Genomic DNA, 57,671 nt, shown 5'->3' with positions numbered 1-57,671 from the left:
GCCGACCAGGGCGGCGCTGTCCGGCATGGCGGACGCGCGGTAGTCCTGGTGCAGCCGGTCCTCGGTGGCGGCGAGGAGCAGCTCGGGGCGCCGGGTGAGCGCCTCCACCAGCAGTGCGGAGCGGCCGGCGTTGACGGCCGCGTCGGCCAGCGGGACGGTTCTCGGCAGCAGTCCGCGCGCGGTCTCGGTGAGCACCTCGCCGGCCGGCACGAACACCACCGGGACGACCTGCTCGGACGGCTCCAGCGCGACGGCCTTGGCCGACTCCTCGTCGGTCCAGGCGATGGTGAAGTTGCCGCGCAGGCAGGCGGCCACGTTGTCCGGGTGGCCCTCCAGCTCGGAGGCGAGGGCCAGCAGGGCGTCGTCGTCCAGCGCGGACGGGCCGCCGATGGTCACCGCGCGGGCGGCCACGATGCCGGCGCAGATGGCGGCCGAGGAGGAGCCGAGGCCGCGGCCGTGCGGTATCCGGTTGGCGCAGACCACTTCGAGGCCCCGCGGCTGGCCGCCGAGCCGGTCGAAGGCGGCGCGCATCGAGCGGACCAGCAGGTGGCGCTCGTCGCGCGGCAGCGTCTCGGCACCCTCGCCGGCGATGTCGACGGAGAGGCCGGAGTCGGCGACCCGGACGACCACGTCGTCGTACAGACCCAGCGCGAGCCCGAAGGCGTCGAAGCCCGGGCCGAGGTTGGCGCTGGTCGCGGGAACCCTGACCCGGACGGCGGCGGCACGGAACGCAGGACCGGCCATGCGGTGGACTCTCCTGGGGAAATCGGGCGGCGCGGAGCGCGTCGTCGGTGCGAGGGCGGGAACGGACCGCGGCCCCTCCGGGGCGGGCGGTCGCGACGGTCGGCGCGGCCCGGACCCGCCGGGCCCGGGGCATGTGCCACACGGCCGAAGCCAGAGTATCGAAGAGAGGTTCCCGAGCGGTACACCTCGTGGGCCTTCGATCTGGTGTGTTGCCGTTCTGGCCGGAATGCGCACCCCGCCCGGCCGGGGAGGGGGGCGGAAACGCATTGCCGCGCGCGGCGCGATTGACACAAAAGTGTCAGTGGGGAACTCCGACGGGCCGACCCCCGAAAGGGTCGGCCCGTCGGGGCGTCAGGCCTTTCTAGCGGTCGAGCAGTCCGAGGCTGCGGGCGGCCGCCTCCGGGTCGATCGGGACGACCTGCGGCTGCGGCGCGCCGGCCACCGCCCAGTCCGGGTCCTTCAGGCCGTTTCCGGTCACGGTGCAGACGATCCGCTGGCCCGGGTCGACCAGGCCGGCCTCCGCCTTGGCCAGCAGGCCGGCCACCGAGGCGGCCGAGGCGGGCTCCACGAAGACGCCCTCCTGCGAGGCCAACAGCCGGTAGGCAGACAGGATCTGACGGTCCGTCACCTTGTCGATGAGGCCGCCCGAGTCGTCCCGCGCGGCGAGCGCGAAGTCCCAGGAGGCCGGGTTGCCGATCCGGATCGCGGTGGCGATGGTCTGCGGCTTGAGCACCGGCGCGCCGTCCACGATGGGGGCCGAGCCGGATGCCTGGAAGCCCCACATCCGCGGGGTGCGGGCGGCCATGCCGTCGGCGGCGTACTCGCGGTAGCCCTTCCAGTACGCGGTGATGTTGCCCGCGTTGCCGACCGGCAGGACGTGGATGTCCGGGGCGTCGCCGAGCATGTCGACGATCTCGAAGGCCGCGGTCTTCTGACCCTCGATCCGCACCGGGTTCACCGAGTTGACCAGCGCCACCGGGTACTTCTCGGACAGTTCACGCGCAAGGGTGAGGCAGTCGTCGAAGTTCCCGTCGACCTGCAGGATCCTGGCGCCGTGCACCAGCGCCTGGCCCATCTTGCCGAGGGCGATCTTGCCCTGCGGGACGAGCACCGCGGAGACCATCCCGGCCCGCACCGCGTACGCGGCGGCGGAGGCCGAGGTGTTGCCGGTGGAGGCGCAGATGACCGCCTGCGCGCCCTCCTCCTTGGCCTTGGAGATGGCCATCGTCATCCCGCGGTCCTTGAAGGAGCCGGTCGGGTTGGCGCCCTCGACCTTGAGGTAGACCTCGCAGCCCGTGCGCTCGGAGAGCACCTGGGCCGGGACCAGGGGCGTGCCGCCCTCCAGCAGGGTGACCACCGGGGTGGCCGCGGTGACCGGCAGGCGGTCCCGGTACTCCTCGATCAGGCCGCGCCACTGGTGGGTGTGCGCGCCTCGGACGACGTTCTCGGCAACGGCGTTCATGGCTGGTTCCTTATTCCCCTTCGACCCGCATGATGCTGGCCACGTCCCGCACGCTGTCCAGCGCGCGGAGCTTGTCGACCGTCGCCGACAGCGCGGCGTCGGTGGCACGGTGGGTGACCACGACGAGCGAGGCGTCGCCGTCGCGGCCCTGCTGGCGCACGGTGTCGATGGAGACGCCGTGCTCGGCGAAGACGGACGCCACCTGGGCGAGCACGCCCGCGCGGTCGTCCACGTCCAGGCTGACGTGGTAGCGGGTGACCACCTGGTCCATCGGCTTGGCCGGCAGCTGCGTGTACAGCGAGTCACCGGGGCCGGTGGCGCCGGCCAGCTTGTTGCGGCAGACCGCGACCAGGTCGCCGAGCACCGCGGAGGCGGTCGGCGAGCCGCCCGCACCGGGGCCGTAGAACATCAGCCGGCCGGCCGCCTCGGCCTCGACGAACACCGCGTTGTACGCCTCGCGGACGGACGCCAGCGGGTGCGACAGCGGGATCATCGCCGGGTGGACGCGCGCGGTGACGGACGCGCCGTCGGCGGCCCGCTCGCAGATCGCGAGCAGCTTGACCACGCAGCCCATCTCCTTGGCCGAGGCGATGTCGGCCGCGGTCACCTCGGTGATGCCCTCGCGGTAGACGTCGGCCGCGGTGACCTCGGTGTGGAAGGCGATGCCGGCCAGGATCGCGGCCTTGGCGGCGGCGTCGAAGCCCTCGACGTCGGCCGTCGGGTCGGCCTCGGCGTAACCCAGCGCGGTGGCCTCCTCCAGCGCCTCCGAGTAGCCGGCGCCGGTGGTGTCCATCTTGTCGAGGATGAAGTTGGTGGTGCCGTTGACGATGCCCAGCACCCGGTTGACCTTGTCGCCCGCGAGGGACTCGCGCAGCGGACGCAGTAGCGGGATCGCGCCCGCCACCGCGGCCTCGTAGTACAGGTCGACCCCGGCCTCGGCGGCCGCGGCGTGCAGCTCGGTGCCGTCCTTGGCGAGCAGCGCCTTGTTGGCGCTGACCACCGACGCACCCCGCTTGAAGGCGGACAGGATCAGCGATTTGGACGGCTCGATGCCGCCCACCACCTCGACCACCACGTCGATGTCGCCCCGGTTGACCAGGGCCTCGGCGTCGGTGGTGATCAGGTGCTCGGGGACGCCGGGGCGGGTCCGCCCGGCGCGGCGGACCGCGATCCCGGCCAACTCGACCGGAGCACCGATGCGAGCGGCGAGGTCGTCGGCCGTCGTCGTCATGATGCGCGCCACCTCGGAGCCCACCACACCACAACCCAGCAACGCCACCTTCAGCGGGCGCGTACGCATCATCCGACTCCGCTCTGCATTCATCTGCTTCGGTAATTTCCGGCGGGTTTTCCGGGACCGCCGGGAACTTCGGTCCGTACCAGTCTCCGGGACTTTCCGTACGGATCTACGGTCGTTCCATGATCTGAGACGAGGATTTCGTCATCCGATATCCAGACGCAGGAGATCCTCCTCCGTCTCGCGCCGGACGATCACCCGCGCCGCACCGTCCCTGACGGCGAGCACGGGAGGCTTGAGCGCGTGGTTGTAATTGCTCGCCATCGAGCGGCAGTAGGCGCCGGTGGCGGGCACCGCGATCAGGTCGCCGGGGGCCAGGTCGGCCGGCAGGAAGGCGTCCCGGACGACGATGTCGCCGGACTCGCAGTGCTTGCCGACCACCCGCACCAGCATCGGCTCCGCGTCGCTGGTGCGGGACACCAGGGCCACCGAGTACTCGGCGTCGTACAGCGCGGTGCGGATGTTGTCCGACATCCCGCCGTCCACGCTGACGTAGGTGCGCAGGCCCTCCAGCGGCTTGACGGTGCCGACCTCGTACAGCGTGAACGCGGTCGGGCCGACGATCGCCCGGCCCGGCTCCACGCTCAGCCGGGGGGTGGCCAGGTCGGCGGCGGCGCACTCGCGGCGCACGATCTCGGCCAGCGCGGCCGCGATCTCGGCCGGCTCGCGCGGGTCGTCCTCGCTGGTGTAGGCGATGCCGAGGCCGCCGCCGAGGTCGATCTCGGGCAGCTCGACGCCGTGCTCGTCACGGATCCCGGCCAGCAGGCCGACCACCCGGCGGGCGGCCACCTCGAACCCGGCCATGTCGAAGATCTGCGAGCCGATGTGCGAGTGGATGCCGCGCAGCTCCAGGCTGTCGTGGCGGAGCACCCGGCGCACCGCCTCGGCGGCCGCGCCGCCGTTGAGCGAGAGGCCGAACTTCTGGTCCTCGTGCGCGGTGGCGATGAACTCGTGGGTGTGCGCCTCCACGCCGACGGTGATCCGGATCAGCACCGGCTGGCGCACGCCCTGGTGGGCGGCGATGGAGGCGAGGCGCTCGATCTCCTCGTAGGAGTCGACCACGATGTGCCCGACGCCGCTCTTCACCGCGTGCTCGAGCTCGTCCACCGACTTGTTGTTGCCGTGCAGCGCGATCCGCTGCGGCGGCATCCCGGCGGCCAGCGCGACGGCCAACTCGCCCGCGCTGCACACGTCGAGGTTGAGGCCCTCCTCGTGGAGCCAGCGCACCACGGCCTTGGAGAGGAACGCCTTGCCGGCGTAGTAGACGTCCGCGCCGGTGCCGAAGGCGTCCCGCCAGGCGCGCGCCCGGCCGCGGAAGTCCTCCTCGTCCAGCACGTAGGCGGGGGTGCCGAACTCGGCGGCCAGCCGCCGGACGTCGACGCCGCCGACGGTGGCCACGCCGTCGGCGTTCCGGGCGACGGTGCGCGACCAGACCTTGGGGTCGAGCGCGTTCAGGTCGGCGGGCGGGGCCTGGTAGTGGCCCTCCGGCAGTACGTCCCCGTGCCGGGGTCCTGCCGGGTGTGCGGAACGACTCATGCTTCCCAGTGTCCTTCGAGACCTATGGCGAGGGGCGGCGACGGTCCTCGTTGACCGTCAGCCGCCCCCGCAGTGCGCTTGGGGGTGGTGCCTACATCCGCTCGGGCGCCGTCACGCCCAGGAGCGTGAGGCCGTTGGCGAGCACGGTGCGCGTCGCCTCGACCAGCCAGAGGCGGGCGCGGTGCGTGTCGTCGAGCTCCTCGTCGCCCTTGGGCAGGAACATGCAGTTCTCGTACAGGCGGTGGTATTTGCCCGCGAGGTCCTCCAGGTAGCGCGCGACCCGGTGCGGCTCGCGCAGCTCGCCGGCCGTGGCCAGCACGCGCGGGAACTCCGCGAGGTGGCCGAGCACGTCGGACTCCCACTCGGTGGCCAGCAGCTCGGGCTTGAACTGCTCGACCGTGCCCTTGTCGACGCCCAGCTCGGCGGCCTTGCGCGCCACGCCGCACATCCGGGTGTGCGCGTACTGGACGTAGAAGACCGGGTTCTCGTTGGTCTGGCTGGTCAGCAGGTTGATGTCCAGCGTGATCGTGGAGTCCGTGGAGGAGCGCGCCAGGGTGTAGCGGGCGGCGTCCACGCCGATCCACTCGACCACGTCGTCGATCGTGATGATGTTGCCGGCCCGCTTGGACATGCGGACCTCTTCGCCGTCGCGAAGCATCTTCACGAACTGGCCGATCTTCACCTCGATGTTGTGGTTCATGTCGTCGCCCGCGCAGGCCGAGATGGCCTTGAGGCGGTTGACGTAACCGTGGTGGTCGGCGCCCAGCATGTAGAGCGCGACCTCGGCGCCGCGGTCCCGCTTGGACAGGTAGTACGCGGCGTCGGCGGCGAAGTAGGTCTTGTCGCCGTCGGCCTTGATCAGGACGCGGTCCTTGTCGTCGCCGAAGTCCGTGGTGCGCAGGAAGACCGCGCCCTCGTTCTCGAAGACGTGGCCCTGCTCGCGCAGCCGGTCGATGGCCTTCTCGACCGCGCCGGAGTCGTGCAGCGTCTTCTCCGAGAACCACACGTCGAAGTGGGTGCCGAACTCGTCCATCGAGCGCTTGATCTCGGCGACCATGAGCTTGAGGCCCTCGGTGCGGAAGACCTGCAGCTGCTCGGCCTCGGGCAGGTCGAGCACGCCCGGGATCGCGTCGGTGAGCGTCTTGGCGATGTCGACGATGTACTCGCCGACGTACCCGCCCTCCGGCACCTCGCGGCCGTTCGCGGCGGCCTGCAGCGAGGCGGCGAACTTGGTGATCTGCACACCGGCGTCGTTGAGGTAGTACTCGGTGGTGACGTCGGCGCCGGAGGCCCGCAGCACGCGCGCCAGCGAGTCGCCGACGGCCGCCCAGCGGACGCCGCCGATGTGGATCGGGCCGGTCGGGTTGGCGGAGACGAACTCCAGGTTGATCTTCAGGCCCTTGAGGGCGTCGTTGCGGCCGTAGGCCTCGCCCGCCTCGACGATGGTGCGGGCGAGCGCACCGGCGGTGGCGGTGTCCAGGGTGATGTTCAGGAAGCCCGGACCGGCGATGTCGACCTTGGCGATGCCGGTGATCCCTCGCAGGCGCTCGACCAGCAGTTCGGCAACGGCTCGCGGCGGCTTGCCGGCCGCCTTGGCGAGCTGGAGGGCCACGTTGGTCGCGTAGTCGCCGTGGTCCCTGTTCTTGGGCCGCTCGACCGTCACGTGCTCGGGCACGGCGACGGCCAGCTCGCCCGCCTCGACGGCGGTGCTCACTGCGGCCTGGATTGCCTGGGAAAGGTCTGCGGGGGTCACGACGCCAAGCGTAGGCGAGACGGGGTGCCCGCCCGCCACCCGGTTTACCGGTTGGGACGTCGGGGCGCCGTCGTTACGGGGTCTCAGCCGCCGTCGCCGCATTCTGTTCGCTCAGGGCGAACTATGTCGGGCGGTCCGGCGGGGCGTCCGGCGGCCCGGCCGCCGGACGGCTCCCCGGGCGGTTCCCCGGGGTGGCCCTTGAGCCGCATCAGGCGCCGGACCAGCGCCACCAGGTCGGCCGGGTCGAAGGGCTTGCCCAGGTAGCCGTCCACCCCGACGGTCTCCCCCAGGTCGAGGTCCGCCGGGGTGCAGGCGCTCACGATCGCGATCGGCAGCCGGCTGGTGTCCGGGGTCGCGCGCAGCCGGGCCGCCGTCCGCAGGCCGTCCAGCCGCGGCATCATCACGTCCAGCGTCACCACGTCGGGCTGCACCCGGCGGATGACCTCCAGGCACTCGGCGCCGTCGGCGGCGGTCACCACCTCGAAGCCCTCGAGCTCCAGGTTGACCCTGATCAGCTGGCGGATCACCTCGCTGTCGTCCACCACGAGGACCCGCCCGGACACTCCCGACACCTCACCGAGGGTATCGGCGGCCCCGCCGCCCCGTCCGGCCTTTGGGCACTTCCGCCGAGGCCCGCCGGCACCGCCCGGACGGTCTCCGGGAAAACCCGTGCACGGACCACGGCCGGAGCCTGGTAGTGTTCTCCACGTCGGAAGCGCGAGCCGCCGACAGGCCGACAGGCCCCCGTAGCTCAGGGGATAGAGCACCGCCCTCCGGAGGCGGGTGCGTAGGTTCGAATCCTACCGGGGGCACTCACGCTGTGATTGCGAGAGTGTAACCAGGGCCCAGATCAGTGGAGTTGTTCCACGGATCTGGGCCTTCGTCATGTTCCTGGGCCGTTCGGCGCCGGGCCGGCCGGGGCCCGGTTCGGGACCGGGCCCCGCGGGCTCAGGAGGCGGCCGTCTCGGCCTGGGCGTACAGGTCCGCGATGGTGTGGTCGAAGAAGGCGCTGTACGAGGTGTCGTCGGTGTCGCCGCCCTGCTGGTAGCCGCCTATCGTGCCGATCACGTCGCCGGTGGCGGTGTCGATCCACGGGCCGCCGCTGGTGCCGGACGGGTAGCCCGGGCACTGGACGACCCGCTGGTACTCGCTCTGCCGGGCGGTGGTGTTGGTGCACAGGAGCGGCGTCTCGGAGGCGGCGGGGTAGCCGTAGAGCCGGACGGTCGCGTCGAACGGCTCGTCCGTGCCCAGCCGGTTGCCGCCGACCACGTCCTCGACGTTGCGGCCGTCGCTGGGGGCGGTCTCCAGGATCGCGAAGTCCTCGTCCACCTCGCCGTTGCGGGACCAGCCGTCGGTGGTGTGGACCGCGGTCACCCGCCAGGTGCCGTACGGGGCGGTGCCGTCGCGGTAGCCGGGCGCGAAGGTGACGCCGTCGGTGCCGCCGAGGCAGTGCGCGGCGGTCAGCAGCAGGTTGCCGGTGGCGCTGTGCAGCACGCTGGCGGTGCAGAAGTGGTCGCCGGCCGCGAGGGCGCCGCTGAACAGCGGGCCGACGGTTTCCGTCTCGCGGTCGCCGGCCGGGGCCGGGCCGGTGGTGCCGAGGGCGGCGTCGTGGGCGGCGGGAGTGGCCGTCGCGGTGGCCGTCGCGGTGGCCGGATCGGCCGGGGCCGGGGCGGCGGTCGGGGTCGCCGACGCGGACGCGGACGGCGAGGGGGCCGCGACCGGGGTGGCCGCCGCCTGGTCGCCGGCCGGGGCGGGCGCGGCGGCCGCCCGGGTGCTGCGGGCCGCCTTCCCGGCGGCCGTGGTGTCGGACAGGTCCAGCCCGTGCGTCCCGGTCAGCACGGCGGCGACCGCCACCGCGGACAGCGCGGTGAACAGGGACGGGGCCAGGAGTCCGCGGCGGCGCGGCCTCTGGCGGCGGTGCTTGCCCATGCCTGTTTCTCCTGCCGGGGCGATCGGGGGCGGCGTTCGGTCAACGACTATGACGCCTCGGCCTGGAAAGGTCGTGACGGGCTCCTCGGAGTTCGATGAGAAATCCGTCGCCCGCCCCCGCCTGCACCGTACCGGCCAGGGCGCCGTCCGTGCGGGTCCGCGCCGTCCCGGTCGTGCGGATCGGTGGAGGAACCGCCTGCACGGCGGCGCCTCCTCGACCCCTGGACGGTGGCCAGGGGTCAAGGAGGCGCCGGAGGTTGACTGCGAGACCCTGCTGCACGTTCTCAGTCGCCCGGTGGCCGCTCCGCCCCCGTCTCCGCCCGGACCTCGCTCGCGGGCCGGACGTTGGCCCGGACGTCGGCGGCGGCCGCCGCCCGCAGGCCCGTCGGCCGGCCGTCCCCGGCGGGTACGGCCGCCGACCCCGGCTCCGCCGCGGCGCCCTCGACGCCGGTGGCCTCGCCCGGCGCCGGCCGGTGGTCGATCATCAGCACCGCGACCAGCGCGGCCAGCGCCAGCACGCCGGTCGCCACCCAGGTGGCGACGACGTAGCCGTGCACCGCCCCCTGGGCCTGGACCGCCGGGTCGGCGGCGACCCGGGTGGCCAGGAAGCTCGCGGTGGCGCTCGCCGCGACCGTGTTCAGCAGCGCGGTGCCGACCGAACCGCCCACCTGCTGGGCCGAGTTGATGGTGGCCGAGGCCGCGCCGGCCTCGTTCGGGGCGACCCCGAGGGTGGCCAGGCTCATCGCCGGCATGAACACCAGGCCCATGCCGAAGCCGATCAGCAGCTCGGCGGGCAGCACCATGGCGGCCCACGCGCTGTCCACCCGCATCTGGGTCAGCCAGGCCATGCCGCCCGCGGCGAGCAGCAGGCCCGGGCCGACCAGGTTCCGGGACGGCACCCTGGTCATCATCCGGGCCGCGAAGCCCGTCGAACTCAGCACGATGGCGACCGTCATGGGCAGGAAGGACAGGCCGGACACGATCGGCGAGAAGTGCTTGATTGCCTGCAGGTAGTAGGTCAGGAACAGGAACGTGCCGAACATGCCGACCATCGCCAGGCCGATCGACAGCGCGCCCCCGCCGCGGTTGCGGTCGGCCACGATGTGCAGCGGCAGCAGCGGGTGCGCGGTGCGCCGCTCGACCAGGACGAACAGCGCGAGCAGCACGACGCCCAGCAGCAGCGGGCCGAGCACCAGGCCGTCGCCCCAGCCCCGGGTCACGGCCTCGGAGGTGCCGTAGACGATCGCCAGCAGGCCGCCGCAGCCGAGCAGCGCCCCGGGCAGGTCCAGCCGGGTCCGGCGGCCCTTGGCGACGTGGTCGCGCGGCAGCACGCTGAACGCCGCGAAGGCGGTGACGGCGGCGATCGGCACGTTGACGAACAGGCACCAGCGCCAGTCCAGGTACTCGGTCAGCAGACCGCCGGCGATGAAGCCGATCGCGGAGCCGCCGGCCGCGATCGCGCCGAAGATGCCGAAGGCCGTACTGCGTTCCCGTGGATCGGAGAAGGTGGTGGAGAGCAGCCCCAGGGCGGAGGGGGCGAGCAGGGCGCCGAACGCGCCCTGGAGGGCACGGGCGCCGAAGAGCATGGCCGGGCCGGCCGCCGCGCCGCCGACGGCGGAGGCGAGGGCGAAGCCCAGCAGGCCGACGGTGAACACGCGTTTGCGGCCGAAGAGGTCGCCCAGCCGGCCGCCGAGCAGCAGCAGACCGCCGAAGGCGAGCGTGTAGGCGGTGATCACCCACTGCCGGTCGGCGTCCGAGATGCCGAGGTCCCGCTGGGCCGACGGCAGTGCGATGTTCACGATGGTGATGTCGAGCACGATCATGAGCTGGGCGGTGGCGATGACCGCCAACGCCCACCAGCGGCGGTGGTCCGCGTCCTCATGACCGTGACCGGTGGCGGTTTGCGCAGTCACTGGTCGGAGCCTTTCCGGAGTGGGGCGGAGAGGTCACGCAGTCGCCTTCCAGCGAAACTCCGCTCCGGACGGATCGCAAGGAAAAACCTCACCAAATCGGTCCTCCGGGACAAAAGGACCAGGCCCCCGGGACTCCGGACCGAGTCCCGGGGGCCTGGTTCCACGGCCCTCGTCGCGGCCCGCGCCGCGTCGTGGATCAGAGCGCCGACAGCTCCTCGACCAGGTCGTCCAGCCCCAGCGAGCCCTGCGAGAGCGCCGCCATGTGCCAGGCCTTGAGGTCGAACTCCTCGCCGCGCGCCTCGTGCGCCGCCTTCGCCGCCGCCCGCCCGCGCAGCCAGGCGCGCTCGCCGAGCTTGTAGCCGATCGCCTGGCCGGGCAGGCCCAGGTAGCGGACCAGCTCGCTGTCCAGGAAGTCCGCGGACAGCCCGCAGTACAGGCCGAAGAACTCCCGGGCGTACTCGGGGCTGACCGGCTCGCCCGGCTTGTACGGGGAGTCCGCCGGGAACTCCATGCCCACGTGCATGCCGATGTCGACGATGACCCGCAGCGCGCGCATCATCTGCGCGTTGAGGTAGCCGAGGCGGTGGCCCGGGTCGGTGAGGTAGCCGAGCTCGTCCATCAGGCGCTCGGCGTACAGCGCCCAGCCCTCCAGGTTGGCACTCACCCCGCCGAGGCTCACCTGGTAGGTGGAGAGCCGGTCGGCGACGTAGTTCCACTGCGCGAGCTGGAGGTGGTGGCCCGGCACGCCCTCGTGGTACCAGGTGGAGACCAGGTCCCAGACCGGGAAGCGGTCCCGGCCGAGCAGCGGCAGCCAGGTCCGCCCGGGGCGGCTGAAGTCCAGCGAGGGCGCGGTGTAGTACGGCGCGGCGGCGCTGCCGGCCGGGGCGATCTTCGACTCGACCCGGGTGACCGGCTCGGCCAGGTCGAAGTGGGTGCCCTGGAGGTCCCGGACGGCCTGGTCCATCAGGCCCTGGAGGTACTCCCGGGCGGCCTCGGCGCCCTCGATGGCCGGGCCCTCGGTCTCCAGCCAGCGCATCGCCGCCAGCGGGCCCGCGCCCGGCAGGACCTTCTCGGCCTCGGTCTCCATCTGCGCCAGCAGGTCGTGGAACTCGCTCCAGGCCCAGGCGTAGGCCTCGTCGAGGTCCAGGTCGGCGCCGGTCCAGTAGCGCACCCAGCGGACGTAGCGCTCCCGGCCCGCGGTGTCCGGGGCGCCGGCCGCGGCCGGGCCGTACACGTCGCGCAGCCAGTCGCGCAGTTCGGCCAGCGCCTCGGCGGCGGCCACCGCGTGCTTCGACAGCTCGGGGTGCAGCGCCTCCGGCGCGCCCTGGACGAACTGGCCGAACCAGGCACCGGGAAGCCGCTCGTCGGCGGGCGCGTCCTCGCCCAGCCACTCGGCGAACTGCCCGAGCACGGTGGCCACCTGGCGCGGGCCGGACAGCAGGCCGCGCTCGACGCCCTCGGACAGCGTCCGCCGGTACTGCTCGAACGCCACCGGGACCTTCGCCAGGCGGCGGCCGACCACCTGCCACTCGGCCTCGGTGTCGGTGCCCATCAGGGTGAAGGACTCCCGCAGGTCGTGCACCGGGCAACCGAGGTTGCGCAGCGAGCGGAAGTTCTCCCCCGCCTCGTGGACGGCGAGTTCGGCGGTCAGCCGCTCGCGCAGCAGGCGGGCGCAGCGGCGCTCCGCCTCGTCCTCGGCGGCGCCGGCCCGCTCGGCCTCGTCGAGCTTCGCCAGGGTGCGGCGGGCGAGGGCGGCCACGGCCTCGGGACCGGCCGGGGAGAGGTCGGGCAGCCGGTCGTCGTCGAGGTTGACGCCGAGGTACACCGCGGTCAGCGGGTCGAGCTCGGCCAGTTCGCGGACGTGGTCGTCGGCGATGCGGCGAGGGGTGGCGCCGTCGGCGGTGATCAGTTCTTCACGCATTCGGACATCATTTCGTGGCACAGCGGCTTTGCAACCCCTTTGCGACCGGCGTTCGCCTGCGAAAATCCGTTCGGCGCGACAGGACCCGATCCGTCCGGCGGCCATTACGCTTGGCCGCCATGGAAGCCAGCCCCACTCCGGCCGCCGGCCAGGGCCCCGGCCCGGCCGTACCCGAGCCGCGCCCGCGCCGCACCGGCTACCGGCGGCTGCCGGTCCAGCAGCGGCGCGAGCAGCTGATCGCGGTCGCCCTGGAGCTGTTCGCCTCCCGGCCGCCGGAGGAGGTGGGCCTGGACGACGTCGCCGAGGCCGCCGGGGCGTCCCGCCCGCTGGTGTACCGCTACTTCGCGGGCGGCAAGCAGCAGTTGTACGAGGCCGCGCTGCGCACCGCGGCGGACGAGCTGACCAGCCGCTTCGCGGTGCCGGTGAGCGGGACGCCGTCCGAGCAGCTGTCGGCGGTACTGGACGGCTACTTCGCCTTCGTGGCCGAGCACGACGCGGGCTACTCGGCGCTGCTGCGCGGCGGTTCGGTGGTGGAGACGGCCCGCACCTCGGCGATCGTGGACGACGTCCGGCGGGCGGCGCTGCGGCGGACCCTGCGCCACCTGGGCGTGCGGGAGGCCGGGCCGCGGCTGACGCTGCTGGTGCGCTCGTGGATCGCGGTGGTCGAGGGCGCCTCGCTGAGCTGGCTGGACGAGGGGCGCGCGCTGCCGGTGGCGGAGCTGCGCGACTGGCTGGTGGACCAGTTCACCGCGATGGCGGCGGCGACGGCGCTGCACGACCCGCAGACGGCGGAGGTGCTGGCGGGGGTGCTCGCGCTGGAGGGGCCGCGGCCGGAACGGGCGGCGCGGCTGCGGGCGGTGCTGGGCGGCGCGTCGTAACGGCGCGCTCCGTCGCCGGCGGTACGGCGGCGCGCTTCGTCGCCAGCGGTACGCAGGCTCTCCCGACCCCCGTGCCAAGGGTCGGGGCGGCCTCGGCCGTCAGGCCCTGCCGAGCACCTGGCGCTGGCGGCCGAGCCCGTCGATCTCGATCTCGACCACGTCGCCCGGGGCGAGGTACGGCGTGCCGGGGCGGCCCAGGGTGACGCCGGCCGGGGTGCCGGTGATGACCACGTCGCCCGGCTCCAGCACCATGAACCGGCTCGCGTAGCGGACCAGTTCGAGCACCGGGAAGATCATCTCGGCGGTGCTGCCGTGCTGCCGCCGCTCGCCGTTGACCCAGAGCCGCAGCGTCAGCGCCTGCGGGTCGGCCACCTCGTCGGCGGTGACCAGCCAGGGCCCGAGCGGGGTGAAGGTCTCCGCCGACTTGCCCTTGTCCCACTGGCCGCCGCGCTCGAACTGGAAGGCCCGCTCGGTGACGTCGTTGGCGATCGTGTATCCGGCGATCACCCCGGCCGCCTCGGCGTGCGAGTCCAGGTAGCGGGCGGTGCGGCCGATCACGACGGCCAGCTCGGCCTCGTAGTCGGTCTTCTCGCCGCCGCGCGGCACCAGCACCTCGTCGTACGGGCCGACCACGGTGGAGCCCGGCTTGAGGAAGATCACCGGCTCGGCCGGGATCGCGGCCCCGGCCTCGGCCGCGTGGTCGCGGTAGTTGAGCCCGATGCCGACCACCTTGCCCGGGCGGGGCACCGGTGCGCCGACCCGCAGGCCGTCGAGGTCCACCACCGGCAGGAGCCCGGCGGCCGCGTCCCGGGCCAGCGCCGCCGGATCCAGCCCGGCCAGGAAGGCCCCGTCGAGGTCGCGGGCCCGCCCCGAGAGGTCGTACGCGGTGCCGTCCTCGCCCAGGACGACCGGGCGCTCGGCGCCCCGGGGTCCGACGCGCAGGAGCTTCATCGATCCGTCACCAGCCTTTCGTCGCAGCTCACCGGGGCGGCGCGGACGCCGCTCCCGAGTCCGGCAACGAGGTATACCAACGCGCCGGGCGGCGGACCAGACCGTTCCGATGGGCGAAATCCTCCCGGTTGCCGGGCCGGCCGCGGCGCCGGCTCGGCGGCCCGCACGGTTGACACCCGGCGGACGTCCGCCGTCGCGGGCCGACGGCGGCGCGGGTCCACGGCGGTACGGCCCCGCACCCGGGCACCGAGGGCCCCTCAGTCGCCCTGCGCCCCGCCGCCGAGCAGCACCGCCAGGGTCGGCCCCCCACGGGCCCGCCCCGGGCCGAGCCGGGCGGCCTCCCGCTGCCAGTGCGCGAGGTCGCGCCGCGCGTCCGCCCGGGCCTCCGGGGTGGCGCCGGGCGCCTGGACCAGCTCGTCCAGCAGGGCGACGGCCGCGCCCGGGCTGCCGTCCCGGGCCAGCCACAGGGCCAGGTCGTGGCAGGTGCGCAGGGTCCGCGGGTCCTCCGGGCCGCAGATCCGGGCGAAGTCGGGGACGAGCGCGGTGAGGATCTCCACCGCCTCGGCCGCCTCCCCGGCCTCGCCGTGCCGCCAGGCGCGGTCGGCCCGTCGGCGCAGCTGCTCCGGGCTGGGGTCGTCCGGGCGCAGCATCCCGGGCCGGACGCCGCGCAGCCGCTCCAGCACCTCGGCGGCGCCGGCCGGCCGCCGGTCGGGCCGCTTGGCGAGCAGTTCGGCGATCAGCCCGGCCAGCGCCGGGTCCTTGCTGCGCACCCGGGACGGGACCTCCTCCAGGTGCTTGTACATGTACTCGGCGGCCGAGGCGGCGCGGAACGGGCGCGCGCCGGTGCAGACCTCGTACAGCATGATGCCGAGCGCGTAGAGGTCGGCCCGGCCGTCCACCGCGCCGCCGGACCAGCACTCGGGCGCCAGGTACGGGACGGTGCCGACCACGTTGCCGGTGGAGGTGAGCCGGACGGTCTGGGTGACCAGCCGGGCGATGCCGAAGTCCAGGACCTTGGCCCGCTCGCCCTCGTCCGCGATCATCACGTTCTCGGGCTTGATGTCCCGGTGGACGATCCCCGAGCGGTGCGCGGCCTCCAGCGCCTTGCACACGTGCCGCATCCAGCGCAGCGCCTGCCCGTGGTCCGGCCGGGCGCTGTCCTTGAGCACCTCGGACAGCGCCCGGCCGCGGACCAGTTCCATCACCAGGTACGGGATCCTCCCGGAGCCGGTCTCGGTCCAGCCGTAGTCGTACACGGTCACGATGTGCGGGTTGTTGAGGCCGCCGGCCGTCCGGGCCTCGCGCACGAACCGGCTGACCGCCTCCCGGTCGGTGGCGTGCTCCGCGAGCAGCACCTTGACCGCGACCTCCCGGTCGATGGTCGTGTCGGTCGCCCGCCAGACCACGCCGAAACCGCCCCTGCCCAGCTTCTGCTCCAGCCGGAAGCGACCGCCGAGCACCTCGCCCTTCTCCATGCCGTCCCCCAACTCGACCGCGACCGCCCGGCGTTCGCCGCCGGACGGGTCACCATAGCGGCGGGCGGGAACGAACAGGTGAACGGGCCCGGCCCGGTGCGCTCCGGTGCCGTCACGGCTTGGGCAGCCCGGGCGGGTTGATCTCGGAGCCGCGCACGGCCTCGCCGTCCAGGCCCCAGCGCTTGAGCACCTGCCCGTACGTGCCGTTCCGGATCACCTCGTCGATCGCCCCGTTCAGCGCCTTGACCAGCCCGTTGTCCTTCCTGGTGGTCGCCGCGATCTTGCCGAGGACGTCCGCGCCGCCGCCCGAGTAGGTGCCGACGACCTCGGTCTCGCCGGTCCGCACGGCGTGGAAGGCGACGCTGGGGTTGGGGCCGGTGTAGACATCGATCCGGCCGGAGGAGAGCGCCAGGTAGTATTCGGTGCCCTGGAAGTACTTGATGTCGATCGGCTTGAGGCCGTTCCTGACGTTCTCCTCGCTCCAGGAGACCAGCAGCTTCTCCTGGTTGGTGCCGGTGGCGACGCCGACCGACCGGCCCGCGAGGTCCCCGGCGCCGGTGACCTTGAGGCCGCTGCCCTTCCTGGCCTCGAAGCCCAGGACGTCCAGCCGGTAGGTGGCGAAGTCGTACTTCTCCTTGCGCGCCTCGGTGACGGTGATGTTGGAGACGCCCACGTCGTACTTGCCGCTGTCCAGGCCGACGAAGATGTTCTCCCAGGAGACCGGGTGGAACTCGACCTTGAGGCCCAGCACGTCGCCGATCAGCGAGGCGAGGTCCGGTTCGACGCCGATGACGGTCCGGTCGTCGTCGGCGTAGAAGTCCAGCGGCGGGGTGGTGCCGATGGAGTCGACCACGCTCAGCGTCCCCTTCCTCCTGATCTCCTCCGGGACCAGCGCGGCGATCGCGTCGACTTTGGGCGTGGTGACCCGGTGCTGGTTCGGTGACAGGTTCACCACCGTGCCGTCCGGCGCGGTGCTGCCCCCGGCCGGGCCGGGTTCCGCCGCCGCGCCCGTGGCACCGCTGCCGCAGCCGGCCAGGACGAGGGCGGCGGCGAGCGCTCCGGTGGCGGTCAGGACGGCGCGACGGGGTAGGGACATGGCGGAACTCCTGCTCGGTGAAGGGGGTTCGGAGAGACGGGCGGTCAGAGGACCTTGGCCAGGAAGGCCCGGGTGCGCTCGTGCCGCGGCCGGTCCAGGACCTCGGCGGGCGGCCCCTGCTCGACCACCACGCCGCCGTCCATGAAGACCACGGTGTCGGCGACCTCGCGGGCGAAGCCGATCTCGTGGGTGACGACGATCATCGTGGTGCCGCTGCGGGCCAGGTCCTTGATGACGTCCAGCACCTCGCCGACCAGCTCCGGGTCGAGCGCCGAGGTGGGCTCGTCGAACAGCAGCACCTTGGGCTCCAGCGCCAGCGCCCGGGCGATCGCCACCCGCTGCTGCTGCCCGCCGGACAGCTGCCGGGGGTAGGCGGCGGCCTTGTCGGCCAGCCCGACCCGCTCCAGCAGCGCCAGCGCCGCCGCCCTGGCCTCGGCCCTGGGGCGGCGCAGCGCGGCGACCGGCGCCTCGACCAGGTTCTCCAGCACGGTGAGGTGCGGGAACAGGTTGAAGTTCTGGAACACGAAGCCGATGCCGGTGCGCTGGCGCAGCACCTCGCGCTCCCTGAGCTCGTACAGCTTGTCGCCGGAGCGCCGGTAGCCGATCAGCTCGCCGTCGATGGCGACGTGGCCGCGGTCCAGCTTCTCCAGGTGGTTGATCGCGCGCAGCAGGGTGGACTTGCCGGAGCCGGACGGGCCGAGCACCACGGTCACCGAGCCGGCCGGGACGTCCAGGTCGACGCCGCGCAGCACCTCCAGCCGGCCGAAGCTCTTGTGCAGGCCGCGGACCCGCACCATCGGGGCGGCCGGGGCCGGACCGGCCGGCGCCGGGTCGGGCTTCGTCAGGGTGGTCACGACTGTCCTCCGGGGGTACGGGCGGCGGCGGGCCGGATACGGGCGGCGGCCGGCCGGGTGCGGTCCGGCAGGCTCCGGGCGAAGGCCCGGACGCGCTGCCACGGGGTGGGCGGCGGGGTGCGCTCCGCGCCGCGGGCGAAGTGGCGCTCGACGTAGTACTGGCCGATCGAGAGCAGGGTGGTCAGCAGCACGTACCAGACGGTGGCGACCATCAGCAGCGGCACCACCCGGCCGGTGCGGCCGTAGATCACCTGGGCCTGGTAGAAGAGCTCGCCGATGGCCATCACGTAGACCACCGAGGTGCCCTTGAGCAGCGAGATCACCTCGTTGGCGGCGGCCGGCAGGATGCCCCGCATGGCCTGCGGCAGCACGATCCGCCAGCCCTGGCGCCAGCGCGGGATGCCGAGCGCGGCGGCGGCCTCCCGCTGGCCGGCGTCCACCGCGATGACGCCGCCGCGGATGATCTCGGCGGCGAACGCGGCCTGGTGCAGCCCGAGGCCGAGCACCGCCGCGCCGAGCGCGCCGAGCACCCCGACGGTCTCGACGTCGCCGAAGGTCGGGCCGAACGGGACGCCGATCCCGAACCGCTTGTACAGGTAGGAGAGGTTGAACCAGAACACCAGCTGGACGATCAGCGGGATCGAGCGGAACACCCACACGTAGGCCCAGGCGACGGACCGCAGGACCGCGCTGCGGGACAGCCGCATCGCGGCCACCACGGTGCCCAGCAGGAAGCCCAGGACCGTGCCGTAGACGGTGAGTTGGAGGGTCCGTCCGATCGCCCGGAGGATGGTGTCGGCGGTGAAGTAGAGCCGGAAGGTGGCCCAGTCCCAGCCGGGGTTGGTGGCCAGGCCGTGGGCGAACTGGGCGAGCACGACCAGGGCGGCGATCCCGGCGGCCCAGCGCCAGGGGTGCCGGGCGGGGACGGTCCGCAGGCCGTCCAGGGCGTCGAGGTCGAGATCGGGGGCGGCCGCCGGGCGGCGGGCCGGGGCCGCGGGGGTCTCGGTGGTGACGGTCATCGGGGTCTCCTCACAGGGGCCGGCGCTCAGCCGTGCTCGGGCGGGCTGATCTGCGACTCCTTGATCGCCGACTCGGCGACCCCCCACTTGCGCAGGATCCGCTCGTACGTCCCGTCCTTGATCAGCTGGTTGACCGCCGCCTGGAGGGCCGGGGCGAGCTTGGAGCCCTTCTTCAGGGCGAAGCCGACGTCGAGGCGGTGGAACTCGCCGAGGAAGCGGGTGCCGGAGGCCTCCTGCGCGGCTTGGTGGCGCAGGCCGTTGATGGTGGACATCTCGACGTCCACCCGGCCCTGCTGGAGGCTGGTCAGCAGGGCGCCGCTCTCGCTGAACGCCTTGACCTCGTACGGCTTGCGCCCGGCGTCGGAGCAGGCGTTCCGACGGCTGTTGAGGGTGGTCTCGAAGGTGGTGCCGGCGCCGGTGCCGATGGTCAGTCCGCAGAGCTGGAGCAGGTCGGTGACCGGCTGGATCGCGGTGTTGTCCTTCTTCACGGCGAAGCCCTGGCCGTCGTCGATGTAGGTGACGAAGTCGATGGTCCTCAGCCGGGCCGTGGTGACCCCGAAGTTGCCGGTGCCGACGTCGTACTTCCCGCTGTCCAGGGCGGGCAGGATGGTCTCGAAGGCGGCCTCCTCGCGCTGCACGGTGAGGCCCAGCAGCCTGGCGACCGCGTCGGTGAAGTCCACGTCGATCCCGGCCGGCTTCCCGCCCGCCTGGTCGGCGTGGAACGCGGCGGGCGGCGAGCCGACGGCCGAGCCGAACTTCAGCGTGCCGGCCCGGCGGACGTCCTCGGGCAGCAGTGCGGCGGCGGCCTCCGAGCGGGTGAGGCCGGAGACGACGTCCTCGGTGGCGGTGGCGGCCGGACCGACCGGCCCCGCCGCGCCCGCGATCTTCGGGTCCGAGCCGCAGGCGGCCAGGGCCAGGACCGGCAGCAGGGCGGCGGTCGCGAGCAGGCGGCGGGCGGTGCTGGTTCTCACGGGGAGCCTTTCAGGAGGTCGGGGCCGGAACGGACGACTGCCGTCCGCCGGCGGCCGGTCGCTTCGCGGGGCGGCGCTCCGCGGGCACGGGCGGCCGCTCCGCGGGCACGGGCGGACGCTGCTCGGACACGGGCAAGCGCTGCTCGGACACGGGCAGCCGCTTCTCGAACGGGAGCGGGCCGATGGTCAGCGGGTCGGCCGAGACGTCGAACAGCGGGGTGTAGCCGGACGCCAGGTAGAGGCCCCTGGCCTCTGGCTGGCGCGGGCCGGTGGTGAGGTACAACCGGGTGTAGCCGGCCGCGGCTGCCGTCCGCTCCAGCTCGGCCAGCACCCGACGGGCCAGGCCGCGGCGGCGGTGGGCGGAGTGGGTCCACATCCGCTTCACCTCGGCGGTGTGCCCGTCGTAGCGCTTGTACGCGCCGCCGGCCACCGGTTCGCCGTCCTCCAGCAGGAGCAGCAGCACTCCGTGCGGCTCGGCGAAGGCCTCGGCCGGGTAGCGGGTCATCTCCTGGCGGCCCTCGGGGCCGTACCGGGTGACGTACTCGTGGGTGAGCTCCCGCAGCAGCGGTTCGACCAGCGGATCGTCGGCGGCCACCGTGCGGAACCCGGACCGGGCGGCCGCGCTCACGCCTGCGCCGCGATCAGCTGGTGGCGGTCGCGCTCGGCCCGCTCGGCCCGGGCGGCCGCGGCGGCGTCCCGCTTGGCGACCTCCTCGCGGACGATCGGGATGACGTACCGGCCGAAGTCGATCGCGTCGTCCAGCAGGTGGTAGCCGCGCGCGGAGAGGATGTCCACGCCGAGGTCGTAGTAGTCGAGCAGCGCCTGGGCGACCGTCTCCGGGGTGCCGACCAGCGCGTTGGAGTTGCCCGCCCCGCCGGTGGCCGCGGCGGTCGGGGTCCACAGCGCGCGGTCGTAGCGCTCGCCGGCCTCGGCGATCTCGATCAGCCGCCGGGAGCCGGCGTTCTCGGGCGCCGCGGCCCCGGGCGCGGCTCCCGGCCGGCCGGCGCCCCGGCGGGCCCGGATGGCGGCCACCGTCCGGTGCGCCTTCTCCCAGGCCAGCTCCTCGGTCGGCGCGATGATCGGCCGGAACGCCACCTGGATCCGCGGCACGTCGGTGCGCCCCGCGGCCCGGGCCGCCTCCTTCACCCGCTCGATCTGCTCGGCGGTGCGGGCCAGCGGCTCGCCCCACAGGCAGTAGATGTCGGCCTCGGCGCCGCCGGCCGCGTACGCCGCCTCCGAGGAGCCGCCGAAGGACACCGCCGGACGCGGCTGCTGGACCGGGAAGACGTCCGAGACGAAGTCGTTGAAGCGGTAGTACGGGCCCTCGTGGTCGAAGGGCTCCCGGCTCGTCCAGGCCTTCTTGACGATGCCGATGTACTCGCGGGTGCGCTCGTAGCGCTGGTCCTTGGTCAGGAAGTCGCCCTCGCGCTGCTGCTCGTGGTCGTTGCCGCCGGTGATGAAGTGCACGGTCAGCCGGCCGTCGCTGATCCGGTCGAGGGTCGCGAAGGTCTTCGCCGCGAAGGTCGGGTAGGAGACGTTGGGCCGGTGCGCCAGCAGGATCCGCAGCCGGTCCAGGTGGGAGGCGAGGAAGGCCGCCGCGGCCGCCGGCTCCGGGGCGCCGGCCGCGTACGCGAAGAGCACCCGGTCCCAGCCGTGGTCCTCGTGCGCCCGGGCCAGCCGCAGGGTGTAGTCGCGGTCGAAGGCGGCGGTGGTGCGGGCGGTGGTCTCCGAACCGTCGCCGGTGGCGGCGATGCCGAGGAATTCGACGGGCATGGCGGAACCTTTCGGGTGGGCGGAAGTCCGACGGGCCGCGGGCGGGCAGCCCGGAGGCGGCCGCGGCGGGGCGGCCGTCGAGCAGGGTGAGGACGCGGGGAGTGCGGGAGGGACTGCCGGAGCGCAGTGCGAGGTCATCGGCGGCAGCGGACGCCCGGCGTGCCGTCGGAGGTCGACGGACGGGACCGGGCCGCGACGGGGCGAACCGAGGGAGGCTCCCCGCGGGGAGATCAGGCCGGACGGGCGGCCCGCTGCCGGGTCAGCCGCGACACGCCGCGGACCACACCCGACCGAAGTCGATGTGGTCACGGCTGACCAGGGGCTGCTCGGCGTACATGGCCTCAAGTTGAGCAGTCGGCCGATCGGTACGTCAACCATCCATCATTGCCGCACTGTTGCGATCTCCTGTCACTTCTCCGACGGCCGCCGGAGGACCGCTCCGGCCCTCCCGACCACCCTTGACAGCCGTCGATCGCGCGTGCGTACGATCGACGCGGAGTGCAGTGCCTGCGCCGGCCGTGTTGAGGGACACGGGCCGCGCCCCGCGTACGTGACCACCGCCGTACCCCTCCCCGCCCGCACTCCGCCCAGGAGCCGCCGCCATGGCCACCCCGCAGGACGTCCTGCCCGCCCCCTCCGCACTCGACCGGCCCACCGCGCCACCCGATCCCGAGGCCCGGATCGTCGCCCGCCGCAAGCCCGGCCAGTGGGCGGCCGCCGCCGTCGCCCTGCTGCTGGCCGCGATGGCGGTCAACTCGGTGGTCCGCAACAGGGCCTTCCAGTGGAGCGTCGTCGCCGACTGGTTCACCGCCCGGTCCGTGCTCGAAGGGCTCACCCTGACCCTCTGGCTGACCGCCGTCACCCTCGCCCTCGGCTTCCTGTTCGGCACCCTCCTCGCCACCATGCGGCTGTCCGCCAACCCGGTGCTGCGCACCCTCGGCTGGGCCTACGTCTGGGTGTTCCGCTCCACCCCGCCGCTGGTGCAGCTGCTGTTCTTCTTCAACATCGGCGCGCTCTACCCGACCCTCGGCCTGGGCATCCCGTTCGGCCCCGAGTTCGTCACGGTCAGGACCGTCAACCTGATGGGTCCCACCCTGACCGCCGTCGTCGGCCTCACCCTGCTGGAGACCGCGTACGCCGCCGAGGTGATCCGCGGCGGCATCCTCTCCGTGGACCGCGGCCAGCTGGAGGCGGCGTCCGCGCTCGGGCTCGGCCGGTGGCGGGTGCTGCGCCGGATCGTGGTGCCGCAGGCGATGCGGGCGATCGTGCCGACCGCCGGGAACATGCTGATCGGCGCGCTCAAGGGCACCAGCATCGTCAGCGTGCTGGCCGTCTCCGACCTGCTCTACTCGGTGCAGCTGGTCTACCTCCAGTCGTACCAGGTCATCCCGATGCTGATGGTCGCCACCCTCTGGTACCTGGTGGTCACCACCCTGCTGTCCGTCGGCCAGTACTACGTGGAACGGCACTTCGCCCGGGGCGCCACCCGCGACGGCCTGCCGCCCACCCCGCTGCAACGGGCCCGCGCCGCCTTCGCCAGGGTGGTACGGGCATGACGCGCCTGGTCATCGTCGGCGCCGGCCCGCGAGGCACCGGACTGCTGGAGCGGATCGCCGCCAACGCCGCCGAACTCCTGCCCTCCGACCGGCCGTTGGCGGTCCATCTGGTCGACCCGTACCCGCCGGGCGCGGGCCGGATCTGGCGACACGACCAGTCCCCGCTGCTGCGGATGAACTCGATGGCCGAGGACGTCACCATGTTCACCGACGAGCGCTCCACCCTCGAAGGGCCGGTCCGCCCCGGCCCCTCACTCGCCGAATGGGCGCCGCGGCAGGAGGAGTTCGCGCCGTACCGGGAGGTCGCCGACCCGGCCGTCCGGGCCGAGCTGCGCACCCTCGCGCCCACCGACTTCCCCACCCGCCGGGCCCAGAGCGCCTATCTGGACTGGGTGTTCCGCCGCGCCGTCGCCGAACTGCCCCCGCACGTCTCGGTCACCGTCCACCGCGACACCGTCCGGCGGATCGAGGGCCCGGCCGACGGCCCGCAGACCGTCCACCTGACCGACCGGACGCTCACCGCCGACCACGTGGTGCTCGCCCTCGGCCACCTCGACTCCGCCCCGCACCCGCGCTTCGCCGCCGACGCCGCCTTCGCCGCCCGGCACGGCCGCTTCCACCTGCCGCCCGCCTACTCCGCCGACGTGGCAGCGGAGTTGGCGAGGCCGGCCCCCGGCGAGCCGGTGGTGCTGCGCGGCCTCGGCCTCGCCGCGGTGGACCTGGTCGCGCTGCTCACCGAGGGCCGCGGCGGCCGCTTCGAACCCACCGGCGACGGGCCCGCGCTGCGCTACCTCCCGTCCGGCCGCGAACCAGTGCTCCACCTCGGCTCCCGGCGCGGCGTCCCGTACCACTCCAAGACCGGCTACCGCCTCCAGGGGCCGCCCGCGCCGCTCCCCCGGTACTTCGACCAGGCCGCCGTGGACGCCGTGCTCGCCACCCCCGGACCGCTCGAACTACGGCGCGACTTCTGGCCGTTGATGGCCAAGGAAGTCGGCTTCGGGCACTACCACGAGCTGTTCCACGCCCACCCCGAACGCACCGCCCTGCCCTGGCCGGAGTTCCTCGCCCGCTACGACCGGCACGGCTGGTACAGCCCCGGACTCGCCGCCCTGGTCGCCGAGGCCGTCCCCGACCCGGCCGACCGGCTCGACTTCGAACGGCTCGACCGCCCGCTGGCCGGGCTCGAACTCGGCAGCGACGAGGAGCTCCAGGCGCACCTGCGCGCGTACGTCGCCGCCGACGCCGACCGCCGCGCCGACCCCGCGCACAGCGCCGACCTCGGCGCCTTCCTCGCCCTGCTCTCGCTGTTCGGCCAGCTCCCCCGGGTGATGTCGAGCGGCCGGCTCACCGCCCGCTCGACCGCCGAGGAGGTGGACGGGTGGTTCTTCGGGTACTTCAGCTTCCTCGCCTCCGGCCCGCCCGGCTTCCGGCTGCGCCAGCTGCTCGCCCTCTCCGAGGCCGGGGTGGTGCGCTTCCTCGGCGCGGACGTACGGATCGAACGGGACGAGGCGAGCGGCACCTGGCGGGCCTCCGGCGCCACCGTGCCCGGCCACCGCGTCACCGCGACGGCGCTGATCGAGGCGTACCAGCCGGCGCACGCGCTGGCCCGCACCCTGGACCCGGTGCTGCGCGAGCTGTACCGCACCGGACGGGTCGTCGAGGAGGTGGTCGCCGACCCGGACTACACCCACCGCTCCGGCCTGGTCACCATCGCCCCCGCCGACGGCCGGCTGCTCGACCCGGCCCTCGGCGGCGCCCCGCACCCGCGCCGCACCGCCCTCGGCCCGCACACCAGCCTGCGCGCGGCCGCCGCCTTCGCCCGTCCGCGCACCGACGCCCCGGGCTTCCGGCAGAACGACGCCGCCGCCCGCGCCCTGCTCCGGGCGCTGGCCGCGCTCCCGGCCGTCCCGGCGCTCGCGGCGTGAGCGCCGGGGGCCGGGACCGCCGGGGCGGGGGCGTCGCGGCAGGGGCGTCGCGGCGGGGGCGCTCAGGCTCCGAAGACCTCTCCGCTCCTCGTCGTGGAGACGGTCCTGCCCGCCGCGGAGCCGGCCTCCCCGTCGTCCGCGGTACGGCCCTCCCCCCGTCACGGAGCAGGTGGAAGGATGGGCGGGTGGGCCCCCGCGACGGTGCGGCGGCCCGGACCAGCAGAGCCCGAGGAGAGCGGTCATGGCCAAGCAGGCCCCGCAGAGCGACCCGGCCCAGGACGCCCCCGAGGTGTCCGCGCCCCAGCACGCGGCCGCCGGGCTGCCCGCCGTCGGCCACAGCCTGCGGATGGCCGCCGAGCAGATGGGCGCCCGCCGCACCCTGGCCACCCTGCTCAAGGTCAACCAGCAGAACGGCTTCGACTGCCCGGGCTGCGCCTGGCCCGAGCCGGACAGGCCGCACACCGCCGAGTTCTGCGAGAACGGCGCCAAGGCCGTCGCCGAGGAGGCCACCGAGCGCCGCGTCCGCGCCGAGTTCTTCGCCGCCCACCCGGTCGCCGACCTGGCCGGACGCTCCGGCTACTGGCTGGGCCAGCAGGGCCGGCTCACCCAGCCGATGCTGCTCGACGAGGGCGACACCCACTACACGCCGGTCTCCTGGGACGACGCCTTCGCGCTGATCGCCGAGGAGCTGAAGGCCCTGGACACCCCGGACGGCGCCGCCTTCTACACCTCCGGCCGGACCAGCAACGAGGCCGCCTTCGCGTACCAGCTGTTCGCCCGCCGGCTCGGCACCAACAACCTGCCGGACTGCTCCAACATGTGCCACGAGTCCTCCGGCTCGGCGCTCACCGAGACGCTCGGCGTCGGCAAGGGCAGCGTCAGCCTGAAGGACCTCTACCAGGCCGACCTGATCATCGTGGCGGGCCAGAACCCGGGCACCAACCACCCCCGGATGCTCTCCGCGCTGGAGCGCGCCAAGCGGGCCGGCGCCACCATCGTGAGCGTCAACCCGCTGCCGGAGGCGGGCCTGGAGCGGTTCAAGAACCCCCAGCACGCCCGCGGCCTGGTCGGCCACGGCACCAAGCTGACCGACCTCTTCCTGCAGATCCGGCTCGGCGGCGACCTCGCGCTGTTCCGCGCGCTGAACCGGATCGTCCTGGAGCGGGACGGCGTCGACCACGAGTTCGTCGCCGAACACTGCCACGGCTTCGAGGAGTTCGAGGCCCAGGCGCGCGCGACCGACCGCGACGAGGTGCTCGCCGCGACCGGCCTGCCCTGGGAGCAGATCGAGGAGCTCGGCCGGCTGGTGCTGGCCTCCAGGAAGATCATCGTCTGCTGGGCGATGGGCCTCACCCAGCACAAGCACGCCGTGCCGACCATCCGCGAGGTGGTCAACTTCCTGCTGCTGCGCGGCAACGTCGGCCGCCCCGGCGCCGGCGTCTGCCCGGTGCGCGGGCACAGCAACGTCCAGGGCGACCGGACGATGGGCATCTTCGAGCGCCCCACCACCGCCTTCCTGGACGCGCTGGGCAAGGAGTTCGGCTTCGAGCCGCCGCGCGAGCACGGCCTCGACTCGGTGGACACCATCCGCGCGATGCGCGACGGCAGGATCGGGGTGTTCTTCGCGATGGGCGGCAACTTCGTCGCCGCCACCCCGGACACCGAGGTGACCGAGGCCGCGATGCGCCGCTGCCGGCTGACCGTCCACGTCTCCACCAAGCTCAACCGCTCGCACGTGGTCACCGGCGCCCGCGCCCTGATCCTGCCGACGCTGGGCCGCACCGACCGGGACGTCACCGCGCGCGGCGCCCAGTTCGTCAGCGTCGAGGACTCGATGGGGCAGGTGCACGCCTCGCGCGGCGGCCTGCGCCCGCCCGCGCCCGGCCTGCTCTCCGAGACCGCGATCGTCTGCCGGCTCGCCCGCAGCGTGCTCGGGCCGCAGGACACCGTGCCGTGGGAGGACTTCGCCACCGACTACGACACCCTGCGGGACCGGATCGCCCGGGTCGTCCCGGGCTTCGAGGACTACAACGAGAAGGTCCGCCGCCCCGGCGGCTTCACCCTGCCACACGGCCCCCGGGACACCCGCACCTTCCCGACCGCGACCGGCCGGGCCAACTTCACCGTCAACCCGCTGACCGCCCCGGACGTCCCGCCGGGCCGGCTGCTGCTGCAGACCCTGCGCTCGCACGACCAGTACAACACCACCGTCTACGGCCTCGACGACCGCTACCGGGGCATCAAGGGCGGGCGCCGGGTGGTCCTGGTCAACCCCGCGGACGCCGACGAGCTCGGGCTCGCCGACGGCCGGTACGTCGACCTGGTCAGCGAGTGGAGCGACGGCGTGGAGCGCCGCGCCCCGCACTTCCGGGTCGTCCACTACCCCGTCGCCCGCGGCGGCGCGGCGGCCTACTACCCGGAGACCAACGTCCTGGTGCCGCTGGACTCCACCGCCGACATCAGCAACACCCCCACCTCCAAGGCCGTGGTGATCCGCTTCGCCCCCGACAGCGGCGAATAGCCGACCGGCCGCCCCCGGGCAGCACGGAGGCCGCCCCGCGTCACCGGACGCCGGGCGGCCTCCTCCCGTTCTCCGCGGGGCCCGGTCAGTGCGTCGGCGTGCCCAGCGGCAGCGTGGCCGTGGCGCTGCCCGGGGCCGGGGCGCTCGCCGAGCCGGTGCCGCTCGGGCGCTGCGTCGGGGTGCCCGTCCCGGTCGGGGCGGGCGTGCCGGTCCCGCTCGGGGTGCCCGGCGTGCCGGTCGGGGTCGGGGTGCCCGTCCCGGTCGGCGTCCCGGTCGGCGTGGGGTTCGGCGTGGGGTTCGGCGTGCCGCCGGACGGCGTACCGGGGTCGGTCGGCGTGCCCGGCGCGGTCGGCGTGCCGGTCCCGTCCGGGGTGCCCGGCGTCCCGGTCGGCGTGCCCGGCGCGGTCGGCGGCGTCACCGCGCCGCCCGGGGCCGGCGCGGCCGGCACCTGGCCGACGGGGCTCGGCGCGATCGGCGTGACGGAGTCCCAGCCCGCCGGGAGGTCGGGCACCCTCCAGGTGCCGCCCGCCTCGTCCGCCGCGCCGGACGGATCCGGCCGGACGGCCCCGAGGATCGGCATCGAGCCGATCGGCGAGATCTTGATGAAGGCGCCGGGCCGCGGCGCCTGCACGATCAGCCCGCCGCCGATGTACATCCCGATGTGCGAGGCGTCCTGGAAGTACACCACCAGGTCGCCGGGCCGCAGCTGGTCGAGCGCCACGTGCGGCAGCTGCGCCCACTGCTCCTGGCTGGTGCGCGGGATCGGCTTGCCGGCGTGCAGCCAGGCCTGGGAGGTGAGGCCCGAGCAGTCGTAGGCGTCCGGGCCGGTGCCGCCCCACAGGTACGGCTTGCCCACCTGCGCCAGCGCGAAGGTGATGGCCGCGCGCCCCTGCAGGGAGGGCGTGCGCTCCCCCTTGCCGAGCGCTCCGGAGGCGAGGAACGCGAGCTGCGCCTCGTCCGCCTTGGCCTTCTCCAGCTGCTCCAGCTCGGCCCGCTGGGCGCCGGTCAGCGAGGAGACCACCTGCTCGACGGCGGCGAGGTCGGCGGCCGCCTTGGCCTTGGCCGCGTCCTGCTGGGCGACCAGCGCCCGGGAGGTGTTCAGCGCCTCCTCGGTCTGCTTCTTCAGCCCGTCCAGCGCGTCCCGGTCGCTCTTCAGCTTGTCCAGGAACTCCGACTGCGAGCGGCTGGCCGAGGCGAGCAGCTCGGCGATGACGACCGCCTCGTACGGGTCCTTGGAGAGCAGCAGCTCGGCGTAGGCCGAGGCGGCGCCGTTGCGGTACTGCGCGGCGGCGAGCTGCGAGGCGACGTCGGTGCCGGCGTCGACCTGCTTCTGCTGGCGCTCCAGCCGGCCCTGGAGGTCGGTGAGCGAGGTCTGCTGGTCCGCCGCCTTGGCTACGGCGCCGTTGTACTGCTCGGTGGCGGCCTCGGCGCTCTGGTAGAGCGCGTGCAGCTGGTCCAGCAGCGGGCCGAGGGTGGCCTTGGCGGCGGCGAGCGGGTCCGCGACGACCTGGCCGGTGCCCGGGTCGGGTGCGGCCCAGGCGGCCTGGGCACCCGCCGGCAGCGCGAGGGCCGCGGCCGCGAGGACGGCTCCGCAGCGCAGCGCCGCCCGCACCCAGGGCCGTATGCGGGCCGTCTCCGTTCCCTGTACCGCCCCGCCCATGGCTGGTCCTCCCCGCCGCGCACTGCCCCTGTCCCGGCTTCCCGGATCCCGCAGATCCTCCCACGGGTTACTCGCCGGAAACAGGGCGCGGGCGGACCGGGAGGTTAATTCTCGACGGACCTGTGAGACAGCTCTCAGCAAACCCGGACGAACCGCCGTCTTCTTCGCTAATGTCCAGTTCGGCGCGCCCGAAGTCACCCCGATGAAAGACAACGGTCACCGCGAGTAAACCGACGGAACCACGATTCCCGGCCCAGTTCACCTTCCGTTTACCAAGCGGACCTACGGTCGCGACAGTCATCAACGTCCGTGCGACAACTACGACGATTGTTTGGGTATGGAACACATCTCGTTCCTGGTGGCCGTTGTGATCATCACGGCGCTCGCCTTCGACTTCACCAACGGGTTCCACGACACCGCCAACGCGGCCGCCACCGCGATCGCGACCGGGGCCCTTCGTCCGAAGGTCGCGGTCACCATCGCGGCCCTGCTCAACTTCGCGGGCGCGTTCCTGTCCGTGAAGGTCGCCACCACCATCTCCGGCGGCATCGTCAACGAGAAGGCCGGCGTCCATCCCGAGATCATCTTCGCCGCCCTGGCCGGAGCGATCCTCTGGAACCTGCTGACCTGGCTGCGCGGCCTGCCGTCCAGCTCCTCGCACGCGCTGTACGGCGGCCTGATCGGCGCCACGATCGTCGGCGTCGGCATGAACGGCGTCAACTTCGACACCGTGGTCACCAAGATCCTCATCCCGGCCGTCGCCTCCCCCTTCGTCGCCGGCCTGGCCTCCTGGGGCGCCACCAAGCTGGCCTACGCGATCACCCGCAAGGGCGACGCCGCGACCACCGAGAAGGGCTTCAAGACCGGCCAGGTCTTCTCCTCCTCGCTGATCTCGCTCGCGCACGGCACCAACGACGCCCAGAAGACGATGGGCATCATCACCCTGACCCTGGTCTCGGTCGGCGCCCTGCCGCACGGCGCGCTGCCCCCCACCTGGGTGATCGTCTCCGCAGGCGCCGCGATCGCGCTCGGCACCTACATGGGCGGCTGGCGGATCATCCGCTCGATGGGCAAGGGCCTGGCGGACATCCGCCCGCCGCAGGGCTTCGCCTCCGAGTCGGCCGCCGCCACCGTCATCCTGACGTCCTCGCACATGGGCTTCGGCCTCTCCACCACCCAGGTCTGCTCCGGCGGCATCATGGGCGCCGGCCTCGGCGGCCCGAAGGGCGAGCTGCGCTGGAGCCTGGTCCGCCGCATGGTCTACACCTGGGGCCTGACCCTGCCGGCCGCCGCGGTGGTCTCCGGCGGCGCCGCCCTGCTGGCCGAGCAGGGCAGCTGGGGCGTCGCCCTGGTCGGCGCCCTGCTGGTGGCCGGCGCGACCGCGATGTGGCTGATCTCCCGCCGCCAGCCGGTCGGCGCGGACAACGTCAACGACGTCGACATCACCCCGGTCGAGGTCGCACCGACCGGGACCGCGAACACCCCCACCCCCGCCTCGACCACGGTCGCGGCCTGAGCACCGCGGGCTGAGGAGCACTCACCATGCACATCAAGTGGAACGCCCTGGCCCAGACCGCCGGGCTCAGCTTCGGCGTCACCGTCGCCGTGGTCGCCGTCTTCGCGCTCGGCATCCTGGCGCTGTCCCGCCGCGAGGCCGCGGTGAGCGCCGCCGCCGAGGGCGGGACCGCCACCGGCACCGCGGGCGGCGGCAGGCTCGCCCTGGCCGGCGCCTGCGTCTGCTTCGCGCTGTGCGGCGGGGCCGTCCTCTACGGGCTGTCGCTGATCGCCGGCAAGTAGCCGCCGCGCACGCCACACGCACCACACGCGCACCGCGCACCGCGCACCGCGCACCGCGCACCGCGCACCGCGCACACGGCAACGGGCCGGGGAGTGTCGAGATACTCCCCGGCCCGTTCCGCGTATCCCGGCGGCCGCCGGTCCCGCCGTCCGGTCAGCCCTCCTGGGTGGTGGTCTTCAGCGCGGTCTCCCGGATGAAGAGCACGGTGACGAAGGCCAGCGCCGCGAACGGGGCGGCCCACAGGAAGACGGTGCCGACGCCGTGGCCGAAGGCGTCCGTCACCAGCGGCACGATCGGGGCCGGCAGCTTCGACAGGTCCGGGATGCCGCCGCCGGACGCCGCGGGCGACGCCGGGACGTGCGCCGCCGCCAGGTTCTCGGCCAGGTAGTGGCCGACCTTGTTGGTCATCAGCGCGCCGAGCGCGGAGACGCCCATCGCGCCGCCCATGGTGCGGAAGAAGGTGACCACCGAGCTGGCCGCGCCGAGCTCGTGCCGGGGCACCGTGTTCTGCACGGCGAGCACCAGGTTCTGGCTGGTCAGGCCGAGGCCGACGCCGGTGATCGCCATGTAGACGGAGAGCAGCACGTAGTCGGTGTCGGCCCGGGCGGTGCCGAGCAGGCCGAAGCCGACGGCGAGCAGCGCGGTGCCGGAGACCAGGTAGGCCTTCCACTTGCCGTACTTGGTGATCAGCCGGCCGGCCACCGCGGAGGAGACCGCCAGGCCGAGGATCATCGGCAGGGTCATCAGGCCGGCCACGGTCGGGGACTTGGCGCGGGCCAGCTGGAAGTACTGGCTGAGGAAGGTGGTCGCGCCGTACATCCCGACGCCGACCAGCACGCTGGCCAGCGCGGCCAGGGTGACGGTGCGGTACCTGAAGAGGCCCGGCGGGATGATCGGCTCGGCGGCGCGGTGCTCGATCACGACGGCCAGGGCACCCAGCAGCAGGCCGCCGCCGACCATCGCCGCGGTCTGCCAGGACAGCCAGGCGTAGTTCTTGCCGGCCAGGGTGATCCAGATCATCAGCAGGCTGACCGAGGCGGTGATGACCACCGCACCCAGGTAGTCGATCTTCGCCCGGCGCTTGACCACCGGCAGCTTGAGGGTGCGCTGCACCACCAGGATCGCGATCAGCGCGAACGGGATGCCGACGTAGAAGCACCAGCGCCAGCCCAGCCAGGGGGTGTCCACGATGACGCCGCCGATCAGCGGTCCGCCGATGGTGGCGAGCGCGAAGACGGCGCCGAAGTAGCCGCTGTACCGGCCGCGCTCACGCGCCGGGACCATCGCGGCCAGGCAGATCTGGCCCAGCGCCACGACGCCGCCGGCGCCGATGCCCTGGAGCGCGCGGCAGGCGATCAGCTCGCCGGTGTTCTGCGAGAGGCCGGCCAGCGCCGAGGTGCCGATGTAGATCACCAGGGCGATCTGGAGCAGCAGCTTCTTGCTGACGAGGTCGGAGAGCTTGCCCCAGATCGGGGTGGAGGCGGTGAGGCTGAGCAGGGCGGCGGTGATCACCCAGGTGTACGCGGACTGGCCGCCGTGCAGGTCGGCCAGGATGTGCGGGAGGGCGTTGGAGACGACGGTCGAGGAGAGCACGGCCACGAAGAGGCCGAGCAGCAGGCCGGAGAGCGCCTCCATCACCTGCCGGTGCGTCATCTGTTGACTGTCGGTCGCGGCGGCGGTTCCGCTCGCGGCCTCGGTGGTCACGGTCATCTGGGTCCTTCGGCGAGGCGTGCGGGATACGCGGATCATGAAAGTTCGTTGCCGTAAGCAACCATAAGACCGGATGGTTGAATTAGGCAACTTTCTTCAAGGGAAAGTAAAGCCCGCCCCCGCGGACCGCGCGCACCCCGCCGACGCCCCCGGATCACTCGGCCGGCGGCTCCTCCAGCACGTCGTTGAAGCGGTGCAGCAGCTCGGCGAAGCGGGTCACGTCGTCCGGCGACCAGCCGCCCATCACCTCGCGCACCCGCCGCATCCGGGCGTGGTGCGCGCCCAGGTAGCGGCGCCGGCCGTCCTCGGTGAGCGAGACCAGCGCGGCCCGGCGGTCCAGCGGGTCGGTCTCCCGGGCCACCAGGCCCAGCTCCTCCAGCGTGCGGATCTGCCGGCTCACCGTCGCCTTGCCGACCGAGAAGTGCACGCCGACGTCGGTCACCCGCACCGGCCCGGCCTGCTCGATGTAGCCGAGCAGGCTGTACGCCATCCCCTCCAGCCCGGGGTGCACCCGCCGTGAGAGTTCCGCCACTCTGGCCCGGCCCCGCCGGAACATCAGCGCGACCTCGCGCTCCACCGCCACCAGGGCTTCCTCGTCACTCACCGCGCCAGTATCGCGCAGCGACACGCGGCGCGGCCCCTGCCGGAAGGTGCGACAAGCCAACTACTTCATGGTATGAAGTATCGGTTCTGGAAGGACCGTTTTTCCCCGATACGCAAGGAGATGTGGATGCCAGCCCCAGAGCAGGGTTTCCTCGCCGAACTGAAGACCGCGGTCACCCCGCGCGCGGCACTGCTCGTGATCGGCGTGCTGCTGCTCCAGCTCGGTTTCATCGCCTCCTACATCGGTGCGCTGCACAAGCCGGCGCCGCAGAACCTCTCCATCGCGGTGGTCGCCCCGCCGCAGGTCGCCCCCAAGCTGGTCGGCGCGCTGGAGTCGGTGCCGAAGGACGCCGTCAAGGCCGTCACCGCGCCGGACGCCGAGACGGCGACCCGGCAGATCAAGGACCAGAAGATCTACGCGGCGCTGGTCGTGGACCCGACCGGTACCCAGGACACCCTGCTGGTCGGCGGCGCCCGCGGCCCGTCCGCGGCCAAGGCCGCCGAGTCCATCACCACCGCGATCGACCAGAGCCAGGGCCGCACCGTGAAGGTCCAGGACGTGGTGCCGCTCGCCCAGGGCGACACCAACGGCCTGTCCGCGTTCTACCTGGTCATCGGCTGGTGCGTCGGCGGCTACCTGGTCGCCTCCATCCTGGGCATCAGCGCGGGCTCCAAGCCGGCCAACGTCCACCGCCTGCTGATCCGCCTCGGCGTGCTCGCGGTGTACTCGATCGGCGCCGGCCTGCTCGGCACGCTGATCGCCGGGCCGGTGCTGGACGCGCTGCCGGGCTCGATCGTGGGCCTGAGCGCCGTCGGCGCGCTGGTGGTGTTCTCGGTCGGCGCCTTCACCATGGCGCTCCAGTGCCTGTTCGACGTCATCGGCATCGGCCTCGCGGTGCTGGTCTTCGTCGTGCTCGGCAACCCGAGCGCGGGCGGGGTCTACCCGGCGCCGATGATGCCGCCGTTCTGGCGGGCGATCAGCTCCTGGATCCCGAACGGCGCCGGCACCAGCGCGGCCAAGTCGGTCGCCTACTTCGGCTCCACCAACCTGGGGCTGCCGATCCTGGTCATGGTGGTCTGGGCGCTGATCGGCATCGGTGTCGCCCTGCTGGCCGTCATGCGGCGCTCCGAGAACCGCGAGCCGGTCGCCGTGGAGGCCTGAGCCGACCGCGGCCGACCGTCACCGAGCCCCCGGCCCCACGGCCGGGGGCTCGGTCGCGTCCCGGGGCCGCTCGGGTGGGAACGTCCCGGGGCCGCACGGGCCGGGACGGCCGGGGGCCGCACGGGCGGGGGAACGCCCTATCCGAGCGGCCCCGGGTCGGCCACGATGGCCCGGACGACCCGCACCGCCGCGCCCAGCAGCGGGCCCCGGCGGCCCAGCCGGGAGACCGTCAGCCGGTCCTCGGCCCACGGCCGCACCGCCACCCGGGCGGCCAGCTCGGCCCGCATCGCGGGCAGCAGCCAGGGCGCCAGCCGGGCATAGCCGCCGCCCAGCACCACCTGGGCCGGGTCCAGCAGGTTGACCGCGCCGGCGGCCGCGGTGCCGAGCGCCGCACCGGCCCCGGCCAGCGCCGAAAGGACGTCCGCGTCCCCGGCCCCGGCGCGCTCGGCGAGCAGCGTCACCCAGTCGCCCGGAACGCCGGCCAGGCCGGCCGCCCGCAGCACCGCCGCCTCGCCCGCGTACTGCTCCAGGCAGCCGCGCGCCCCGCAGGCGCAGCCGGGTCCGTCGGGGTGGACGGGCACGTGGCCGAACTCCCCGGCGAAACCGCCCGCCCCGCGCAGCAGCCGGCCGCCGACCACGATCGCGGCGCCGACCCCGGCCTCGGCGGAGACGTACAGGAAGTCCTCCGGGCCCGCGCCCACCCAGCGCTCGGCCAGTCCGCCGAGGTTGGCCTCGTTGTCCGCCTCGATCGGCAGCTCGCCCAGGCCTCCCCCGGCCGCCCGCAGCGCCGGGCGCAGGACGGCGGCCAGCGGGACGTCCCGCCAGCCCAGGTTGGCGGCCCGCTGGAGCACCCCGCCGGAGGCGCCGACCAGCCCGGGCACGGCCAGGGTGAGGCCGGCCGGGCGCAGCCCCGACTCGGTGACGGCCCCGTGCAGCAGGTCGGCGAGCTCGGCCAGCACGGCGGCGGGCTCGCGCCCGTGGTTGGAGACCTCGCGGCGGCGCCAGGCGCGGACCTCCCCGCGCAGGTCGACCACGCAGGCGCCCAGGTGCCGCACCCCGATCTCGGCGCCGAGGCCGCCGGGCCCGGCCGGGTTGAGGCCGAGCGCGGTGCCGGGACGGCCGACCTTGCCGCTGGGCGCGGTGGGGCCCTCCTCGACCACCAGGCCGGCGGCGATCAGCTGTTCGGCGAGCGAGGAGACGGCGGCCCTGGTCAGTCCGGTCCCGGCGGCGACCTCGGCGCGCGAGCGCGGTCCGTCGGCGATCGTCCCGAGCACCAGGGCCAGGTTGGCCCGGCGCATCCCCTGCTGGCTGGCGGGCCCGGTCCGGACGGGGTCCGGCTCGTGCATAAGGCTCACCTCGCCCCTTTACGGCACGTCCCGTGGCATCTCGGGTGCAGCGTAACCGGCTTCCGGGGGCGCCGCCGTCGGTGCCGGGACGGCCGGGGCCGTCCCGGCGGACGGGGCGAAGACCCACCGCCGCATCGCCCAGTAGCGGAACAGCATCGCCGTGAAGGTGCCGACGACCATCCCGCTGAGGAAGTCCGCGACCTCCTGCTGGAAGGCGCCGACGTACGGCTCGCGCAGGTCCAGCAGGTACCGGGAGACCACCAGCGGTACGTCGTTGACGCCGATCGCCATCGCGCTGACCAGGACGAACATCAGCGCCTCGCGCTGCCGGCCGGCGGCCCGGAAGGCCCAGTGCCGGTTCAGCACGTACGAGACGGCGGTGCCGATCACGGTGGCGACGGTCAGCGCGACCACCGGTTTGTGCTCCAGCACGGTGAACTTGAGCTCGAAGTCGACCACCGTGGTGAGCACGAAGCAGCCCGTCCCGACCAGCAGGAACTTCACCAGTCGGCGGTGCCGCACCAGGAAGGGCCGCAGCCGGTCGGGCACCCGCGCCAGGGCGCGCTGCGTGGGGGACGGCATCTCCGCAGTCTCGCACGCGGGGGTGCCGCCGGCCCTTCGGACCGCCGGTGGCCCCGCGGGTCGTCGCCGGCCCCGGGGCCGGCGCCGCGGACCGCCGCCGGACCGCCCGGGCCGCCACGCGGGCGGCCCGGGCAACCGGTCGGACCGGCGGTCAGGCGGCCACCAGCACCGAGGCCGCGGCCGGCTCCAGCGCCAGCTCCAGCACCTCCCGCACGTCCGCCACCGGGTGGACGGTGAGCCGCTCCAGCACCTCGGCCGGGACGTCGTCCAGATCGGCCTCGTTGCGCCTGGGGATGATCACCGTGGTGATCCCGGCCCGGTCGGCGGCGAGCAGCTTCTGCTTCACCCCGCCGATCGGCAGCACCCGCCCGGTCAGCGACACCTCGCCGGTCATCGCCACGTCGGTGCGCACCTTGCGGCCGGAGAGCAGCGAGGCCAGCGCGGTGGTCATGGTGATTCCGGCGCTCGGCCCGTCCTTGGGGATGGCCCCGGCCGGGATGTGCAGGTGCACGCCGCGGTCGCGCAGCGAGGTGACCGGCAGCTCCAGCTCGGCCCCGCGCGAGCGCAGGTAGGAGAGCGCGATGTGTGCGGACTCCTTCATCACGTCGCCCAGCTGCCCGGTGAGGGTCAGCCCGGTGCCGCCGGTCTCGGCGTCGGCCAGCGAGGCCTCGATGTAGAGGACGTCGCCGCCGGCGCCCGTCACCGCGAGGCCGGTGGCCACGCCGGGGACGGCGGTGCGGCGCTCGGCCGGCTCCTGGGCGGACTCCGGCACGTGGTGCGGGCGGCCGATCAGGGCGCGCAGGTCGTCCGCGCCGACCGCGGCGGGCAGCTCGCGCTCGCCCAGCTCGGCCTGTGCGGCGATCTTGCGCAGCACCCGGGCGATCGAGCGCTCCAGGGTGCGCACGCCCGCCTCCCGGGTGTACTCCCCGGCGAGCCTGCGCAGCGCCGACTCGTCCACGGTGACCTCTCCACCGGCCAGGCCGGCCTTCTCCAGCTGGCGCGGGAGCAGGTGGTCGCGGGCGATGACGACCTTCTCGTCCTCGGTGTAGCCGTCCAGCCGGACCAGCTCCATCCGGTCGAGCAGCGGCTCGGGGATGGCCTCCAGCACGTTGGCGGTGGCGAGGAAGACGACGTCGGAGAGGTCCAGCTCGACCTCCAGGTAGTGGTCCCGGAAGGTGTGGTTCTGCGCCGGGTCCAGCACCTCCAGCAGGGCGGCGGCCGGGTCCCCCCGGTAGTCGGAGCCGACCTTGTCGATCTCGTCCAGCAGGACGACCGGGTTCATCGAGCCGGCCTCCTTGACCGCCCGCACCAGCCGGCCGGGCAGCGCGCCGACGTAGGTGCGCCGGTGGCCGCGGATCTCCGCCTCGTCCCGGACGCCGCCGAGCGCGACCCGGACGAACTTCCGGCCCATGGCGCGGGCCACCGACTCGCCGAGCGAGGTCTTGCCGACGCCGGGCGGGCCGACCAGGGCCAGCACCGCGCCGCCCCGGCGGCCGCCGACCAGCCCGAGCCCCTGCTCGGCCCGGCGCTTGCGGACGGCCAGGTACTCGACTATCCGCTCCTTCACGTCGGCGAGCCCGGCGTGGTCGGCGTCCAGCACCGCGCTGGCGCCGGCGATGTCGTACTCGTCCTCGGTGCGCTCGTTCCAGGGCAGCTCCAGGACGGTGTCCAGCCAGGTGCGGATCCAGGAGCCCTCGGGCGACTGGTCGGAGGCGCGCTCCAGCTTGTCGACCTCCTTGAGCGCGGCCTCGCGCACCTTCTCGGGGAGGTCGGCGGCCTCGACCCGGGCGCGGTAGTCGCCCTCCTCGTCGGCCGCCTCGCCGTTCAGCTCGGCCAGCTCCTTGCGGACGGCCTCCAGCTGGCGGCGGAGCAGGAACTCCTTCTGCTGCTTGGCCACGCCCTCCTCGACGTCCTTGCGGATGGTGTCGTTGACCTCCTCCTCGGCGAGGTGGTCGCGCAGCAGGGTGAGCGCGTACTCCAGTCGGGCGACCTGGTCGGCCTCCAGCAGCACCTTGAGCTTCTGCTCGGCGGTGACGAAGGGCGCGTAGCCGATGTTGTCGGCGAGCTCGCCGACGCCCTCGATCTGCGCCACCCGGTCGACGATCTGCCAGGCGCCGCGCCTGCGCAGCCACTGGGTGGACAGCGCCTTGTACTCCTTGACCAGCTCGGCGGCCCGGCCGGCCACCGGGGTGCCCACCGAGGACTCCCGGAACGGCGTGGTCTCCACCCAGAGGGCGGCGCCGGGGCCGGTGGTACCGACCCCGATCCGGGCCCGGCGCACGGCGCGCACCAGCGCGGCCGGCTGCCCGATGGTGTGGGGGCCGTCGGCCAGCCGGCCGACCTGCTCGACGGTGGCCAGCGTGCCGGCCGCCGCGTACGAGCCGTCCACCCGCGGAACCAGCAGGACCTGCGGCTTGCCGGTGCCGGCGGCGGCCCGGGCGGCCTCGACCGCGGCGCGCACCTCGCTGTCCTTCAGGTCCAGCGGGACCACCATGCCCGGCAGGACGACCTCGTCGTCGAGCGGCAGCACGGGCAGGGTGAGCGGTGTGGACGACGATGCCATGATCTCTCCCTAGTCAGTGAACTTGAGTCGACCTGACTAAGGCCTGACGGCCGCCGGATGTTCCCGACGCTCAGTTCGCTGTGAGCGAACAGGAATCCGCCGGAAGGACGCCTCGACCGACCCCGTCAAAAGAGTCCTAACGGCACACCAAGCGCGCCTTAAAGATTCCTGAGCGAACCATCGCCGGACCGGGGACACCCCCGACCGGGCGAGGCCGTCAACGCGCCGTCCACACCCGCGCGGGCGCACCGCCGGAGGCCGTCACGGCAGCCGGACGCGGCCGGGGCGGGCGCCGCTCGGCCCGGCGCAGCCAGCGCCACAGGGCGACCCCGGCCAGCACCGCGGCCGGGTGCCCCACCCCGGTGACCACGTCCCTGTCGGTGGCGATCTGCTCGGCGATCATCAGCCCGGCGCCGCCCAGCGCGAGCAGCCGCCCGCGCCAGGAGAGCAGCCCGGCCACCGCGCCCAGGCAGGCGAGCACGCCGTAGCTGACCCCGATGTCCAGGTGGTCCATCACCTCGGGCGCCATCCGCCCGGTCTCCACCGCGGTGATCACCACCCCCTGGGAGAGCAGGGTCGCCGCGACGTGCCCGGCCGCGAACACCGCCGCCGCCCGGGCCGGACCGACCCTGCGCTCCAGCGGGGCGATGGTGAGGGCGAATCCCCACAGGTACGGCATCCACGCCTCGCCGGCCACCCAGAACCCGCTCAGCACAAGGGCGCGCAAAGGGTGCTGGAGCAGGTTGTGCCCGTCCGAGCTGGAGGCCTCCTGCAAGCGCTGGACGAGTTCCGGATCGGCGATCCTCGCGAAGGTCGTGGTGGCTCCCACGACGGCCAGGTACCCGAGCGTGAAGGGCGTCCTGCGGGGCGTCGGCACCCGTTCCAGCAGCCACTCCAGGACCCCGGTGCGCAGCCCGAGGCGGAGCATTCCGTACGGCGCCCCCGCGGTCCCGAACCCGTCGGCGCCCCGCCCGCGTCCCGCCATGCCGCCTCCGCTCCACGCCGCAGCCACCGGCTCCCCGCCAGGTGCCCAACGTACCGGCGCGCGCCGCGGATTCCGCCCGGTCGGGTGTTGTCGTGGCCACGGTACGTCGAGGTTCTGGGAGGCACCTGGGAAAAGCCCGTGAAGACCGTCGCCGTAGCGGACTGCCGGATTCCCCGGATTGGTCCAGACCTTCTCCCCGGCAGGGCCGCAGCAGGGCCTCTGACCGGCGACTTGGTGCGAACTGGACTGCATACGTACCGTTACGCAGTGAAAATTCGCCGGGTAAGGTATCGGCCCGTGCCCACTCGTGCAGTGGGTCCGAGGGCGGCCCGAAAGCCGGCCCACGGGCCGGAAACGTCCGGTCCACCTGCCGGAAAGCATCCGCTGTCCGTACGCTGCGAAGTGCGCGGGAGAAGTGGGCGGCCGACCATCCGTCCTCGGCTCCCGATCGCGCGACGGGACGGCGGACCCGGCACAGTCCACGACGGAACAAGACTACGAGCGGAGCCCGCCATCCCCACAGGTGGCCGGCCCGCAGCCCTGGGGGCGGTGGCGTGACCGTGACAGAAATTCAGCAGGACAACCACAACACCGGTGGCACTGTGAGCAGCCAGCGCAGAGTCCTGGTGGTGGAGGACGAGCCCACGATCGCCGAGTCGATCGCCGCCCGGCTGGGCGCCGAGGGCTTCAAGGTCGCCGTGGCCCACGACGGCCCCGGCGCGGTCGACGGCTTCCACACCTGGCAGCCGGACCTGGTGGTCCTCGACATCATGCTGCCCGGCTTCGACGGGCTGGAGGTGTGCCGCCGGATCCAGGCCCAGCGCCCGGTGCCGGTGCTGATGCTGACCGCCCGCGACGACGAGACGGACCTGCTGGTCGGCCTCGGCGTGGGCGCCGACGACTACATGACCAAGCCGTTCTCGATGCGCGAACTGGCCGCCCGCGTCAACGTCCTGCTGCGCCGCGTCGAGCGCGCCCAGCAGGCCGCCCGCACGCCCGCGCTGGGCAGCCTGCGGTTCGGCGAGCTGGAGATCGACCACGTGCAGCGCCGGGTCCGGCTGGCCTCGGGCGACGTCCACCTGACGCCGACCGAGTTCGACCTGCTCGCCTGCCTGGCCGCCCAGCCGCGCGCCGTGCTCACCCGCGAGCAGCTGCTGGCCGAGGTCTGGGACTGGACCGACGCCTCCGGCACCCGCACCGTGGACAGCCACGTCAAGGCGCTGCGCCGGAAGATCGGTGCCAGCTGGATCCGCACCGTCCACGGTGTCGGCTACGCGCTGGAAGCTCCGCTCTCCTAGGGCCCGGCTCCGCACGGGCGACGGGCCACCGGGGGGCCCGTGTCCGGGACGACGCCGTGCCACCACGCGGGGGGACAACGCGGGGACCACAGGGGACAATGACCTTTCCACAGCAACGCAACGGGGAATCCGACGGCGCGCGGCCGCAGAACCTGGCCACCCGTGCCGCCCGCCGGGTCTGGGCCGACATCCGGCCGCTCGACCCGGTCCGCTCGATCAAGGGCAAACTCGCCCTGCTCGTGATCGTCTCCGTTTTCCTGGCCACCGGGATGGTGGTCGTGGCGATCCGGTCCGAGACCCAGATCCGGATCATCATGGTCTTCTCCATGATCGCCTCGCTGCTCTTCATGCAGTTCCTCGCGCACGGGCTGACCGCCCCGCTGCGCGAGATGACGGCCGCCGCCCGCGCGATGGCCTCCGGCGACTACAGCCGCCGGGTCGAGGCGAACTCGCGCGACGAGATCGGCGAGCTGGCCGCCGCCTTCAACGCCATGGCCGCCGACCTCCAGGCCGCCGACCGGCACCGCCGCGAGCTGGTCGCCAACGTCTCGCACGAGCTGCGCACGCCGATCGCCGCGCTGCGCGCCGTGCTGGAGAACGTGGTGGACGGCGTGGTCCAGCCGAACCCGGCCACCCTGGGGGCGGCGCTGGAGCAGACCGAGCGGCTCGGCCGCCTGGTCACCCACCTGCTCGACCTCTCCAAGATCGACGACGGCGTGGTCGACCTGGACGCCCGCCCCTTCGAGGTGCGCGAGTTCCTGGACGGCGTGCTGCGCGGGGTCACCGTGGACGGCGCGACGGCCGGCGGCGCCTTCTCCCGGCGCGGGGACGTCCGACTGGCCCTGGAGGTCAGCCCGACCGGCCTGACCGGCGTGGCGGACCCGGAACGGCTCCACCAGGTGGTCGCCAACCTGGTCGACAACGCCTGCAAGCACTCCCCGCCCGGCGGCACCGTGACGGTGCGGGCGAGACCGGAGGGCGCGGACGGCGGCCTGCTGCTGGAGGTCGAGGACGAGGGCCCCGGCATCCCGCCGGCCGACCGCACCCGGGTCTTCGAGCGGTTCAGCCGCAGCGGCACCGCGACCGCCGCCGGGCCGGGCGCGGACGGCGGCACCGGGCTGGGCCTGGCCATCGCCCGCTGGGCGGTGGACCTGCACGGCGGACGGATCGCGGTGGCCGAGTCCCCGCGCGGCTGCCGGATCGAGGTCCGGCTGCCCGGGCGGCGCCAGGGCGACGGTCAGGACATTTGTCACAGATCCGACACAACGGCCTACGAAGATCGCTAGAGGATTCGGCTGATCTTTTGTCCGGTTTGATCCCGGTATGGACCCTGTTCGGCGTCGATCGGTTCCCCTCAGATACGGCTTTCTAACGCACTTTTTCAGCCAAAGTGCAGGTCAGCACTGTGATCTGGGCGACGCCTGGGCCCCGGGGACTGCGCGATCACTGGTCAGGGGCGTAGCCTTAATCCCCGCTGTCCAAACATCCCAAAAGGAAGCGGAAGAGGGCGGTTGCCGCCGTGTCGCCACAGTCCCCTGAAACCCCCAACAGCTCGGCAAGTTCCACTGGCTTCGGCCCCAATGAGTGGCTCGTCGACGAGATCTACCAGCAGTACCTCCAGGACCCGAACTCGGTCGACCGAGCCTGGTGGGACTTTTTCGCCGACTACAAGCCCGGTACCGAGGTGACCCCAGTGACCCAGGCCGCGACCCAGGCCGGCCCCGCGCCGACCCCTGCCGCTGCCCCCGCGCCCGCCGCTGCCGCTCCGGCCGCGTCCGCCGCCGCCCCGGCCGCTCCGGCCCCGGCCCCGGCTGCCGCTCCGGCTCCGCTCGCCGCCGCGCCCGCCGCGCCTCCGGCCCCCAAGGCCGCCGCCCCGGCGCCGGCCGCGCCCGCCGCCGCCGGCCCCGAGCTGGTCCAGCTGCGCGGCCCGGCGAAGGCCGTCGCCACCAACATGGACGCCTCCCTGGAGGTGCCGACCGCGACCTCGGTCCGCGCCGTGCCGGCGAAGCTGTTGATCGACAACCGCATCGTCATCAACAACCACCTGCAGCGCGCCCGCGGTGGCAAGGTCTCCTTCACCCACCTGATCGGCTACGCCCTGGTCCAGGCCATCAAGGCCGCCCCGGGCATGAACTACAGCTACAAGGTGGAGGACGGCAAGGCCTTCCTGGTCAAGCCGGAGCACGTCAACCTCGGCCTGGCCATCGACCTGGTCAAGCCGAACGGCGACCGCCAGCTGGTCGTCGCGGCCATCAAGAAGGCCGAGACGCTCGACTTCTTCGGCTTCTGGCAGGCCTACGAGGACATCGTCCGCCGGGCCCGCGCCAACAAGCTGACCATGGACGACTTCACCGGCGTCACGGTCTCGCTGACCAACCCCGGCGGCATCGGCACCGTGCACTCCGTGCCGCGCCTGATGCAGAACCAGGGCACCATCGTCGGCGTCGGCGCCATGGAGTACCCGGCCGAGTTCCAGGGCTCCGCCCCGGAGACCCTGTCCCGCCTGGGCGTCTCCAAGATCATGACGCTGACCTCGACCTACGACCACCGCGTCATCCAGGGCGCGGCGTCCGGCGAGTTCCTGCGCGAGATCCACCGCCTGCTGCTCGGCGAGAACGGCTTCTACGACGAGATCTTCGAGTCGCTGCGGATCCCGTACGAGCCGGTCCGCTGGGCCACCGACGTCGCCACCACCCACGACGACGAGGTCAACAAGACCGCGCGCGTCATGGAGCTGATCCACTCCTACCGGGTCCGCGGTCACCTGATGGCCGACACCGACCCGCTGGAGTACAAGCAGCGCAAGCACCCCGACCTGGACGTCACCACCCACGGCCTCACCCTGTGGGACCTGGAGCGCGAGTTCGCGGTCGGCGGCTTCGGCGGCCAGAAGATGATGAAGCTCCGCGACATCCTCGGCCTGCTGCGCAACACGTACTGCCGCACCGTCGGCATCGAGTACATGCACATCCAGGACCCGAAGCAGCGCAAGTGGCTGCAGGAGCGCCTGGAGAAGCCGTACTCGAAGCCCGAGCGCGAGGAGCAGCTGCGGATCCTGCGCCGGCTGAACTCGGCCGAGGCGTTCGAGACCTTCCTGCAGACCAAGTACGTCGGGCAGAAGCGCTTCTCGCTGGAGGGCGGTGAGTCGCTGATCGCGCTGCTGGACGCGACCATCGACGCCGCCGCCGAGCACCGCATCGACGAGGCCGTCATCGGCATGGCCCACCGCGGCCGCCTGAACGTGCTGGCCAACATCGTCGGCAAGCCGTACGGCAAGATCTTCGGCGAGTTCGAGGGCAACCTCGACCCGAAGTCGATGCACGGCTCCGGCGACGTCAAGTACCACCTGGGCGCCGAGGGCACCTTCACCGGCCTGGACGGCGAGACCATCAAGGTCTCGCTCGCCGCGAACCCCTCCCACCTGGAGGCCGTGGACCCGGTCGTCGAGGGCATCGCCCGCGCCAAGCAGGACATCCTGGACCAGGGCGGCACCACCTTCCCGGTGCTGCCGATCCAGATCCACGGCGACGCGGCCTTCGCCGGCCAGGGCGTCGTCGCGGAGACCCTGAACATGTCGCAGCTGCGCGGCTACCGCACCGGCGGCACCGTGCACGTCGTGGTGAACAACCAGGTCGGCTTCACCGCCGCCCCGGCGTCCTCGCGCTCCTCGATGTACTGCACCGACGTGGCCCGCATGATCGAGGCCCCGATCTTCCACGTGAACGGCGACGACCCGGAGGCCGTGGTCCGCGTCGCGCGGCTCGCCTTCGAGTTCCGCCAGGAGTTCCACAAGGACGTGGTGATCGACCTCATCTGCTACCGCCGCCGCGGTCACAACGAGGCCGACAACCCGTCGTTCACCCAGCCGCTGATGTACGACCTGATCGACAAGAAGCGCTCGGTGCGCAAGCTGTACACCGAGGGCCTGATCGGTCGCGGCGACATCACCATGGAAGAGGCGGAGCAGGCGCTCCAGGACTTCCAGGGCCAGCTGGAGAAGGTCTTCGCCGAGGTCCGCGACGCGGCCCAGACGCAGACCGTCGGCACCAACGGCAAGCCGGTCGCCGACTTCCCGGTCAACATCCAGACCGGCATCTCCCAGGAGATGGTCAAGCGGATCGCCGCCTCCCAGGTCAACCTGCCGGACTGGCTGACCGTCCACCCGCGCCTGCTGCCGCAGCTGCAGCGCCGCGCCGCCTCCGTCGAGGACAACACCATCGACTGGGCGATGGGCGAGACCCTCGCCATCGGCTCGCTGCTCATGGAGGGCCACCCGGTCCGCCTGGCCGGCCAGGACAGCCGCCGCGGCACCTTCGGCCAGCGGCACGCCGTCCTGATCGACCGCAAGACCGGCGAGGACTACACCCCGCTGCAGTACCTGACCGAGGACCAGGCCCGCTACACCGTCTACGACAGCCTGCTGTCGGAGTACGCGGCCATGGGCTTCGAGTACGGCTACTCGCTGACCCGCCCGAACGCGCTGGTCATGTGGGAGGCGCAGTTCGGCGACTTCGTCAACGGCGCGCAGACCATGGTGGACGAGTACATCGCCTCCGCCGAGCAGAAGTGGGGCCAGCACTCCGGCGTCACCCTGCTGCTGCCGCACGGCTACGAGGGCCAGGGCCCGGACCACTCGTCCGCCCGCCCGGAGCGCTTCCTCCAGCTGTGCGCGCAGAACAACATGACGGTCGCCATGCCGACCCTGCCGTCGAACTACTTCCACCTGCTGCGCTGGCAGGCGCACAACCCGCACCACAAGCCGCTGGTCGTCTTCACCCCGAAGTCGATGCTGCGTCTGAAGGCCGCGGCGAGTGCGACCGAGGAGTTCCTGTCCGGCTCGTTCCGCCCGGTCATCGGCGACACCACCGTCGACCCGGCGCAGGTCCGCAAGGTGGTCATCACCGCCGGCAAGTTCTACTACGACCTGGACTCGGCCCGCACCGAGCGCGGCGTCACCGACACCGCGATCGTCCGGGTCGAGCGGCTCTACCCGCTGCCGGTGGCCGAGCTCCAGGAGGAGCTGGCCCGCTACGGCGACGACGTCCAGTTCGTCTGGGCGCAGGAGGAGCCGGCCAACCAGGGCGCCTGGCCGTTCATCGCGATGAACCTGGTCGACCACCTCCAGGTCGTCATCGGCCGCAGCGGCGGCGACGCCCGTCTGCGCCGGGTCGCCCGCACGGCGGCGTCGTCCCCGGCGGTCGGCTCGGCCAAGCGGCACGCCGCCGAGCAGCAGGCCCTGGTCGAGGAGGTCTTCGCGCTCTGACGCGCCGAAGGCCCACCGCCCGCAACGCCCGCGGCCCCGTCCTCCCCCACCGGGAGGGCGGGGCCGCGGGCGTTTCGCGCTCCACGGCGCTGCCATGCCAAGGTCGCAGCTCTGCAACCAAACCGGAACCGCTGTGCGCGAGGCCCTGACGGGTCGATAGGTTATGCCTCGCCGCCCGGCAGCCCGGCGCCCGTCGACGCGCCCGGCCGCCACGGCCGTACCACCTCACCGCACTCCCAGGGGGATCACCACATGACCGCCGACACGCCTAGGGACGCCGGCAAGCTCCCACCGGTCTTCCAGCCGCTCCTCCCGGACGACCCCCGGGAGGTCGGCGGCTACCGGCTGTTCGCCCGGCTGGGCGCCGGCGGCATGGGCCGGGTCTACCTCTCCTACACCCCGGGCGGGCGCCCGGTCGCGCTCAAGGTGGTGCGCCCGGAGTTCGCCGAGGACGGCGAGTTCCGCCGGCGCTTCGCCCAGGAGGTCAGCAACGCCCAGCGCATCCACGGGCTCTACACCGCGCAGGTGATCGACTCCGGCGGCCTGGACAGCGACGCCCCCTGGCTGGTCACCGCGTACGTCCCCGGCCCGTCCCTGCAGCAGGTGGTGCGCGAGAACGGCGCGCTGCCGGTGCGCACCGTGCTGCTGCTGATGGGAGGCATCGCCGAGGCCCTCCAGGCCATCCACAGCGTCGAGGTGGTCCACCGCGACCTCAAGCCCGCCAACGTGCTGGTCGCCGGGGACGGCCCGCGGGTGATCGACTTCGGCATCGCCCGGGCCGCCGACGCCACCGCGCTGACCGGCACCGGCTACCGGATCGGCTCCCCCGCCTTCATGTCCCCCGAGCAGGCCCAGGGCCGCCCGGTCTCCCCGGCCACCGACGTCTTCGCGCTCGGCGCCCTGGCCGCGTACGTGGCCGGCGGCACCGCGCCGTTCGGCGACGGCCCGGACACCGCGGTGCTCTACCGGGTGGTGCACGAGGAGGCGGACCTCACGGCCGTCCCGGCGGACCTGCGCGAGCTGATCCAGCGCTGCCTGGCCAAGTCGCCGGAGGACCGGCCCACGCCCGCCGAGATCATCCGGATCGCCCGCAACCACCCGGAGGTCGACGGCCAGCTGCGGTTCGGCGACGACTGGCTGCCGCGCGAGGTCAACACCGAGATCACCCGGCGCTCCGACCTGCCCAGGACGCCGCCCACCCCGCTGCCGGCCGCGCCGGCCACCCCGCCGACCCCGCTGCCCGCGATGCCGGCCACTCCCCCGCCGCCGACCGGCGCGCCGACCCACCCGACCCATCCGACTCACCCGACCCATCCGACCCACCCGGCCACCGCGGTGCAGCCGCCGGCGCCGCCGCTCGGCTTCACCCCGCCGCCGGTGGGCTCGTACGGCGCCCCGCAGCCGCCCACCGAGTCGCCGACCGCGCCGGTGCTGCCCGCCCCGCCGACCGTCCGGGTCCAGCCGGAGCCGCCGTCCTACGACACCCCGCCGCCCGGCCCGGTGGTGACCGCCGACCCGGCGCCCGCGCCGGAGCCCAAGCGCAAGGGCGGGGTGTCCTGGAAGGTCCTGCTCACCGTCGCCCTGGTGATGGCGGTCGGCGGCACCGCGGGCGGCGTGGTGCTGATGAAGAAGCTGGACGACGGCGACAAGAAGGGGCACTCCTCCGCGCAGAACAACGCCGCGACCGGCGGCCCGGCGGCCCCGACGCCCACCCCGACCCAGACCCCGGCCGGTCCCACCGCCTCCGCCACCTCGGGCTCGGTGTCGGCCTCCACCCCGAAGCCCGGCCAGAGCACCGTCTCGGCCCCGGCCCGGCCGACCGGCTACTCCCCGATGCTGGACAAGAAGTCGCTGGCGATCCCCAGCGCCGAGTACTCCTCCGACGCCTACCGGATCGACCTGGACTCGGGCACCGTGGTGCCCCGCTCCACCGACCTCAAGTGGGGCTTCGGGGTCACCAACAACAGCAGCGGCAGCAAGGCCAACGCCTTCTCCAGCTACGGCGACAACAAGTCGGACTTCGCGGTGATCACCGAGCCGTCCGTCACCGCCGAGCAGTGCACCGCCGCGATCGACTCCCGGCCGGACACCGACCTCTCGTACAACCGGGTCGCGCCCGGCCGCCTGCTGTGCGTCCGCGACCGGGTCACCCGCAACATCGCCGTCCTGGTGATCGAGCAGGCCGACCCGACCACCGGGGCCGCCAAGGTCACCGTCAGCACCTGGCGGGCCAGCTGACCGGACTATCCTGACCAGGTCAATCCCCATCGGACCGGAGCGAACCGTGTACTTCACCGACCGAGGCATCGAGGAGCTGGAGAACCGGCGCGGCGAGGAGGAGGTCACCCTGGGGTGGCTGGCCGAGCAGCTGCGCACGTTCGTCGACCTCAACCCGGACTTCGAGGTCCCGGTCGAGCGGCTGGCCACCTGGCTGGCGCGGCTCGACGACGAGGACGACGAGTGACCCGGTGACGGCCGTCGCGAGGCCCGGGAGGCAACCGCCTCCCGGGCCTCGCGCGTGTCCGGGCACGGGATCCCGCCCAGCCCCGTAGGGGACACCTCGGGGACGGATCGGGGTCGGGATCGGGGGCCGGCACGCTTGACTCTGCCAGCACGCGATATATCGTCTTCAGAAGAGAACGCGATACATCGCGATCGGCGAGGGAGGCGGCAGAGATGAGCCAGTGGACGGTCGAGGGCACCGAGAGGATCACCTTCGACGAGCCGGTGCGCGCGCTGCACGTGCGGACCATCGAGGGCACCGTGAACGTGGTGGCGGCCGAGGGCCCGGCCCGCCTGGAGGTCACCGAACTGGTCGGCGAGCCCCTGCACGTGACGCTGGTGGACGGCGTCCTGACGGTCACCTACAAGGACATCAACAGCTGGGGCGAGTTCGGCGACCGGCTGAAGTCGGTCGGCTCGGTGAAGGACCTCTTCGGCTCCTTCAAGCGCAAGCGGATCGCCGGCGTGACGGTCACCGTCCCGGCCGCGGTCGAGGTCAAGGTCGGCACCGTGTCCGCCGACGCCACCGTCAGCGGGGTCGACGGGCACGTCTCGGTGCAGAGCGCCAACGGCGACACCACCCTCGCCGGGGTGACCGGCCGGATCGAGGCGAGCACCGTCACCGGCGACGTGGACGCCCAGGCCGTCGGCGGCCGGCTGAAGGTCAACACCGTCTCCGGGCAGCTCACCGTGATCGCCGGCACCGCCGACCGGATCCAGGCCAACACCGTCACCGGCGCCGTCACCCTGGACCTCGACGTGGCCGGCGAGACCGACGTCAAGGTCAACACCGTCAGCGGCGCGGTCGTGGTCCGGATCCCGTCCCTGGCCGACGCCACCGTCGAGGCCGGCTCCACCAGCGGCGACGTCTCCAGCACCTTCGAGGAGCTGCAGATGAGCAGCACCTGGGGCGCCAAGAAGATCTCCGGCCGGCTCGGCGAGGGCCGCGGCAGCCTCAACGTCACCACCGTCTCCGGCGCGGTCACCGTGCTGCGCCGCCCCGACTCGGAGGAGGAGGGCCCGGTGGTGGTCAAGGAGCTCCCGGCCGGTCCCGGCACGCCGAACCTCAGCAAGGAGGCCTGAGATGACCCCCGTGTTCGGCCACGGCCGGCTCCGCCTGTACCTGCTGAAGCTGCTGGACGAGGCGCCGCGGCACGGCTACGAGGTGATCCGGCTGCTGGAGGAGCGGTTCCAGGGCCTGTACGCCCCCTCGGCCGGGACGGTCTACCCCCGGCTGGCCAAGCTGGAGCAGGAGGGCCTGGTCACCCACAGCACCGAGGGCGGCCGCAAGGTGTACCGGCTGACCGACGCCGGGCGCGCCGAACTCGAAGCCCGGCAGGGCGAGTTGGACGAGCTGGAGGTGGAGATCCACGACTCCGTGGCGCAGCTCGCCGGGGCGATCCGCGAGGACGTCCGGGACAGCGCCAAGGACCTGCGCGAGGAGCTGTGGCAGGCCGCCCGGCAGGCGCCCCGGCCGGAGCGCGCCGAGGGCGGCGACCCGTGGGCCGGGCCCTGGGGGGACAACGAGTCCTGGCAGCGCGCCAAGGAGGAGTTCGCCCAGTTCAAGCAGCAGGCCAAGGAGCAGGCCAAGCGCGCCCGGGAGCAGGAGAAGGCCGCCAAGGCCAAGGCGAAGGCCGCCGAGGCGGAGGCCCGCCGGCTGCGCGAGCAGGCCAAGGCCTCCCGCACCGCCGCCCAGCAGGAGGCGCTGCGGATCAAGCGCCGGGTCGAGCAGCAGGTGCGCGAGCACGCCGCGAAGGGCGACTGGCCGACCGGGCTGGCCGAGGGCCTGTCCGAGCTGACCAAGGGCCTGGCCGGGCTGGCCGACGCGGCCCGCTGGGGCCACGGCGCGCAGGAGCCGCCCGCCGGGAACGCCGAGCGGGTCACCGTGACCCGGATCGACCTGGACGAGGACGCGACCGGCACCCCGGCCGACCTGCCGTCCTGGGCCCGCACCGACCCGGCCGGGGACCCATCCCGCGAGCTGGAGCGGCTGCTCGACCGCTTCCGCGACCAGGTCCGCGACGCGGCCCGGGACGGCGGGGTGAGCGCGGACAAGCTGGCCGAGTCCCGCGCGGTGCTGGGCGCCGCGGGCGAGCGGCTGAAGCGGCTGCTCGGCTGAACCGGCGGTCCGGCGGGTGACGGCCCGGCGCCCCCGTGGGGGAGGCGCCGGGCCGCCGCGCGTGCGGCCGCGTCGGGGCGTCAGCTCGCCGGGACGTCAGCGCGCCGCGGTGCCGGGGTGCCGGGGCGTCAGGGCTGGAGGACGATCTTGCCGAAGACGTCGCCCTTGGCGAGCCGGGCGAAGCCGTCCCGCGCCTCGGCCAGCGGCAGCACCGAGTCGATCACCGGCCGGACGCCGGTGTTGGCGCAGAACGCGAGCAGCCCGGCCAGCTCCTCCTTGGTGCCCATGGTCGAGCCGACCACCTTCAGCTCCAGGAAGAAGATCCGGTTCAGCTCGACGGAGCTCGGGTTGGCGCCGGAGGTGGCCCCGGAGATGACGATGGTGCCGCCCGGGCGCAGCGACTTCACCGAGTGCGACCAGGTCGCGGCGCCGACCGTCTCCAGCACCGCGTCCACCCGCTCCGGCAGCCGGGCACCGCTCTCGAAGGCCGCGTCGGCGCCGAGCTCCACCGCCCGGGCGCGCTTGGCCTCGTCCCGTCCGGTGACCCAGACCCGCAGGCCGGCCGCCTTGCCGAGGACGATCAGCGCCGTCGCCACCCCGCCGCCCGCGCCCTGCACCAGGACGGTGTCACCGGGCTTGACCCCGGCGTTGGTGAACAGCATCCGGTAGGCCGTCAGCCAGGCGGTGGGCAGGCAGGCGGCCTGCTCGAAGCTCAGTTCGGCGGGCTTGGGGAGCAGGTTCCAGGTGGGCACCGCGACCCGCTGGGCGAAGGTGCCCTGGTAGCGCTCGGTCAGGATGGACCGCGGCTCGTCCGGGCCGACCCCGTGGCCGCTCTGGCCGATCACCGAGTGCAGCACCACCTCGTTGCCGTGCTCGTCGACCCCGGCGGCGTCGCAGCCGAGGATCATCGGCAGCTTCTCGGCGGGCAGGCCGACCCCGCGCAGCGACCAGAGGTCGTGGTGGTTGAGGCTGGCGGCCCGGACCGTGACCACGCTCCACCCGGGACGGGCCTGCGGCTCGGGGAGGTCGCCCAGCTCCAGCCCGCTCAGCGGGTCGGCGGCGTCGATACGTGCGGCGTAGGCAGCGAACATGCCCCGGACGATAGCCGCGACGGCCGGAACCGGGAACCACGCCAAGGTGTGACGCGTGTCCCGGCCGCGGGTCCCCGCTCGCCGCGACCCGCTGCCGAGCGTCGTCGCCGGCGCTCGGGGGAGCCGGGGGGGGCGCGGGGGAGCGGCCGCGTGGTCGGCGCGCTCCCCCGTCGGACCGTCAGATCCGCGCCACGCCCTCGGCCCGGGCGGCCTCGGCGACGGCCTTGGTGACCGCCGGCGCGACCCGCTCGTCGAACGGCGAAGGGATGACCTTCTGCGGCGTCAGCTCGTCGGCCACGACGCCGGCCAGCGCCTTGGCGGCGGCCAGCTTCATGCCCTCGGTGATCCGGGAGGCGCGGACCTGCAGGGCGCCCGCGAAGATGCCCGGGAAGGCCAGCACGTTGTTGATCTGGTTCGGGAAGTCGCTGCGGCCGGTGGCGACCACGGCGGCGTACTTGTGCGCGACCTCGGGGTGGATCTCCGGGTTGGGGTTGGCCATCGCGAAGACGAACGCGCCCTCGGCCATGGTCGCGACGACCTCCTCCGGCACGGTGCCGCCGGAGACGCCGATGAACACGTCGGCGCCGGCCAGCGCGTCGGCCAGCGAGCCCTTGAGGCCGGTGCGGTTGGTCTGCCCGGCGATCTCGGCCTTGACGTCGGTGAGGTCGCCGCGGCCCTCGTGCACCACGCCCTTGCGGTCGCAGACGGCCACGTCGCCGATGCCGGCCGCGACCAGCATCTTGGCGATGGCGATGCCGGCCGCGCCGGCGCCGGAGATGACGGCCCGCAGCGAGCCGATCTCACGGCCGGTCACCTTGGCGGCGTTCCACAGGGCGGCGGTGGTGACGATCGCGGTGCCGTGCTGGTCGTCGTGGAAGACCGGGATGTCCAGGGCCTCCTGGAGCCGGCGCTCGATCTCGAAGCAGCGCGGCGCGGAGATGTCCTCCAGGTTGACCCCGCCGAAGGAGGGCGCCAGCCGGACCACGGTCTCGACGATCTCGTCGACCCCGGTGCAGGCGAGCGCGATCGGCACCGCGTCCACGCCGCCGAACTGCTTGAACAGGATGGCCTTGCCCTCCATGACGGGCAGCGAGGCCTGCGGGCCGATGTCGCCGAGGCCCAGCACGGCGGTGCCGTCGGTGACGACCGCGACGGTGTTGGACTTCCAGGTGTAGTCGTTGACCAGCTCCGGCTGCTCGGCGATGGCCGTGCAGACCCGGGCGACACCGGGGGTGTAGGCGAGGGACAGGTCGTCCGCGTCGCGCACCGGGACGGTCGCCCGGATCTCCATCTTGCCGCCGCGGTGCAGCGCGAAAACCGCGTCGACCGGATCGTCGGTGTCCTGGGTGCTGCTGATGATCTCCGCTGCCACGATGACCTCTTCGTCATTGATCTGGCGAGGACGCGCGGCCGACGGACAGGGCGACCCGGCCGGAAACCGGAAACCGGGTACGCCGAAGCGGACCCGGGGTCAGGGTCGGGGCGCTGCCGTCGGGCGGCGCCCTCGGATGAGGGTTTTATGGGGTCTTGTGTTGTCCGCGTTGTGCTTCGGGGCCGAGCGTAGGTGGGACAAAGGCATCGCACCTATGCCTTTTCGTCCTCGTCACGTACGGTTCATCGCCGCGCTGTCGGGTCACAGGGCCCGGCGTCGGAAGCACCGGGCTCCGGCGACGGCAACGGCGTGAGCGCACGCGCACCCACAGGAGTGAACGCAGATCGAAGGGGAATCGGTGCCCCGGATACGGAGCCGCGTGAGGACTTCCGTTCCCGAGCACCCCGAGCCTGTCGGGGCTCGTCGGTCTGGTTCGAGCGTTCGGGGGTCACCCGGTGACGAATTCTGACACACCCGCCGCCGGGCCCGGCAGGCCGGGATGGCAGGATCGCTTGTCCGCCATGCCGCGTACACCCGCGCGACACCATGGCGGCCGCACGCCCGTCCCACAGGAGTCGCCCTCATGCCTCACGTCCGCCACGCCCGTCGCCCGATCCCGGCCGGCGCCGCCCTGGCCACCGCCGGAGCCCTGCTGCTGACCGGCTGCGGCGGCGGGCAGGCCGCCTCGGACGACCCGGTCAAGGACCTCCGCGACAAGCTGCCGAAGGCCCAGCGGTCGGCCGGCGCGCTGCGGATCGGCATGGACGTCAACTACGCCCCGGTGGAGTTCCGCGGCCCGGACGGCAAGCCGACCGGCCTGGACCCGGACCTCGCCGCCGCCCTGGGCCGGATCCTCGACGTGCGGGTCGAGTTCGTCGACACCCCCTTCGACAAGCTGATACCGAACCTCCAGGCCAAGCAGTACGACGTGGCGATGTCCGCGCTCAGCGACACCCGCCAGCGCCGGGACGCCCTGGACGAGGCCGGCAAGAAGACCGGCCCGGGCGTGGACTTCGTGGACTACTTCATCGCCGGCACCTCGATCGTCGTCCCGAAGGGCAACCCGAAGGGGATCAAGACCCTGGACGACCTCTGCGGCAAGACCGTCGCGCTCCAGCAGGGCACCACCCAGGACGAGGTCGTCACCCGCCAGGTGGCCGTCTGCACCCGGGCCGGCCGCCCGCTGACCCCCCACAAGCTGGACTCCGACGCCAAGGCGCTGGCCGAGGTCGCCTCCGGCGCGGCCGCGGCCGGGCTGAACGACTTCCCGGTGGCCGCCTACGCGGCGAAGACCACCGACGGCGGCGCCCGCTTCGAGGTGACCGGCGGGCAGTCCACCTCCAACCCGTACGGGATCGCCCTGCGCAAGGACGACGAGCAGCTGCGCGACGCGCTGGCCAAGGCGATCGACCAGCTGATCCGCAGCGGCGAGTACGACAAGATCCTGGCCAAGTGGAACGTCAACGCCGGCGCAGCGCAGAACGCGGTGGTCAACGGGGGCATCTGAGCGGCGGGGCGGCGGGCCTCCGGGACCGGCACAGAGGGATCTGCATACTTATGCGCAGAGTGACAGGGGCACGGGATAAGTCCGAATAGCGGACAGCGCGACCCCTCGTTATCCGATTTTGATCTGGATGAGGGCCATCTGACCGTCATCAGATGGCAGGATTCCCCCCATCTCGGATCGAGCCGGCCACAGGTCGAGGTCGTTCGGTCAACGTCCACCTCGGCGGAGGGTGGCGGAAGCAGTACCTCGTAGAACCCCGGGCGGCTCACCCCCGCGCCCGGGCCACTGCACGACCCGGCCTGCACGTACGACGACGTACGGCGACACGCACCCGTACCGAGCCGCGCGGCTCGCCGTTCCGGTGCGCCGCTCCCGCGGCGCGCTCCGCCCGACCTCTCTCCCCCAGGATGGAGATCCCCCTCATGACCACCCGTACGCAGCGCAACCGGCTCTTCGCAGCCGGTGTGGTCGCCGCCTCCGTCTCCCTCGTGCTGGCCGGCTGCAGCAGCAGCAAGAGCGAGAGCGGTGCCCCCAACGCCTCCGCCACCGTCAACGAGGTCAAGGCCGACCCCAAGCTGGCCGCGCTCGTCCCGGACGACGTCAAGGCGGCCGGCAAGCTCGTGGTCGGCGCGGACGCCTCCTACGCGCCGGACGAGTTCAAGGACGACAGCGGCAAGGTCATCGGCATGGACGTCGACCTGGCCAACGCCATCGCCGCCAAGCTCGGGCTGAAGGCCGAGGTCCAGGACTCCGGCTTCACCGCGATCATCCCCGGCATCCAGTCGAACAAGTTCCAGCTCGGCATGTCGTCCTTCACGGACAACAAGGAGCGCGAGCAGATCGTCGACATGGTCACCTACTTCAACTCCGGCAGCGCCGTCGCGGTGAAGAAGGGCAACCCGGAGAAGATCGACCCGAAGGACCTCTGCGGCAAGAAGGTCGCCGTCCAGACCGGCACCACCCAGGCCGACGAGATCAAGGACACCCGCGACCCGGACTGCGCCAAGGCCGGCAAGCCGGGCGTCCAGAACGGGGGCGACAAGTTCGACCTCCAGACGGACGTCACCAACGCCGTGGTCTCCGGGCGCGACCAGGCCCTGATGGCCGACTCCCAGGTCGTCGACTACGCGATCAAGCAGTCCGGCGGCCAGCTGGAGAAGGTCGGCGAGACCTACGGCACCGCCCCCTACGGGGTCGCCCTGGCCAAGGGCTCCAAGCTCACCCCGGCCGTCCAGGGCGCCGTCCAGTCGCTGATCGACGACGGCACCTACAAGCAGATCCTCACCAAGTGGGGTGTCGAGGCCGGCGCCATCGAAAAGTCGGCCGTCAACGGCGCCGTCAGCTGACCCTCGTACGCTTCATCTTCTCCCCCGAGGCCACACCGTGAACTCTTTGGACAAGGGGACGGCGCAGAAGGGGCGGCCTGAGACCATCAAGGCCGTCCCCGTCCGCCACCCCGGACGCTGGGCGGGCGCCGTCGTCATCGCCCTGCTCGCGGCGATGCTGCTGAGCGCCCTCTTCACCAACCCCGCCTTCAAGTGGGACATCGTCGGGAAGTACCTGTTCCACGACAGCATCATGCACGGCCTGCTGGTGACGCTGGAACTGACCGTGCTCGCCATGCTCATGGGTGTGGTCGGCGGCATCGTCCTCGCGGTGATGCGCCTGTCCCCGAACCCGCTGCTGGCCGGCGTCGCGTGGGTCTACATCTGGATCTTCCGCGGCACCCCGGTGCTGGTGCAGCTGGTGTTCTGGAACTTCCTCGGCCTGATCTGGGCCAAGCTGTCGATCGGCGTCCCGTGGGGGCCGGAGTTCTGGTCCGAGCAGACCAACGTGCTGATCCCGACCTTCGTCGCCGCGCTGCTGGGCCTCGGCCTCAACGAGGCCGCCTACATGGCGGAGATCGTCCGCGGCGGCATCCAGTCGGTGGACGAGGGCCAGAGCGAGGCCTCGCACGCGCTCGGCATGAGCCGGTTCCAGACCATGCGCCGGATCGTCCTGCCGCAGGCCATGCGGGTGATCATCCCGCCGACCGGCAACGAGACCATCTCGATGCTCAAGACCACCTCGCTGGTCTCCGTGATCTCCCTGGAGGAGATCTTCCGGGCCGGCCAGGTCATCTACTCCCGGAACTACCAGAACATCCCGCTGCTCATCGTGGTGAGCCTCTGGTACCTGTTCTTCACCTCGGTGCTGACCATCGGCCAGTACTACATCGAGCGCCACTACGCCCGAGGCTCCAACCGCACCCTCCCGCCCACCCCGCTGCAGCGGCTGCGGGGCCTGTTCGCCGGGAAGCCCGCCCCCAGGACGAACGCCGACGTCGTCCCGGGGCTCGAGGGAGGTGGTCACGCATGACCGATCTGACCAAGTCCCCCGCCGGCGCCACGGCGGCCGCCGAGCCCATGGTGCGCGCCGAGAACGTGCACAAGTCCTACGGCCTGGTCGAGGTGCTCAAGGGCATCGACCTGGAGGTCAAGCAGGGCGAGGTGTTCTGCCTGATCGGCCCCTCGGGCTCCGGCAAGTCGACCTTCCT

At 73.3% G+C, this 57,671-nt stretch carries 44 protein-coding genes and 1 tRNA gene (2 of these 45 cut by a window edge); 19 read left to right on the top strand and 26 right to left on the bottom strand.

The window, feature by feature from the left end; genetic code table 11:
* The 6 genes from thrB to ACFY0X_RS07705 all read right to left on the bottom strand — a co-directional run.
* Window positions 1-744, bottom strand: partial view of a homoserine kinase gene (thrB, locus tag ACFY0X_RS07730; protein WP_387750274.1) — the 5' portion only. The gene continues 195 nt to the left of window position 1, outside the view; only the first 744 of its 939 coding nucleotides appear in the window; it begins with the start codon at window positions 742-744; the stop codon falls past the left edge of the window.
* Window positions 745-1,105: 361 nt separating this feature from the next.
* On the bottom strand, window positions 1,106-2,206 hold the full coding sequence (gene thrC / locus ACFY0X_RS07725; RefSeq protein WP_387750271.1) for a threonine synthase: 1,101 nt from the start codon (window positions 2,204-2,206) through the stop codon (window positions 1,106-1,108).
* Window positions 2,207-2,216: 10 nt separating this feature from the next.
* Window positions 2,217-3,509, bottom strand: coding sequence for a homoserine dehydrogenase (locus tag ACFY0X_RS07720; protein WP_387750269.1), 1,293 nt, complete (start codon window positions 3,507-3,509; stop codon window positions 2,217-2,219).
* A 138-nt stretch (window positions 3,510-3,647) separates the two neighbouring features.
* Window positions 3,648-5,039, bottom strand: a complete 1,392-nt coding sequence (gene lysA / locus ACFY0X_RS07715) for a diaminopimelate decarboxylase (RefSeq protein WP_387750266.1) — start codon at window positions 5,037-5,039, stop codon at window positions 3,648-3,650.
* A 91-nt stretch (window positions 5,040-5,130) separates the two neighbouring features.
* Complete coding sequence (gene argS / locus ACFY0X_RS07710) at window positions 5,131-6,792, bottom strand: arginine--tRNA ligase (protein ID WP_387750263.1); 1,662 nt, start codon at window positions 6,790-6,792, stop codon at window positions 5,131-5,133.
* An 83-nt stretch (window positions 6,793-6,875) separates the two neighbouring features.
* Window positions 6,876-7,355, bottom strand: a complete 480-nt coding sequence (locus tag ACFY0X_RS07705) for a PleD family two-component system response regulator (protein ID WP_387750603.1) — start codon at window positions 7,353-7,355, stop codon at window positions 6,876-6,878.
* A 177-nt stretch (window positions 7,356-7,532) separates the two neighbouring features.
* Between ACFY0X_RS07705 and ACFY0X_RS07700 the strand changes: the two genes are divergently transcribed.
* Window positions 7,533-7,604, top strand: a tRNA-Arg gene (locus ACFY0X_RS07700).
* Window positions 7,605-7,740: 136 nt separating this feature from the next.
* Here the strand turns inward: ACFY0X_RS07700 and ACFY0X_RS07695 are convergent.
* From ACFY0X_RS07695 to ACFY0X_RS07685, 3 genes are all read right to left on the bottom strand, one after another.
* Window positions 7,741-8,721 (bottom strand): trypsin-like serine peptidase, encoded by a 981-nt coding sequence (locus ACFY0X_RS07695; RefSeq protein WP_387750260.1) that lies wholly within the window; start codon window positions 8,719-8,721, stop codon window positions 7,741-7,743.
* A gap of 284 nt (window positions 8,722-9,005) precedes the next feature.
* The gene (locus ACFY0X_RS07690; RefSeq protein ID WP_387750257.1) at window positions 9,006-10,634 is read right to left on the bottom strand and encodes an MFS transporter; all 1,629 of its coding nucleotides are present in this window, start codon (window positions 10,632-10,634) and stop codon (window positions 9,006-9,008) included.
* Between the two features lie 196 nt (window positions 10,635-10,830).
* On the bottom strand, window positions 10,831-12,555 hold the full coding sequence (locus ACFY0X_RS07685) for a DUF885 domain-containing protein (RefSeq protein ID WP_387750254.1): 1,725 nt from the start codon (window positions 12,553-12,555) through the stop codon (window positions 10,831-10,833).
* A 119-nt stretch (window positions 12,556-12,674) separates the two neighbouring features.
* Between ACFY0X_RS07685 and ACFY0X_RS07680 the strand changes: the two genes are divergently transcribed.
* Window positions 12,675-13,433, top strand: a complete 759-nt coding sequence (locus ACFY0X_RS07680) for a TetR/AcrR family transcriptional regulator (RefSeq protein ID WP_387750252.1) — start codon at window positions 12,675-12,677, stop codon at window positions 13,431-13,433.
* Between the two features lie 99 nt (window positions 13,434-13,532).
* Here the strand turns inward: ACFY0X_RS07680 and ACFY0X_RS07675 are convergent, their stop codons facing one another.
* The 8 genes from ACFY0X_RS07675 to ACFY0X_RS07640 form a co-directional block, all read right to left on the bottom strand.
* Entirely contained in the window at window positions 13,533-14,384 is an 852-nt protein-coding gene (locus ACFY0X_RS07675; protein ID WP_387750249.1) for a fumarylacetoacetate hydrolase family protein, read from the bottom strand.
* A gap of 257 nt (window positions 14,385-14,641) precedes the next feature.
* Window positions 14,642-15,859, bottom strand: coding sequence for a serine/threonine-protein kinase (locus ACFY0X_RS07670; protein ID WP_387750246.1), 1,218 nt, complete (start codon window positions 15,857-15,859; stop codon window positions 14,642-14,644).
* A gap of 112 nt (window positions 15,860-15,971) precedes the next feature.
* Window positions 15,972-16,955 (bottom strand): ABC transporter substrate-binding protein, encoded by a 984-nt coding sequence (locus ACFY0X_RS07665; protein WP_387750243.1) that lies wholly within the window; start codon window positions 16,953-16,955, stop codon window positions 15,972-15,974.
* A 44-nt stretch (window positions 16,956-16,999) separates the two neighbouring features.
* Complete coding sequence (locus tag ACFY0X_RS07660; RefSeq protein WP_387750601.1) at window positions 17,000-17,752, bottom strand: amino acid ABC transporter ATP-binding protein; 753 nt, start codon at window positions 17,750-17,752, stop codon at window positions 17,000-17,002.
* Window positions 17,753-17,805: 53 nt separating this feature from the next.
* The gene (locus ACFY0X_RS07655) at window positions 17,806-18,828 is read right to left on the bottom strand and encodes an amino acid ABC transporter permease (RefSeq protein WP_387750240.1); all 1,023 of its coding nucleotides are present in this window, start codon (window positions 18,826-18,828) and stop codon (window positions 17,806-17,808) included.
* Window positions 18,829-18,854: 26 nt separating this feature from the next.
* Entirely contained in the window at window positions 18,855-19,799 is a 945-nt protein-coding gene (locus tag ACFY0X_RS07650) for an ABC transporter substrate-binding protein (RefSeq protein ID WP_387750238.1), read from the bottom strand.
* A 10-nt stretch (window positions 19,800-19,809) separates the two neighbouring features.
* Complete coding sequence (locus ACFY0X_RS07645; RefSeq protein WP_387750236.1) at window positions 19,810-20,427, bottom strand: GNAT family N-acetyltransferase; 618 nt, start codon at window positions 20,425-20,427, stop codon at window positions 19,810-19,812.
* On the bottom strand, window positions 20,424-21,572 hold the full coding sequence (locus ACFY0X_RS07640) for an LLM class flavin-dependent oxidoreductase (RefSeq protein WP_387750233.1): 1,149 nt from the start codon (window positions 21,570-21,572) through the stop codon (window positions 20,424-20,426). Before ACFY0X_RS07640 ends, ACFY0X_RS07645 begins: the two co-directional genes overlap by 4 nt.
* Before the next feature lie 602 nt (window positions 21,573-22,174).
* Here ACFY0X_RS07640 and ACFY0X_RS07635 point away from each other — a divergent pair.
* The 3 genes from ACFY0X_RS07635 to ACFY0X_RS07625 all read left to right on the top strand — a co-directional run bounded on the left by ACFY0X_RS07635 (window position 22,175) and on the right by ACFY0X_RS07625 (window position 27,574).
* Window positions 22,175-23,128, top strand: coding sequence for an amino acid ABC transporter permease (locus ACFY0X_RS07635; RefSeq protein WP_387750231.1), 954 nt, complete (start codon window positions 22,175-22,177; stop codon window positions 23,126-23,128).
* The gene (locus ACFY0X_RS07630) at window positions 23,125-25,053 is read left to right on the top strand and encodes an FAD/NAD(P)-binding protein (protein ID WP_387750228.1); all 1,929 of its coding nucleotides are present in this window, start codon (window positions 23,125-23,127) and stop codon (window positions 25,051-25,053) included. The genes ACFY0X_RS07635 and ACFY0X_RS07630 overlap by 4 nt, the downstream gene beginning before the upstream one ends.
* A 241-nt stretch (window positions 25,054-25,294) precedes the next feature.
* Window positions 25,295-27,574, top strand: coding sequence for an FdhF/YdeP family oxidoreductase (locus tag ACFY0X_RS07625; protein ID WP_387750225.1), 2,280 nt, complete (start codon window positions 25,295-25,297; stop codon window positions 27,572-27,574).
* Between the two features lie 85 nt (window positions 27,575-27,659).
* Here the strand turns inward: ACFY0X_RS07625 and ACFY0X_RS07620 are convergent, their stop codons facing one another.
* Entirely contained in the window at window positions 27,660-29,234 is a 1,575-nt protein-coding gene (locus tag ACFY0X_RS07620) for an NlpC/P60 family protein (RefSeq protein ID WP_387750223.1), read from the bottom strand.
* 337 nt (window positions 29,235-29,571) lie between these two features.
* Between ACFY0X_RS07620 and ACFY0X_RS07615 the strand changes: the two genes are divergently transcribed.
* Entirely contained in the window at window positions 29,572-30,750 is a 1,179-nt protein-coding gene (locus ACFY0X_RS07615) for an anion permease (protein WP_387750220.1), read from the top strand.
* 26 nt (window positions 30,751-30,776) lie between these two features.
* Window positions 30,777-31,031, top strand: coding sequence for a hypothetical protein (locus ACFY0X_RS07610; protein ID WP_387750217.1), 255 nt, complete (start codon window positions 30,777-30,779; stop codon window positions 31,029-31,031).
* 154 nt (window positions 31,032-31,185) lie between these two features.
* On the opposite strand, the gene ACFY0X_RS07605 is transcribed toward ACFY0X_RS07610, so the two are convergent.
* On the bottom strand, window positions 31,186-32,742 hold the full coding sequence (locus tag ACFY0X_RS07605) for an MDR family MFS transporter (protein WP_387750214.1): 1,557 nt from the start codon (window positions 32,740-32,742) through the stop codon (window positions 31,186-31,188).
* A gap of 154 nt (window positions 32,743-32,896) precedes the next feature.
* Window positions 32,897-33,346 (bottom strand): MarR family winged helix-turn-helix transcriptional regulator, encoded by a 450-nt coding sequence (locus ACFY0X_RS07600; RefSeq protein WP_387750211.1) that lies wholly within the window; start codon window positions 33,344-33,346, stop codon window positions 32,897-32,899.
* Between the two features lie 126 nt (window positions 33,347-33,472).
* Between ACFY0X_RS07600 and ACFY0X_RS07595 the strand changes: the two genes are divergently transcribed.
* A complete protein-coding gene (locus ACFY0X_RS07595) occupies window positions 33,473-34,507 on the top strand; it encodes an ABC transporter permease (RefSeq protein ID WP_387750208.1) in 1,035 nt (344 codons plus the stop codon).
* A gap of 137 nt (window positions 34,508-34,644) precedes the next feature.
* On the opposite strand, the gene ACFY0X_RS07590 is transcribed toward ACFY0X_RS07595, so the two are convergent.
* The 4 genes from ACFY0X_RS07590 to ACFY0X_RS07575 all read right to left on the bottom strand — a co-directional run bounded on the left by ACFY0X_RS07590 (window position 34,645) and on the right by ACFY0X_RS07575 (window position 39,983).
* Complete coding sequence (locus ACFY0X_RS07590; protein WP_387750205.1) at window positions 34,645-35,853, bottom strand: ROK family protein; 1,209 nt, start codon at window positions 35,851-35,853, stop codon at window positions 34,645-34,647.
* An 18-nt stretch (window positions 35,854-35,871) separates the two neighbouring features.
* On the bottom strand, window positions 35,872-36,435 hold the full coding sequence (locus ACFY0X_RS07585) for a GtrA family protein (protein WP_387750202.1): 564 nt from the start codon (window positions 36,433-36,435) through the stop codon (window positions 35,872-35,874).
* Between the two features lie 151 nt (window positions 36,436-36,586).
* Window positions 36,587-38,998, bottom strand: a complete 2,412-nt coding sequence (lon, locus tag ACFY0X_RS07580) for an endopeptidase La (protein WP_387750199.1) — start codon at window positions 38,996-38,998, stop codon at window positions 36,587-36,589.
* 217 nt (window positions 38,999-39,215) lie between these two features.
* The gene (locus ACFY0X_RS07575; RefSeq protein ID WP_387750196.1) at window positions 39,216-39,983 is read right to left on the bottom strand and encodes a rhomboid-like protein; all 768 of its coding nucleotides are present in this window, start codon (window positions 39,981-39,983) and stop codon (window positions 39,216-39,218) included.
* A gap of 560 nt (window positions 39,984-40,543) precedes the next feature.
* Between ACFY0X_RS07575 and ACFY0X_RS07570 the strand changes: the two genes are divergently transcribed.
* The 7 genes from ACFY0X_RS07570 to ACFY0X_RS07540 all read left to right on the top strand — a co-directional run bounded on the left by ACFY0X_RS07570 (window position 40,544) and on the right by ACFY0X_RS07540 (window position 51,165).
* Window positions 40,544-41,281 carry a response regulator transcription factor gene (locus ACFY0X_RS07570; RefSeq protein ID WP_030057574.1) on the top strand — a complete coding sequence of 246 codons (738 nt, stop codon included), beginning with the start codon at window positions 40,544-40,546 and terminating at the stop codon, window positions 41,279-41,281.
* 98 nt (window positions 41,282-41,379) lie between these two features.
* A complete protein-coding gene (locus ACFY0X_RS07565; RefSeq protein ID WP_387750194.1) occupies window positions 41,380-42,567 on the top strand; it encodes a sensor histidine kinase in 1,188 nt (395 codons plus the stop codon).
* A 233-nt stretch (window positions 42,568-42,800) separates the two neighbouring features.
* Complete coding sequence (locus ACFY0X_RS07560) at window positions 42,801-46,544, top strand: multifunctional oxoglutarate decarboxylase/oxoglutarate dehydrogenase thiamine pyrophosphate-binding subunit/dihydrolipoyllysine-residue succinyltransferase subunit (protein ID WP_387750192.1); 3,744 nt, start codon at window positions 42,801-42,803, stop codon at window positions 46,542-46,544.
* 252 nt (window positions 46,545-46,796) lie between these two features.
* The gene (locus tag ACFY0X_RS07555) at window positions 46,797-48,782 is read left to right on the top strand and encodes a protein kinase (protein WP_387750190.1); all 1,986 of its coding nucleotides are present in this window, start codon (window positions 46,797-46,799) and stop codon (window positions 48,780-48,782) included.
* 46 nt (window positions 48,783-48,828) lie between these two features.
* Window positions 48,829-49,008, top strand: a complete 180-nt coding sequence (locus tag ACFY0X_RS07550; RefSeq protein ID WP_049649445.1) for a DUF6104 family protein — start codon at window positions 48,829-48,831, stop codon at window positions 49,006-49,008.
* 212 nt (window positions 49,009-49,220) lie between these two features.
* Complete coding sequence (locus tag ACFY0X_RS07545) at window positions 49,221-50,129, top strand: DUF4097 domain-containing protein (protein ID WP_387750188.1); 909 nt, start codon at window positions 49,221-49,223, stop codon at window positions 50,127-50,129.
* Window position 50,130: 1 nt separating this feature from the next.
* Window positions 50,131-51,165: a helix-turn-helix transcriptional regulator gene (locus ACFY0X_RS07540; RefSeq protein ID WP_387750186.1), complete on the top strand. Its 1,035-nt coding sequence runs from the start codon at window positions 50,131-50,133 to the stop codon at window positions 51,163-51,165.
* A gap of 128 nt (window positions 51,166-51,293) precedes the next feature.
* On the opposite strand, the gene ACFY0X_RS07535 is transcribed toward ACFY0X_RS07540, so the two are convergent.
* A complete protein-coding gene (locus ACFY0X_RS07535; RefSeq protein ID WP_387750183.1) occupies window positions 51,294-52,256 on the bottom strand; it encodes a zinc-binding dehydrogenase in 963 nt (320 codons plus the stop codon).
* Between the two features lie 178 nt (window positions 52,257-52,434).
* Window positions 52,435-53,628 (bottom strand): NADP-dependent malic enzyme, encoded by a 1,194-nt coding sequence (locus tag ACFY0X_RS07530; protein WP_387750181.1) that lies wholly within the window; start codon window positions 53,626-53,628, stop codon window positions 52,435-52,437.
* A gap of 583 nt (window positions 53,629-54,211) precedes the next feature.
* Here ACFY0X_RS07530 and ACFY0X_RS07525 point away from each other — a divergent pair.
* The 4 genes from ACFY0X_RS07525 to ACFY0X_RS07510 all read left to right on the top strand — a co-directional run.
* Window positions 54,212-55,135 (top strand): ABC transporter substrate-binding protein, encoded by a 924-nt coding sequence (locus ACFY0X_RS07525; protein ID WP_387750179.1) that lies wholly within the window; start codon window positions 54,212-54,214, stop codon window positions 55,133-55,135.
* A gap of 422 nt (window positions 55,136-55,557) precedes the next feature.
* Window positions 55,558-56,481, top strand: a complete 924-nt coding sequence (locus tag ACFY0X_RS07520; protein ID WP_387750177.1) for an ABC transporter substrate-binding protein — start codon at window positions 55,558-55,560, stop codon at window positions 56,479-56,481.
* A gap of 37 nt (window positions 56,482-56,518) precedes the next feature.
* Window positions 56,519-57,493, top strand: coding sequence for an amino acid ABC transporter permease (locus tag ACFY0X_RS07515; RefSeq protein WP_387750174.1), 975 nt, complete (start codon window positions 56,519-56,521; stop codon window positions 57,491-57,493).
* Window positions 57,490-57,671, top strand: the beginning of a protein-coding gene (locus ACFY0X_RS07510) for an amino acid ABC transporter ATP-binding protein (protein ID WP_387750171.1). The gene runs 622 nt beyond the window's last position; only the first 182 of its 804 coding nucleotides appear in the window; it begins with the start codon at window positions 57,490-57,492; the stop codon falls past the right edge of the window. The genes ACFY0X_RS07515 and ACFY0X_RS07510 overlap by 4 nt, the downstream gene beginning before the upstream one ends.

This window comes from Kitasatospora sp. NPDC001547, assembly GCF_042894165.1.
Taxonomy (GTDB): domain Bacteria; phylum Actinomycetota; class Actinomycetes; order Streptomycetales; family Streptomycetaceae; genus Kitasatospora.
The sequence above is the reverse complement of the archived record's forward strand: the minus strand, read 5'-3'. Positions and strand labels throughout refer to the sequence as shown.

Bases quoted from the DNA above. Each gene is read 5' to 3' on its own strand.
- ACFY0X_RS07525 (WP_387750179.1), top strand. From the start codon at position 54,212: ATGCCTCACGTCCGCCACGCCCGTCGCCCGATCCCGGCCGGCGCCGCC.
- ACFY0X_RS07535 (WP_387750183.1), bottom strand. From the start codon at position 52,256: ATGTTCGCTGCCTACGCCGCACGTATCGACGCCGCCGACCCGCTGAGC.
- ACFY0X_RS07660 (WP_387750601.1), bottom strand. From the start codon at position 17,752: ATGGTGCGGGTCCGCGGCCTGCACAAGAGCTTCGGCCGGCTGGAGGTG.
- ACFY0X_RS07670 (WP_387750246.1), bottom strand. From the start codon at position 15,859: ATGGAGAAGGGCGAGGTGCTCGGCGGTCGCTTCCGGCTGGAGCAGAAG.
- ACFY0X_RS07680 (WP_387750252.1), top strand. From the start codon at position 12,675: ATGGAAGCCAGCCCCACTCCGGCCGCCGGCCAGGGCCCCGGCCCGGCC.
- lysA (WP_387750266.1), bottom strand. From the start codon at position 5,039: ATGAGTCGTTCCGCACACCCGGCAGGACCCCGGCACGGGGACGTACTG.
- ACFY0X_RS07675 (WP_387750249.1), bottom strand. From the start codon at position 14,384: ATGAAGCTCCTGCGCGTCGGACCCCGGGGCGCCGAGCGCCCGGTCGTC.
- ACFY0X_RS07605 (WP_387750214.1), bottom strand. From the start codon at position 32,742: ATGACCGTGACCACCGAGGCCGCGAGCGGAACCGCCGCCGCGACCGAC.
- ACFY0X_RS07545 (WP_387750188.1), top strand. From the start codon at position 49,221: ATGAGCCAGTGGACGGTCGAGGGCACCGAGAGGATCACCTTCGACGAG.
- ACFY0X_RS07520 (WP_387750177.1), top strand. From the start codon at position 55,558: ATGACCACCCGTACGCAGCGCAACCGGCTCTTCGCAGCCGGTGTGGTC.
- lon (WP_387750199.1), bottom strand. From the start codon at position 38,998: ATGGCATCGTCGTCCACACCGCTCACCCTGCCCGTGCTGCCGCTCGAC.
- ACFY0X_RS07685 (WP_387750254.1), bottom strand. From the start codon at position 12,555: ATGCGTGAAGAACTGATCACCGCCGACGGCGCCACCCCTCGCCGCATC.
- ACFY0X_RS07595 (WP_387750208.1), top strand. From the start codon at position 33,473: ATGCCAGCCCCAGAGCAGGGTTTCCTCGCCGAACTGAAGACCGCGGTC.
- ACFY0X_RS07720 (WP_387750269.1), bottom strand. From the start codon at position 3,509: ATGATGCGTACGCGCCCGCTGAAGGTGGCGTTGCTGGGTTGTGGTGTG.
- ACFY0X_RS07635 (WP_387750231.1), top strand. From the start codon at position 22,175: ATGGCCACCCCGCAGGACGTCCTGCCCGCCCCCTCCGCACTCGACCGG.
- ACFY0X_RS07585 (WP_387750202.1), bottom strand. From the start codon at position 36,435: ATGCCGTCCCCCACGCAGCGCGCCCTGGCGCGGGTGCCCGACCGGCTG.
- ACFY0X_RS07555 (WP_387750190.1), top strand. From the start codon at position 46,797: ATGACCGCCGACACGCCTAGGGACGCCGGCAAGCTCCCACCGGTCTTC.
- ACFY0X_RS07610 (WP_387750217.1), top strand. From the start codon at position 30,777: ATGCACATCAAGTGGAACGCCCTGGCCCAGACCGCCGGGCTCAGCTTC.
- ACFY0X_RS07640 (WP_387750233.1), bottom strand. From the start codon at position 21,572: ATGCCCGTCGAATTCCTCGGCATCGCCGCCACCGGCGACGGTTCGGAG.
- ACFY0X_RS07655 (WP_387750240.1), bottom strand. From the start codon at position 18,828: ATGACCGTCACCACCGAGACCCCCGCGGCCCCGGCCCGCCGCCCGGCG.
- thrC (WP_387750271.1), bottom strand. From the start codon at position 2,206: ATGAACGCCGTTGCCGAGAACGTCGTCCGAGGCGCGCACACCCACCAG.
- ACFY0X_RS07615 (WP_387750220.1), top strand. From the start codon at position 29,572: ATGGAACACATCTCGTTCCTGGTGGCCGTTGTGATCATCACGGCGCTC.
- ACFY0X_RS07620 (WP_387750223.1), bottom strand. From the start codon at position 29,234: ATGGGCGGGGCGGTACAGGGAACGGAGACGGCCCGCATACGGCCCTGG.
- ACFY0X_RS07575 (WP_387750196.1), bottom strand. From the start codon at position 39,983: ATGGCGGGACGCGGGCGGGGCGCCGACGGGTTCGGGACCGCGGGGGCG.
- ACFY0X_RS07695 (WP_387750260.1), bottom strand. From the start codon at position 8,721: ATGGGCAAGCACCGCCGCCAGAGGCCGCGCCGCCGCGGACTCCTGGCC.
- ACFY0X_RS07625 (WP_387750225.1), top strand. From the start codon at position 25,295: ATGGCCAAGCAGGCCCCGCAGAGCGACCCGGCCCAGGACGCCCCCGAG.
- ACFY0X_RS07665 (WP_387750243.1), bottom strand. From the start codon at position 16,955: ATGTCCCTACCCCGTCGCGCCGTCCTGACCGCCACCGGAGCGCTCGCC.
- ACFY0X_RS07540 (WP_387750186.1), top strand. From the start codon at position 50,131: ATGACCCCCGTGTTCGGCCACGGCCGGCTCCGCCTGTACCTGCTGAAG.
- ACFY0X_RS07565 (WP_387750194.1), top strand. From the start codon at position 41,380: ATGACCTTTCCACAGCAACGCAACGGGGAATCCGACGGCGCGCGGCCG.
- ACFY0X_RS07630 (WP_387750228.1), top strand. From the start codon at position 23,125: ATGACGCGCCTGGTCATCGTCGGCGCCGGCCCGCGAGGCACCGGACTG.
- ACFY0X_RS07590 (WP_387750205.1), bottom strand. From the start codon at position 35,853: ATGCACGAGCCGGACCCCGTCCGGACCGGGCCCGCCAGCCAGCAGGGG.